We start from the raw sequence: 57,166 nt of genomic DNA on the forward strand, positions 1-57,166 counted from the left end.
CGATCAACGGCACGTCCTCGTGCATGCGGAAATACGAGGCATTGTCGATCACCAGGCAGCCCTGCGCGGCGGCCTTCGGCGCGAACACCTTCGAGACCTCGCTTCCGGCCGAGAACAGCGCGAAATCGAAACCGGTGAAATCGAAGGTCTCCAGCGCCTTCGCTTTGAGCACGGTATCGCCATACTGGACGTCTTTGCCGACCGAACGGTTCGACGCGAGTGCCACCACCTCGGTAGTGGGGAATTCGCGCTCGGCAAGAATATTCAGCATCTCTCGGCCCACGTTACCCGTGGCGCCGACAACGGCGACGCGATAGCCCATTTTCTTCTTCCCTATGCGCCGGGCGACGCCCAGCGCGACGCCCTTCTGGTGCTTCTTCAGGCGGCCTGTTTGTCCAGTTCACGGACAATGGCGTCGCCCATGGTCGAGGTCGACACCTTGGCCTTGCCGGTCGACATGATATCGGCGGTCCTGAGGCCCCCGGCAAGGACCTGCTGGACCGCGGTCTCGATCATCGTGGCGTCATCGGCAAGGTCGAAGGAATAACGCAGCGCCATCGCGAACGAGAGCAGCGTCGCGATCGGGTTCGCCAGTTCCTTGCCCGCGATATCCGGGGCCGATCCGTGCACCGGCTCGTAGAGCGCATGGCGACGCCCGGTCGCGTCGGCATCACCGAGCGAGGCGGACGGCAGCATGCCGAGAGAGCCGGTCAGCATCGCCGCCTCGTCCGACAGGATATCGCCGAACAGGTTGTCGGTGACGATGACATCGAACTGCTTCGGCGCGCGGACGAGCTGCATGGCGGCATTGTCGGCATACATGTGCTCGAGCCCGACGTCGGCATATTCCGCGTCGTGCAGCTTCTGCACTTCCTCCCGCCACAGCACGCCAGATTCCATGACGTTCGCCTTCTCGCAGGACGTCACCCGGTTGCCCCGCTTGCGCGCCAGCTCGAAGGCAACGCGCGCGACACGGTGGATCTCGGAGGTCGTGTAGACCTGCGTGTTGACGCCCCGGCGCTCGCCGTTGCCGAGATCCTCGATCCCGCGCGGCTCGCCGAAATAGACGCCGCCGGTGAGTTCACGGACGATCATGATGTCGAGTCCCTCGACGATCTCCGGCTTCAGCGACGAAGCCTCGACGAGCGCGCTGAAACAGATCGCCGGGCGCAGGTTGGCGAACAGGCCGAGTTCCTTGCGGAGCCGGAGAAGACCGCGCTCCGGCTTGACCGAGAAATCGAGATTGTCCCACTTCGGGCCGCCGACGGCGCCGAGCAGGACGGCATCGGCTGCCTGGGCCTTCTCCATCGTCGCATCGGCCAGCGGCACGCCGTGGGCGTCGATCGCCGAACCGCCGACGAGGTCCTCTTGCAGCGCGAAGCTCACATGCCGCCGATGGTCCATCCATTCGACGACGCGATAAACCTCGCGCATGACTTCCGGGCCGATCCCGTCACCCGGCAGAACCAAGAGGCTCCTGTTCGATGCCATGTTGTCAACGTCCCCCAATACTCGATTACGAACTCAACGAAACAGCCAGGGCTGCGCCGCCTGCTGCTCCGCCTCGTAGCGGTCGATCTGCCCGGAACGCTGCAGCGACAGGCCGATGTCGTCCAGACCGTTCATCAGGCAATGCTTGCGGAACGGGTCGATCTCGAAATGGATCGTGCCGCCGTCCGGGCCGCTGATCGTCTGGCTTTCCAGGTCGACCGTTACGCGCGCATTGGCGCCGCGCTCCGCATCGTCCATCAGCAAGTCGACCTGCTCCTTCGGCAACCGGATCGGCAGAATGCCGTTCTTGAAGCAGTTGTTGTAGAAGATGTCGGCGAACGACGTCGCGATGACGCAGCGGATGCCGAAATCGAGCAGCGCCCAGGGGGCATGCTCGCGGCTCGAACCGCAGCCGAAATTGTCGCCGGCGACGAGAATCTGGGCGTTCCGGTAGGCCGGCTTGTTGAGCACGAAATCGTCGATCTCCGCGCCTTCGGTCGTATAGCGCAGCTCCTCGAAGAGATGCTTGCCCAGACCGGTCCGCTTGATCGTCTTCAGGAACTGCTTCGGGATGATCATATCGGTGTCGATATTGACCATCGGCAGCGGCGCGGCGATGCCGTCCAGCCTGGTGAATTTTTCCATCGCGCGTTCCCCCGTCAGCCCAGTTCGCGAACGTCGGCAAGGTGGCCGGTGACGGCAGCCGCCACCGCCATTGCCGGGCTCACCAGATGGGTCCGTCCGCCGCGGCCCTGCCGGCCCTCGAAATTGCGATTCGACGTCGAGGCACAGCGCTCGCCGGGCTCGAGCCGGTCGGCGTTCATCGCCAGGCACATCGAGCAGCCGGGCTCGCGCCATTCGAAGCCGGCCTCGAGGAAGATCCGGTCGAGACCCTCTTCCTCCGCCTGATGCTTCACCAAGCCCGACCCCGGAACGATCATCGCCTGCACCCCGTCAACGACCTTCCGGCCCTTGGCGACCGCAGCGGCGGCGCGCAGATCCTCGATCCGGCCGTTCGTGCAGGAGCCGATGAAAACCCTGTCGATCTTGAGCTCGCGCATCGGCGTACCGGCCTTCAGGCCCATATAGTCGAGCGCCCGGCGGATCGACTGCGCCCGATCCGGGTCGCTTTCGTTTGCCGGGTCCGGCACGCTGCCAGTGATCGGCACGACCGCCTCGGGGCTGGTGCCCCAGGTGACATGCGGGACGATCTCGGTAGCGTCGAGCACCACCTCGCGATCGAACCTGGCGTCCGGATCGCTGACCAGGCTGCGCCAGTAGTCGGCGGCCTGTTCCCAGGCGGCGCCCTTGGGCGCCATGGGGCGGCCCTTCACGTACTCGATCGTGGTCTCGTCGACGGCGATCAATCCGGCGCGCGCGCCGGCCTCGATCGACATGTTGCAGACCGTCATGCGGCCTTCCATCGAAAGCGCCTGCACCGCCTCGCCGGCATACTCGATGACATGACCGGTGCCGCCGGCGGTGCCGATGTGGCCGATGATGGCAAGCACCATGTCCTTCGCCGTGACCCCGGCGGGCAGCCGTCCGTTCACCGTCACCCGCATGTTCTTCGCGCGGGCCTGGATCAGGGTCTGGGTGGCGAGCACATGCTCGACCTCGGAGGTCCCGATTCCGAAGGCAAGCGCACCGAACGCGCCGTGCGTCGAGGTGTGCGAATCGCCGCAGACGATCGTCATGCCCGGCAGGGTCAGACCCTGTTCCGGTCCGATGATATGGACGATGCCCTGGCGGGGATCGTCCATGCCGTAATAGGGCACGCCGAAATCCGCGCAATTCTTCTCGAGCGTCTCGATCTGGATCCGGCTCTCGCTGTCCTTGATGCCGGCGGAACGGTCGGTGGTCGGCACGTTGTGATCGGCCACCGCGAGCGTCGCCTCTGGCCGGCGCACCTTGCGGCCGGCGGTCCGGAGTCCTTCGAAGGCCTGCGGACTCGTCACTTCATGAACAAGATGACGGTCGATGTAGAGCAGGCAGGTACCGTCGTCCTGCTGATCGACCAGGTGACTGTCCCAGATCTTGTCGTAGAGCGTCTTGCCGTTGGCCATGCTCGCCTTCCCCTGTTCCAGATACGCCGGCGCGGGTCGTCGGTCGGCGCTCGCGCGCCGCCGATATCAGGCCGAGGCCGCGTCCTTCGTCCGCGCGCGGTCGTCGCGCTTCTCGGTGATGCGGGCCTTCTTGCCGCGCAGTTCACGGAGATAGTAGAGCTTGGCCCGGCGGACGACGCCGCGACGCACGACCTCGATCGAATCGATGCGCGGCGAATAGAGCGGGAAAACGCGCTCCACACCCTCACCGTAGGAAATCTTCCGCACCGTGAAGGAGGCATTGATGCTGCCGCCCGAACGCGCGATGCAGACGCCCTCGAAGGCCTGCACACGCTCGCGGGTGCCCTCGACGACCTTGACGTTCACGCGCAGCGTGTCGCCCGGCCCGAATACCGGCACCGGCCGTGCCGCGACGAGCTTCTCGATCTGCTCGCGCTCGATCTCCTGGATCACATTCATGCTGTCACCTTTGCCCTTGCTTGCGCGCGACATGGCGCGACCAGAGGTCGGCCCGCCGAGCGCGTGTCACTGTCTCAGCCTGTTCCTGCCGCCACGAACGGATCTGCCCGTGATGGCCCGATAAAAGAACCGGCGGCACCTCGCGGTCCCGCCAAACCTGCGGACGGGTGAATTGCGGATACTCCAGCAAACCCGTCTCGAAACTCTCTTCCCGCGTCGAGTCCGCGTTGCCCGCCACGCCGGGCAACAGACGGACCACCGCCTCGATCAACGCCATCGCCGCCACTTCGCCGCCGGCAAGCACGAAGTCCCCGAGGCTGACCTCCTCAAGCGCATAGGCGTCGATCACCCGCTGGTCGATGCCCTCGAAACGGCCGCACAACAGCACAACCCCCTCCGCCGCCGCAAGCTCGTGCATGAAAGCCTGATCCATCAGGCGTCCACGCGGGCTCAGACAAAGGGCGCGGTACCGCGCGTTACCTGCCCCGGCGGCCTCGAGCGCGTCGGCAACGATGTCGGGACGCATGACCATGCCGGGACCGCCGCCAAAAGGCGTATCGTCCACGGAGCGGTGTTTATCGCGCGCAAAATCGCGAATGTCCACTGTTTCAAGCGAGACCATTCCGCGATCGAGCGCCCGCCCGACGATGCTGAGGCCGAGCGGCCCGGGGAAGGCTTCCGGAAAAATCGTCACGACCCGTGCCGACCACCGCAATTCCTCCGCCGCGGCCGCCGCCTCGTCCCGATCCTGAACGAGCGCGCTCACGCTTCCGGCTCCGTCTCGCCGGCCGCTGCCTCGCCGTCTCCGGCTTCCGGCAGCAGGCCGTCGAGCGGCCGGAAGGCGATCCGGCCGGCCCCGATATCGACCGTCGGCACGCAATCCCGCGTGAACGGAACGAGGATCGTCGCACCACCACCGGACGGGGCGATCTCGAGGATGTCGCCGGCGCCGAAATCATGCACCGCGCGAACCTGTCCCCAGGTCTCGCCGTCGTCGTCGCCGTCCCCGAGACGCACGGCCTCGAGGCCGATCAGGTCCTCGCGGTAGAAGGCTTCCGGTTCGTCGATCGCCGGCAGCTTGCTGCGCGCCACCATCAACTGCCGACCCTTCAGCGCCTCGGCGGCGTTGCGGTCGCCGACCCCGTCGATCCGCACCACCACGTTCCCCTTGGCATTGCCGACGACGCGCAGCCGGTACTCCCGGCCCGCCTCGTCACGCAACGGGCCGTAAGCCGCGACATCCTCGGGCACCTCGGTGAAGCTCTTCAGCTTCACCTCGCCGCGGATGCCACGTGCTCCGGTCACGATGGCCAACGGGATCATGGGGTCGTCGTCCGGCATGGGGTGTCAGCGGCGGCTCAGGCCTCCGCCGGCGCCTCTTCGGCCGGGGCTTCTTCCGCCGGGGCGGCCGCCGCTTCGGCAGCCGCCGCAGCCTTGGCCTCGGCCGCTTCCTGTTGCTCCTTCAGACGCTCCTGGGCCTTCGCCTTCGGCTTCGCCTTCTCCGGGTTGTTGAAGGTCGGCGTGGCGATCAGCCCGGCCTTGCCGAGGAACGCGGCGACCCGGTCGGTCGGCTGCGCGCCGTGGCCGAGCCAGTACTTGACGCGCTCCTCGTCGAACTGGACTCGGGTCTCGTCGGACTTGTCCAGCATCGGGTCGTAGCGGCCGATGCTCTCCAGATAGCGGCCGTCGCGCGGGCTGCGCGAATCGGCGACGACGATACGATAATAGGGGCGCTTCTTAGCACCCATGCGGGTGAGGCGGATCTTCAGGGCCATGTCTTTGTGTCCTTCTTCGTTGAACTGGATCGGGGGCCGCGGGCGGCCGTTACATCTTCGGCAAGAGACCCGACAGGCCGGCGCGCATGACGCCCTTCTTGCCGAGCTTCTTCACCTTCTTCATCATCGTTGCCATCTGCTTGTGCTGCTTCAGCAGGCGGTTCACGTCCTGGACCGTGGTCCCGGACCCGGCCGCGATGCGGCGCTTGCGCGACGCGGCGATTATCTCGGGCCGGCGCCGTTCCTTCGCCGTCATCGACTGGATCATCGCCTCCTGGCGAACCAGGATACGCTCGTCGACATTGGCGGCCGCCATCTGCTTCTTCATCTTGCCGACCCCGGGCAGCATGCCCATGAGCCCCTCGATCCCGCCCATCTTGCGCATCTGGCGGAGCTGCTGGGCGAGGTCGTTGAGATCGAAGTGACCCTTCTCGAACTGCTCGGCGAGGCGCTCGGCCTCCTCCTGCTCGATCGATTCGGCGGCCTTCTCGACCAGGCTGACGACATCGCCCATGCCGAGGATACGGTTGGCGATCCGGTCCGGGTGAAAGGCTTCCAGCGCATCGAGCTTCTCGCCGGTACCGAGCAGCTTGATCGGGCAACCGGTAATGGCGCGCATCGACAGCGCGGCGCCGCCGCGTCCGTCGCCGTCCATGCGGGTCAGCACGATGCCGGTGACGCCGGCCCGCGACTTGAACTGTTCGGCGACGTTGACCGCGTCCTGGCCGGTCAGCGCGTCGGCGACCAGCAGCACCTCGGCCGGCTGGGTCGCGGCATGCACGGCGGCGACCTCGGCCATCAGCGCCTCGTCGACATGCAGCCGGCCGGCGGTGTCGAGCATCACCACGTCGAAGCCCTGGAGGCGCGCCGCCTGCAGCGCCCGCTTGGCGATATCGACCGGCATCTGGCCGGCGATGATCGGCAGGGTCGCGATCCCCGCCTGCTCGCCGAGAATCTTCAACTGTTCTTGGGCGGCCGGTCGACGGGTGTCGAGCGAGGCCATCAGGACCTTCTTCTTCTCCCGGTCGGTCAGCCGCTTGGCGATCTTCGCGGTCGAGGTCGTCTTGCCCGAGCCCTGCAGGCCGACCATCATGATCGGCACCGGCGGCACGGCGGCGAGCGACAGCCCGGCGCTTTCCCCGCCCAGCATCTCGACCAGCTGGTCGTTGACGATCTTGATGACCATCTGGCCCGGCGTGACCGAGCGCAGCACCTCGGCGCCAACGGCGCGGGTCCGGACCTTGGCGACGAAGCTCTTGACGACGGGCAGCGCGACATCGGCCTCGAGCAGGGCCACGCGCACTTCGCGCAGCGCCTCGTCGACATCGCCCTCGCCGAGCGCGCCCCGTTTGGTCAGCCGCTCGAAGACCTCGCCGAGCCGTCCGCTCAATCGCTCGAACATCGCCATCCCTCTGTCCCGCCGGTTTCCTGCCGACCCGATCGCCCTGTCCGGGGACAAGGCGATACAAACGCAAAATCGCCAGTGCGCGAAACTCGCGGACTGGCGTACGCCGCTGGCGCGGCGGTCCCGTCATAGCCATTGATGGGCAGCGCTATAAGCCACAGGTTGGCAGGCTCCGTCAAGTCACGGCCGCGCGGCGGCGCTGGACCGGGAGACGGAGAACGCCTATATCGGCGCACATGAACGGACGCGCCTTTCGAAAGATGCACGGCCTCGGCAACGATTTCGTCGTGCTCGATGCGCGGCGGGAGCCCATCACGCTCCCGCCGGCGACGGCGCGCGCCATCGCCGACCGGCATCGCGGGATCGGTTTCGACCAGCTTCTGATCATCGAACCGTCCGACCGGGCCGACGCCTTCATGCGCACCCTCAACGCCGACGGCAGCGAATCGGGCGCCTGCGGCAACGGCACGCGCTGCGTCGGACGGCTGCTGATCGAGGAGACCGGCAGGGACCGGGTGACCATCGAGACTCGCGCCGGCCTGCTGTCGGTCGCCCGCCTGCCCGACGGGCGCTTCGCCGCCCGCATGGGCCGGCCCCGGCTCGACTGGCGCGACATCCCGCTCGCCCGGGAAATGGACACGCTCCATCTCCAGCTCGCCGTCGAGGCGGCGGACGGCACCCGGCTTGCCGATCCGGCGGGCGTCAACATGGGCAATCCGCACGCGATCTTCTTCGTCGAGGACGCCGAGGCGATCCCGCTCGCCGAACTCGGTCCCCGTCTCGAACATGACCCGCTGTTTCCCGAGCGCGCCAATATCGGCATCGTCAGCCCGCTCGGCGCGAACCGGGTCCGCTACCGGGTCTGGGAGCGCGGCGTCGGCATCACGCTCGCCTGCGGCTCCGGCGCCTGCGCGGCCCTGGTCGCCTCGGCCCGGCGCGGCGTGACCGGGCGCCATGCCGAACTCGTCGTTGACGGCGGCCTGCTGGAAGTCCGCTGGCGCGAGGAAGACGACGATGTCGAGCTGATCGGCCCGGCGACACTCGCCTACGAAGGCCGTCTCGGCACCGAGATGCTGCCCGACACGCTTTCGGGAGCGGCCTGATGGCGGCCCCGGAACTCGTCACCTTCGGCTGCCGGCTGAACGCCTATGAATCGGAAGTCATGCGCGAGCTGGCGACCGAGGCCGGTCTCGACAACACGGTAATCGTCAATACCTGCGCCGTTACGGCCGAGGCCGAACGACAGGCCCGGCAGGCGATCCGCAAGCTGCGTCGCGAACGTCCCGACGCCCGGATCATCGTCACCGGCTGCGCCGCCCAGACGGCACCGGCGAAATTCGCCGCGATGCCGGAAATCGACCAGATCCTCGGCAATGCCGAGAAGCTGGAGCGGGCCTCCTACACCGAGCACGCGGACAGCCGCATCCTGGTCAACGACATCATGTCGGTGAGCGACACGGCCGGCCACCTGATCGAGGGCTTCGAAGGCCGCGCCCGCGCCTTCCTGCAGATCCAGAACGGCTGCGACCATCGCTGCACCTTCTGCATCATCCCCTATGGCCGCGGCAACAGCCGCTCGGTGGCACTGCCTGAAATCGTCGCCCAAGCACGCAAGCTCGCAGAGGCCGGCTATCAGGAAATCGTTCTGACCGGCGTCGACATCACCGCCTATGGGGCCGACCTGCCCGGCGCCCCGACGCTCGGCCAGATGACCCGGCGGCTGCTCGCCCAGGTGCCGGCGATCCGGCGTCTCCGGCTTTCCTCGCTCGACCCGGTCGAGATGGACGAGGATCTCTGGCGCCTGATCGGCGACGAGGAACGGCTGATGCCGCATCTCCACATGAGCCTGCAGGCCGGCGACGACATGGTGCTGAAGCGCATGAAGCGGCGGCATTCCCGCGACGACGCCATCGGGTTCTGCGACCGGGCCCGGGCGCTCAGGCCGGATATCGCCTTCGGCGCCGACCTGATCGCCGGCTTTCCGACCGAAACCGACGAGATGGCGGCGAACACCCTCGCGCTCGTCGGGGAACTTGGCCTCGTGCACCTGCATGTCTTTCCCTATTCGGCCCGCGAAGGCACTCCCGCCGCGCGCATGCCGCAGGTCCCGATGCCGGTCCGCAAGGCCCGCGCCGCGGCGCTGCGCGAGGCCGGCGCCCGCAACCTGGCAGCCTGGCTCGGACGCCAGGTCGGGACTGCGACGGAGTTGCTGATGGAAACCGACCGGCAGGGTCGGACCCCGCATTATGCGAGCGTGAACCTCGACGAGCCGGCGCTGCCCGGGACCCTCGTCGCGGCCGAGATCGTCGACCATGACGGCACGGAACTGAAAGCGAGGTGGCGCTGATGGCCGCGGCCGAGGAAAAGGCACGAAAAGGTTGGTTCGGGCGCCTGAAGGACGGACTGAAACGCTCCTCCAGCGCGCTGACCGAGGGCATCGGCGCGATCTTTACCAAGCGCAAGCTCGACAGCGCGATGCTGGAAGAGCTCGAGGATCTGCTGATCAGCGCCGATCTCGGCGTCTCGACCTCGGCCAAGGTGACCGCCGCCTTCGCCAGGGGCCGCTTCGACAAGGAGATCTCGCCCGAAGACGTGCGTGCCGCGCTCGCCGACGAGATTGCCGCGATCCTCGAGCCGGTGGCGGTCCCGTTCACGCCCGACCCCACGAAGAAGCCCTTCGTCGTCCTCGTGGTCGGCGTCAATGGCGGCGGCAAGACGACCACGATCGGGAAGCTGTCCGCGCAGTTCCGCGCCGCCGGCAAGAAGGTGACGCTGGCCGCCGGCGACACCTTCCGCGCCGCGGCGATCGAGCAATTGCAGATCTGGGGCGAGCGGACCGGCGCCCAGGTCATCGCGCGCCAGGTCGGCGCCGATTCCGCCGGGCTCGCCTTCGACGCCGTCAAGGCGGCGGAAGCGAACGGCAGCGACATCGTAATGATCGACACCGCCGGCCGGCTGCAGAACAAGGCAACGCTGATGGCCGAGCTGCAGAAGATCTGCCGGGTGCTGCGCAAGGTCGACGATGCCGCGCCGCATGCTGTGCTGCTGGTCCTCGACGCCACGACCGGCCAGAACGCGATCGGCCAGGTCGAGGTCTTCACCGAGACCTGCGACGTTACCGGCCTGGTTATGACCAAGCTCGACGGCACCGCGCGCGGCGGCGTGCTGGTCGCGATCGCCGACCGTTTCGGCATGCCGGTTCATGCGATCGGCGTCGGCGAGTCGGCGGAAGACCTTCAGTCCTTCGAGGCGCGAGACTTCGCGCGCGCCTTGGTCGGCTTCGATTCCCGCTGAGTTTCCCGCGAATCGGCGGCCATCGTGGTCGTCAGGGTTGGCGTGGGGGGCTGCCTCGCCTATCTTTCGGCGATGAACGAGATACGCAAGCCATTGATCAAGATGGCGATCGAGATCGGCCCGCTGGTCGTCTTCTTCATCGCCAATGCGAAAGTCGGGATCTTCTACGCGACCGGGACCTTCATGGTCGCAATCGTGATCTCCCTGGCTGCCTCCTACGCGATGGAACGCAAGCTGCCGACGGTGCCGCTGGTCACCGCGGTCTTCGTCCTCGTCATGGGCGGCCTCACCCTCTACCTGCATGACGAGCTGTTCATCAAGCTCAAGCCGACCGTGGTGAACGGCCTGTTCGCAGCGATCCTGTTCGGTGGTCTCGCCTTCGGCAAATCGCTGCTGCGGCCGGTCTTCGGCCAGGTACTGTTCCTGACCGACCGCGGCTGGATGTTGCTGACTCTGCGCTGGGCGCTGTTCTTCGTCCTGCTGGCGATCGTGAACGAGATCGTATGGCGCAATTTCTCGACCGACACCTGGGTCAGCTTCAAGGTATTCGGCATCATGCCCCTGACCCTCGTCTTCAGCATGGCGCAACTGCCGCTCCTGAACCGCTACCGGCCGGCAGAGGAAGCCAGCTAGGGCGATGGCGCCACCCTATTTTCCGGTCGGCTCCGGGGCCTATCGCATGACGATGGGCCTTCATACCCTGCCGCCCGAGGACTGGATCGAGATCGACGACGACCTCGGCCGCGACCTGGCCGAGAAGGCCCGGCTGGACGCCCGCGACCAAGACGCGGTATTCGCCGAAACGGCCGGTTCCGCGGCCGCGCAGCGGGAAGTGCTGGAGATGCTGTTCCGGCATCTGCCGGCGCGCTTCCCCGAAATCTATCTCCTCGAGGGCGAGCAGCTGGTCAACCGGCTGACCGGCGCGGCGACAGGGTTGGGCGCCCACCCCGCGCTGCTCGCAGCCGGCCATCTGGTCCAGGAGGATCTCTGCCTGATGGAGGAACGGGACGGCGCCTTCCTGCTCACCGCCGCGTCGCTGTCCTTTCCGACCCGCTGGACACTTCGCGAGAAGATCGGCCGCAGCTTCGACGCCATCCACGAGCCGGTGCCCGGCTTCAACGGCGTCTTTTCGGGCCCGAGTGCCGCCGTCATGGGACGCCTTGCGCCGGAGCGTTCCGTCTGGCGGCTCAACTGGACGCTGCTCGACGACCCTGCCCTTCATCTTCCGGAAGGGCACGGCGGCGACGCGCTCAATCCGGCGATCACCCCTGACAATGCCGGCGACAAGCTGATCTTCCGGGTCGAACGCCAGACCCTGCGCCGGCTGCCCGAAAGCCGGGCGATCCTGTTCACCATCCGAATTCACCGGACGCCCTTGCGGGCGTTTTCGGACCGCCCCGATCAGGCGGCCGCGCTCGCCAGTGCGCTCCGCACGATGCCGGAAGACCTTGCCCGCTACAAATCGCTGCCGGGTATTCGCGACGCGGCGCTGGCCTGGCTCGACCGGGTCTCGGCCGCGGCCTGAGCGGCGAGACGGTTCAGAGGCCGTCGCGCCGCAGATCGCCCAGTTCGCCGGCCGGATTGCCGAAGGGCTGGAAGCCGGTCTTGCCGGCAACCAGCTGGTGCTGTTCGAGCGCCCATCTGACAGACGGAAAGGCGAGTTCATCCCAGGGGATCTCGGCCCAGCGGAAGAGCGCCACCTCGACCGATTCGGGGCCCGAACTGACATCGGGAGAGCGCAGCCGGGCCTTGTAAATGAGCTGTACCTGGCTGATCCGGGGGATGCTGTAGACGGCAAGCAGGGCCTCGATCTCGATGTCGGCGCGGGCCTCTTCCTGCGCCTCGCGGCGGGCCGCGTCCTCGGTCGTTTCCCGCTCTTCCATGTAGCCGGCAGGAAGCGTCCAGAAGCCGGAGCGCGGTTCTATCGCCCGCCGGCACAGCAGGAAGCGATCCTGCCACACGGCGACGGAACCGACGACGATCTTGGGATTGACGTAATGCACCCAGCCGCAATCGCGGCAGACATGACGTTGCCTGTCATCGCCCTTGGGAACGCGCTTGTCGAAGCCGAAATCGGCCGGGTTGATGGATGCCATGAACGCTACAGTGGCGCGGCCGGGCCGGCTTGTCCATATGCTCCGCGTACCGGATCAGAGCCGGGCGCGAACATCCTCCAGAACCTTCTCGACGGTCGCCCGCTGCGCCGCCCCTTCCGGCATCAGCCCGAGCAGACGCTCGAGGCCGGCGACGGCATCGGCATAACGTCCGGCCGAGGTATCGGAGAGCGCGACATACCAGAGCGCCTCCGGGTTGTTCGGATCGCGCGCCAGGACCTTGCGATAGAGCGCCGCTGCCTCGCCCGGCATCGGCCCATCCGCCGATGCCTTGTCGATGATCGCCCGGGCCCGGGACAGCATGTCCTCGACCGCAGGATCGCTGCCCGAGGGTGCGGGCGCGGCAGCCGGTGCGCCGCCCGACAATGCGGCGAGGCGCTGTTCCGCCTCGGCCGCCTTCGTCTCGTCGCCAAGCACGCGATAGGCGCGGGCAAGGCGGGCAAGACCGTCAGCCGTCGGCGCCTCTGCCATCCTGTCGGCGAGCCGGCCGACCATGCCCTGGATCATCGCCTGGCGATCCTCCGGCGTCATATCGGCGGCGGCGGCCATGTCCTGCTGGGTCGGCCCCGGTATGGGCGTGGCGGCCGGAGAGGGGGCGGAGACCGGCGCCGACGTGCCGCCGCCAAGCGCGGCAAGCCGCTGCTCCGCCTCGACCGCCTTCGCCTCGTCGCCAAGCACGCGATACGCCCGGGCAAGGCGGGCGAGCCCGTCTGCGGTCGGCGCTTCGTCCATCCGCTCGGCGAGCCGGCCGACCATGCCACGGATCATTTCGGCGCGATCCTCCGGCGTCATGTCGGCGGCAGCGGCCATGTCCTGTTGCGTCGGCCCTGGCAGGGCAGGCGCGGGCGCGGCAGCAGTCCGCACGTCGTCAGGCAGGGCTTCGCCGAGCTCGGCGGCAACCGCCGAAAGACGCCTGCGCAGGGTGTCGAGCCAGGGCGCATCGGCCGGGCTGTCGCGGTAGAAGGCGAGCCAGTCCGTGTAGGCGCCGGCAAGATCGCCGCCCTGGGCGCGGGCGAGCGCGAGATAATAGCGCGGGCCCGGATGATCCGGCAGCAGGGCGCGGACCTGCCGGAAGTGACGCTCGGCCTCGGGCGTCACCTGGCCCTCGCCACCGAAAACCAGCGATTCGGCGAGCGCCATGTGGAGTGCGCCATCGTCCTGCCGGATATCCAGCGCATGGCGATAGGCCATGGCGGCATCGCTGAAACGACGCAGTTGGAAATAGGTCTGGCCGAGCAGGATCCAGCCCTCGAAATCGTCCGGTTCCTTTTCCAGTCGCTCGGCGAGGCGGGACGCCATGTCGCGCAGGTTGCCGACTTCCGCCTCGTCCGCACTGCCGCCGGATTCGGCGATCAGGTTGCGCTCGGCAAGCGGCCGGTCGGGCAGGCCCGGATTGCCGAGCCGGGCATAGATCAGCATCGCCGCGGCCGGCACCAGCACCGCGATCAGGGCGGCGCTCACGACCGCGCCGCGGCCGCCGCCGGAGGCCCCCTGCGATCCCTTGTCCTTCTCGTCGGCGGTGCGCAGCATGCGGCGCTCGATCTCGACGCGGGCCGCCGCTTCCTCGGCCTCGGTCAGCGCACCGCGGGCCCGTTCCTCGGCCAGGTTGTCGAGCTGGTTGCGATAGACGTTCAGGCCGAAGGTGCTTCTGCTTGCTGCCCTCTCGCCGGCACGAAGCAGGGGCAACAGCAGGAAGGCCAACGCAAGCAGCGTCAAGCCGGCGAAAATGATCCAGAGCATCGTCAACCTTTCGCCGTCATTCGCCTGCCCGACCGCCATCCTGCTCCGCGAGCAGGCGATCGAGCTTTTCCGTTTCCTCGCCCGACAGCGGCGTCGGAGCCGCTGCCGCAGTATACCGGACCCGCGCGCGGCGGAGGAAGATCCAGACACCGACAGCGCCTAGGATCAGGAGGATGAACGGTCCGATCCAGAGCAGGTAGGTGCCGAGCTTGAAGGGTGGGTTGAGCAGGACCCAATCGCCGTAGCGGGCGACCACATAATCGCGCACCTGCTCGTCGCTGTCGCCTGCCGCGATCCGTTCGCGGACCAGGATGCGAAGGTCGCGGGCCAGTCCGGCGTTGGAATCGGCGATCGACTGGTTCTGGCAGACGAGGCAGCGCAGTTCGCGATGCAGTTCGTGCGCCCGCGCCTCGAGGGCCGGGTCGGCAAGCGGCTCGTCCGCGCCGAAACCCCAGGCGGTCGTGGCGATCCCAAGCACGACGAAAAGCGCGGCGAGAAAGGCGAACGGGCGTCTCATTTCTGGTATTTCCGGACCCAGGGCATGATCTGCTGCTCCAGGGAGCGCGGCGTCAGCGGGCCGATCACCTTGTCCAGGATCTGTCCGTCGGGACTCACGACGAAGGTCTCGGGCACGCCGTAGACACCGAGATCGATGCCGGTTCGCCCGCTCTGGTCCATGCCGATCCGCGTGTAGGGATTGCCCATCCGGTCCAGCCAGTTCCGCGCCGCCTGCGGCGGATCCTTGTAGTCGAGACCGTGCAGGGTCACGGTACCCGACCGGGCGATCTGCATCAGCAGGTCGTGTTCCGCCCGGCAGGCGACGCACCATGAGGCAAATACGTTGACCAGGGTAATCTCGCCCTTGAGGTCGGCGCTCGCCAGTCCCAGCGGATGGCCCGGTACCGGCGGCAGGTCGAACTCCGGCATGGGCTTGTCGATCAGCGCCGAGGGGATCTCCTTCGGATCGAGATAGAACAGTCCGTAGCCCATCACGACCGTCAGCACGACGAAGATCGCAACTGGCAGGAAATATCGGGCGCCACCGCGTCGCGCCGGAGCGGGGGCGGCATCGATCGCTGCCTCGCTTCCGGGCACGGTCGGTTCGTCGGGCGTCGACGTCATCACGATACTCCTATTCAGCCGGGACGGCGCCGGCAACCGCCTGCCGCTGGCGCGGTGCGCCGATCCGCAGACGACGGTCGCTGAGCGAGACGAATCCGCCCAGCATCATCACCAGTGCACCGAACCAGATCCACGAGACGAGCGGCTTGTAATAGATCCGCGTGGCATAGCCACCCCTCCCGTCCGGCTCGCCGATCACGACGTAAAGGTCGGCGAATGCGGTCGGCCGGATCGCCGCTTCGGTCGTCTGCATCGGCGGGTTCGAGAAGGTCCGTGTTTCGGCCTTCATGCGGGCGACCAGCCTGCTGTCCTTGCGGACGATGAAATCGCCCTCGATCGTGTCGTAGTTCGGACCCCGTGCCGAACGCGCACCGTCGAAGGTGAAGCTGTAGCCACCCAGTTCGACGCTTTCGCCCGGCCGCATGACGGTCAGGCTCTCGCTCTGCCAGGTCTCCGAAGCGGTGATCCCGAGAATGATGAAGGCCATTCCCAGATGGGCGATGGTCATGCCGTAGGCGGCGCGCGGTTGTAGCCGGGCACGCCGCCAGCTGTCGCGGAACGGCACCCGGAACAGACGGAGCCGTTCCGCGAGTTCGACCAGCACGCCGACGGCGAGCCAGGCGAACAGCGCCATCCCGAGGAGCGCGAGGACCGGCCCGTCGGCAAGCAGCCACCAGGCGATCCCGGCGATCACAGCCGCGGCGACGAGGGCCGCCTTGAGACGGGCGAGCGCCGCCCCGGCATCGGCCCGCTTCCAGGTCAGCAGCGGACCGACCGCCATCAACAGGATCAGCGGCGTCATCAGCGGAATGAAGGTGGCGTTGAAATAGGGCGGGCCGACCGAGACCTTCTCGCCACTCAGGGCATCGAGAAAGAGCGGATAGAGGGTGCCGAGCAGCACCGTCGCCGCCGCCGTCGTGAGCAACAGGTTGTTCAGCACCAGGCCGCCCTCGCGGCTTATCGGCGCGAACAGCCCGCCGGCCTGCATGGTCGGCGCACGGAAGGCATAGAGGGCCAGCGCCCCGCCGGTCACCAGGAACAGGAAGATCAGCACGAAGATGCCGCGCGAGGGATCGGTGGCGAAGGCATGGACCGAGTTCAGCACCCCCGACCGCACCAGGAAGGTGCCGAGCAGGCTGAACGAGAAGGCGATGATCGCGAGCAGGATGGTCCAGCTCTTCAAGGCATCGCGCTTTTCCACCACGATCGCGGAATGGAGCAGCGCGGTGGCGACCAGCCACGGCATGAAGGAGGCGTTCTCGACCGGATCCCAGAACCACCAGCCGCCCCAGCCGAGTTCGTAATAGGCCCACCAGGAGCCAAGCGCGATTCCGCCGGTGAGAAAGCACCAGGCGACCAGCGTCCAGGGCCGCACCCAGCGCGCCCAGGCCGGGTCGATGCGGCCCTCGATCAGCGCCGCGATGGCGAACGAGAACGAGACCGACAGCCCGACATAGCCGAGGTAAAGGAAAGGCGGATGGAACGCGAGGCCGGGATCCTGAAGCAACGGATTGAGGCCCTGGCCGTCGAGCGGCGGCGGGTCGAGGCGGCCGAACGGGTTCGACGTGAACAGGATGAAAAGCAGGAAGCCGACGCCGATCAGGCCCTGGATCGCCAGGACCCGCGCCCTGAGATCCGGCGGCAGGTTGCGGCCGAACAGCGCCACCATCGCACCGAACAGCGCCAGGATCAGGATCCAGAGCAGCAGCGAGCCCTCGTGATTGCCCCAGACGCCGGAGATCTTGTAGAGCAGCGGCTTGGCGCTGTGCGAATTCTCGGCGACGTTGACGATCGAGAAGTCGCTCGTCAGGTATCCCACGGTGAGACAAGAGAAGGCGATCGCGACGAACACGAACTGCGCGCCGGCGGCCGGCGCGGCCAGCGCGACCCAGGGCTGATGGCCGCGTTGCGCGCCGATCAGCGGCAGGATCCCCTGCACGAGGGCGATGACAAGCGCGAGCACGAGCGCGAAATGTCCTGTTTCGGCGATCATTGCGTCCCTCCCTGCCATTGCCCGGTCTTCTTCAATGCCTCGGCGACCTCCGGCGGCATGTAATTCTCGTCATGCTTCGCCAGCACGTTCGAGGCGACGAAGACACCGGCACCGTCGAGCTTTCCTTCCGCCACCACGCCCTGCCCTTCGCGGAACAGGTCGGGCAGCATGCCGGTGTAGGTGACCGGCACCGATTCGGCGAGATCGGTGACGCGGAAGGTCGTGACCACGCCGTCCCGCACGACGCTGCCTTCCTCGACCAGGCCGCCGAGACGGAAACGCCGGTCCTCATCGACGCCCTTCTCTTGCAGATCCGAGGGGCTGTAGAAGAAGACGAGATTGTCCTCGAACGTGGTCAGCACGATTCCGGCGGCGACGAACAGCGCCGCGACACTGCCGATCACCAGGTAGAGACGCTTACGCTTGCGAGTCACGTGCTTCCTCCGTGCCACCGCCACTCCGGCGACGCCGTCGCGGACCGTGATCCGCCTCGAGTTGTTCGAGCAATCGCTCGTCGCGCCGAAGGCGCGCCCTGCTTTGCAGCAGCAGCGTCACGAGCACCGCCGCCGTGATCGCGAAAGCCGGCCAGACATATGCCGCATAGCCGCCCATATGGAAGAATTCCGCCATTTTCTCCCCGGTTCGGGCCGGATCGCCCGTCACTCGTCCGGCAGCCCGCCACTCTAGAGGCAGCCGCCATGACCGGTCCATAACAACTCGCCCGACCTCACGGCAGGTTGACCACGGTCACTCCCCTCAGTCGCGCGCCACCGCGAGACGCAGACGCCGCACCTTCATGCCGATGATCTCGGATCGGACCCGCATCATCAGCACGGTCAGGAAATAACCCTTGAAGGCGAGCGCCATGACCAGCAACGGAATCAGGATCGAACTGTGGATCTTCGGCCCCGACATCGTCGCGACGCTGGCCGGCTGGTGCAGCGTGTTCCACCAATCGACCGAGAACTTGATGATCGGCAGGTTCACCGATCCGACCAGCGCCAGGATTGCCGCCGCTCGGGCCGCCCGGGTCGGATCGTCATAAGCCTCCCAGATTGCCATGTAGCCGAGATAGAGGAAGAACAGGATCAGCATGCTGGTGAGCCGCGCGTCCCAGACCCACCAAGTGCCCCACATCGGCTCGCCCCACAGCGATCCGGTGGCCAGCGCGATGAAGGTGAAGCAGGCCCCGATCGGGGCGCACGACTTGGCCGTCAGGTCGGCGACCGGGTGGCGCCAGATCAGCGACATCGCCGAACAGACCGCCATCACCGCGTAGACGAACAGCGCCATCCAGGCTGCGGGCACATGGACGAACATGATGCGAACCGTATCACCCTGCTGGTAGTCGGGTGGTGCGACGAAAAGTCCCAGATAGAGCCCGACCACGGTGAGCAGCGCCGTCACGCCCGCGACCCACGGGAACAGCAGTTCCACGATCCGCAAGAATCGCGTCGGATTGGCGAAACGATGCATGACCGACATTCGTCCTGGCTCCCTGTCCGTGAGTCCGATCCGACTATTCCAGCGCCAGCCGGAGCGCCGCCGCAGACGCCCAGGGCGTCAGCACCGTGGCGCCGATCAACAGGCCGCCCAATACCGCCAGATGCGGCGCGACGACGAAGCCGCCGATCGCCGCCTCGACCGCCGCCACCCCGAATATCAGGATAGGTATATAGAGTGGTAGGACCAGCAGCGAAAGAAGAACGCCGCCACGGCGCACGCCGACGGTCAACGCGGCGCCGATCGCGCCGATCAGCGACAGCGCCGGTGTACCGAGCAGCATCGCCGCGATCAGCGCGACAAAACCGTTCACCGGCAGGTTCAGCAGCACTGCCAGCAGCGGCGCGGTCACCAGCAGCGGCAATCCGGTGGTCAGCCAGTGGGCGAGAGCCTTGGCCAGCACCACCAGTTCGAGCGGCGTTGGACCGAGCGCGATCAACTCGAGCGAGCCATCCTCGTAGTCGGCCTGGAAGATCCGGTCGAGCGATATCAGGCTGGCCAGCATGGCCGCCACCCAGATCACGCCGGCCGCGATCCGGGACAGCAGCTCGAGTTCGGGACCGACGCCGAGCGGGAAGAGCGTCACGGTGATGACGAAAAATCCCAGCGTCATGCCCACGGTGCCGCCCTGGCGGATGGCGAGCCTGAGATCCCGGACGAGGAGAGCGAGCAGCGCTCTCATACGGCCAGCCGGTAGGGTTCGAGGGCAAGCCGCCGCGCCCCGGCAAGACCGAGATCCAGATGGGTGGCGATCATTGCCATGCCGCCATGCGCGGCATGATCGCGAACGACCTCGGCGAGCATGGCAGAGGCCACGGTGTCCAGCGACGTCGTCGGCTCGTCGAGCAGCCAGAGCCGCGCCGGCGTCGCCAGCAGCCGGGCCAGGTTGACCCGGCGACGCTGCCCGGCCGACAGGAAGCGCGCCGGAACGGTCGCCAGATCGCGCAGATCCATTCGTTCGAGCGCCTTGTCGACGCCGCCGGCGCTGACCCGGACTCCATTGACCCGGGCCCAGAAGCGCAGATTCTCGGCCACCGTGAGAACCGGCTTCAGGGCGTCCTGGTGGCCGACATACTGGAGCCGGCCGTGATGCTCGTCCCAGTCTTCGTCGGCCGGCCGGCCGTCCCACAGGAGACGCCCGCCGGCGGCCTTGAGCAGGCCGCTGCAGATCCTGAGCAGGCTCGACTTGCCGGCGCCGTTCCGGCCCTCCAGCAGCAGGATCTCGCCGTCGCCGACGCGAAAATCGAGGCCAGCGAAGACCGGCCGCTCACCGCGGACACAGACGAGTTCCTCGCCCTCGAAAATCATTCTGACGCGCCCTGTACCGTCTCGACTGGATGAAGGCAGTGGCCGCCCGGACGGGCGCGGCCCGACGTCGACCGGTCGGTCGGCCGCCCTGCTTCATCGGTTGTGGCATTAGGGCCTACTCGTAGGTGCGGACGTCGTCAATCACCTTGCCATCGTTGGGCAGGGTGCCGGGGGCAACGAACTCGACACCGCCGCGCAGCTTGCACGACGCCTGCAGGGTCTCCGTGACGGCCGCGCGGAGCGCGTCACCGCCGTCGCCCGCAACCTCGCAACGCAGTGTCATCCGGTCGACATTGTCGACGCTGTCGACGACCAGACGGACGCGAACGAGCGCCTCGTGACGCTTCCGCACCTGCTCGACCTGGCCCGGGTGGACGAACATCCCCTTGACCTTCGTGGTCTGGTCGGCGCGACCCATCCAGCCCTTGATCCGCCGGTTCGTGCGTCCGCAGGGGCTGGTTCCGCCAAGTACCGCCGACATGTCGCCGGTGGCGAAGCGGATCAGCGGGTAGACCGGGTTGAAGGTCGTGACCACGATTTCCCCGACCTCGCCGTCCTCGACCGGATCGCCGGTACCCGGGCGGACGATCTCGAGAACGATTCCCTCATCGACGACCATCCCTTCGAGGGCCGGTGTCTCGTAGGCGATCAGGCCGAGATCGGCGGTCCCGTAGCTTTGGATCGGGCCGACGCCGAGCGCCTTCAACTCGGCGCGCAGGCTGGGCGGCAGCGCCTCGCCACCGACCGAGGCCGCGCGAAGGCACGAAAGATCGATGCCGGTGTCGCGGCCCTTTTCCAGCAGGATCTTGAGGAACGAGGGCGTCCCGACATAAGCGGCGGGCCGAAGTTCGGCCATCGCCTGGAGCTGCATCTCGGTATTGCCGGTACCGGCCGGGAAGACCGTGCAGCCGATCGCCGCGGCGCCTGCCTCCATCATCATGCCGGCAGGCGTCATGTGATAGGAGAAGGTGTTGTGAACGAGGTCGCCGGCGCGGCAGCCCGCTGCGTAAAGCGCCCGGCCCATGCGCCAGAAATCGCCGGTCCGCGCACCCGGCTCGTAAATCGGGCCGGGCGACATGAAGATCTGCTCGATCTGCGAGAGCGGCGCGCCGTTCAGCCCGCCGAGAGGACGGGCCGCGGCCTGGTGCGCCTTGAGATCGGACTTCCGCGTCACCGGCAGGCGGGCGAGCGCCGCGCGGCTGATCACCTCGGCCGGCGCGACATCCTTCAACAGGTCGGCGAAGTAGGCCGAGTTCGCCTTCGCATGGCCGATCGCCGCGGCAAGCGCCGCCATCTGCTCGGCCTCGCGCTGTTCCGGATCGCGGATCTCTAGCTCGTCGAAATAGGCGCCTGCGCCAGTCACGATCGTCCCCCGGGGTTGCGAAATGTCGATCTGCGGCCGGCCGGATCAGCCAAGCCAGCGCTTGCGCCGGCGATAGGAACGCACGTCGCGGAAATTCTTGCGGCCCTTGTCCGACATGCCGAGGTAGAATTCCTTGACGTCCTCGTTCTGCCGCAGGCTCTCGGCGCTACCGTCCATCACGACGCGGCCATTCTCGAGAATATAGCCATAGTCGGCATAGCGCAGGGCCACGTTGGTGTTCTGCTCGGCCAGGAGGATCGAGACACCCTCGTCGACGTTGATCTTCTTGACGATCTCGAAGATCTGCTCGACGAGCTGCGGCGCCAGCCCCATCGAAGGCTCGTCCAGCAGGATCAGCCGGGGCCGGCTCATCAGCGCCCGCCCGATCGCCGTCATCTGCTGTTCGCCGCCCGAGGTATAGCCGGCCTGGCTGGTGCGCCGTTCCTTGAGGCGCGGAAAATAGGAATAGACCATCTCGAGATCGCGGGCGATCGCCTTGGCCCCGTCGCGCCGCGTGTAGGCACCCGTCAGCAGGTTCTCCTCGACCGTGAGATGCTCGAAGCAATGGCGCCCCTCCATCACCTGGATGACGCCGCGCTGAACCAGGTCGTTCGGCGTTTCCTCTGCCAGGATTTCGCCATGGAAGGCGATCGTCCCCTTGGTCACCTCGCCCCGTTCGGCCCGGAGCAGGTGCGAGATCGCCTTGAGGGTGGTTGTCTTGCCGGCCCCGTTGGCGCCGAGAAGGGCGACCACGCCCCCCTCGGGCACCTCCAGGGAGACCCCCTTGAGCACCAGTATGACGTGGTTGTAGACCACCTCGATATTGCTGACCGCGACGATTGCGGCCGGTTGTTCGCTGCCCAAGGTCATACTCCTTGCGGGCGACGCCACGACGGGCGCCGCCCGTACGACGGTCCTACTTGCATTCACGCGGGGTGATGTTGTTCTCCTTGGCGTAAGCCATGGAATCCTCGACGATCAGCTCGTCGACGACCTCGCGGTCGGCGCCGATGAAATCGCTGACGATCTTCCAGGACTTGGCCTTGGCGTCCCACTGCTGGATCAGGCCGAGGCCCGGTCCGCCATGGTTGGCACATGTGACTTTGACCGGAACGGTGAAGCCCGGCAGGCCCAGTTCATTGAGGCGCGCCTCGTCGACATTCAGCGCCTCGTAGCCGTCCCGCATCATCGGCGGCGTCAGATCCTTGGTGCCGTGGATCTTCATCGCCGTGCGCGCCGCCTCCGCCGCCCACATGGCGGCGGCCATGCCGCGGTTGTAGAGCACCGTGCCGGCGTTGGAGCCGTCGCCCGCAGCCTTGCCGGCGTCATAGACATACTTCTGCAGGTCGGAATAGATCGGGAAGTCGTTGCCGACGCTGTGGAAGTTGATCGACTTGTAACCGTCGGCGACATCGCCTGCGGGAAGTACGTCGGTCTCCGCGCCCGACCACCAGCCGCCGATGAAGTGATCCATCGGGTAGCGGATGGACGCGGCCTCCTTGATGGCGACCTGGTTCATGACGCCCCAGCCCCACATGATGACATAGTCGGGCTTCTCGCGACGGACCTGCAACCAGGTTGCCTTCTGTTCCTGACCGGGATGGTCGACCGGCAGCAGCATCAGCGAGTAGCCGTGCTTTTCGGCCAGCTTCTCCAGTGTCCGGATCGGCTCCTTGCCGTAGGCGGAATTGTGATAGACGAGGGCGACCTTCTTGCCCTTCAGGCTCCCGCCTTCCTGCTCCATTGCGTACTTGATGATGATCGAGGCCGCATCCCAGTAGGTGCCCGGGAAGTTGAAGACATTCGGGAACACCGTGCCGTTGGCGGCGGAGGTCCGGCCGTAGCCCATGGAGTGGATCGGGATGCCGTCAGCCGTCGCCTTGGGGATCAGCTGGTAGGTGATGCCGGTCGAGAGCGGCTGGTAGGCCAGCGAGCCTTCGCCCTTCGTGCTCTCGTAGCATTCCACGCCCTGCTGCGTGTTGTAAGCGGTCTCGCACTCGATGTTTTTGACTTTCACGCCTTCGATGCCGCCATCCCGCTCGTTGAGCAGGGTCCAGTAATCGGCATAGCCGTCGGCGAAGGGGATACCGTTCGGCGCGTATGGGCCGGTCCGGTAGCTCAGTGATGGCATCGTCAGGTCCGCCAGGGCGGGAACCGCCCCGAGCGCGACCGTAGCTGCCAGCGCCGCTACGAATACCTTCATCTTCATGCGTCTTCTCCCTTTTTGCTTCAATTTGCGCCGTTGGAACGGCGTTCTGCTACAGGGCCCGGCCCTTCAATGCGGGAACGGCCAGAGCCGCATCTTTTCCTTGGCAATCGACCAGAGCCGGGCGAGGCCATGCGGCTCGACGATCAGGAAAAAGATGATCAGGCTGCCGACGAGGGTGATCTCCACATGCTTCGCCAACACCGGCAGGACATCGAACCCGCCAACCATGATGTTCTTCAGGACGATCGGCAGCAACACCATGAAGGCGGCGCCGAGGAACGAACCCAGCATCGAGCCGAGCCCGCCGATGATCACCATGAAGAGGACCAGGAACGACTGGTTGATGCCGAAGGCCTCGGTCGGCTCCGCGGCGCCGAACCAGACCGTGAAATAGAGCGCGCCGGCGATCCCGATATAGAAGGAGGAAACCGCGAATGCCGACAGCTTGGTCCGCATCGGCGGCACGCCGATGATCTCGGCGGCGATATCCATGTCGCGGATCGACATCCAGCTTCGCCCGATACGGCCGCGGATCAGATTCTTCGCGACGAGAGCGAGCACGGTGACGAAGGCCAGGCAGAACAGGTAGGTCGCGGCGGGCGTCGCCTCAGGCCCGGTCACGGCAAAGCCGAAGATCGACCGTTCCGGCGCGGTGATCTGCCCGGTTGCCGAATAATTGTAGAACCACGGCACCTTGTTGAAGAGCCAGACCAGGAAGAACTGTGCGGCGAGCGTCGCAACCGCAAGGTAGAAGCCCTTGATGCGCAGGCTCGGCAAGCCGAAGAACATGCCCACCGCGGCGGTGACGCCGCCGGACAGCAGGATGACGATGACGATGTTGAGCTCTGGGAAGGCCGTCATCAGCTTGTAGGAGGCATAGGCGCCAACCGCCATGAAACCGCCCGTGCCGAGGCTGAGCAGGCCGCAATAGCCGGTCAGGATGTTGAGCCCGATCGCCGCCAGCGAGAAGACCAGGAAGGGCAGCACGATCGACTTTTCCCAGTAGTCGTCGATGATGAACGGGATGACCAGGAAGGCGACGGCGAGCATGCCCCAGAACAGCCAGCGGTCCTGGATGATCGGGAAGGTCTGCTGATCGTCACGGTAGGAAACTTTGAAATCGCCGGTTTCACGATACAACATTGTCGTCGCCCCCTACACGCGCTCGATGATGCGCTCGCCGAACAGGCCTTGCGGGCGGACCAGCAGGAAGGCCAGGGCAAGCACGTAGGCGAACCAGTTCTCGATCGCGCCGCCGATGTACGGACCGGCGTAGAGTTCTGCCAGCTTCTCGCCGACGCCGATGATCAGGCCGCCGAGGATGGCGCCCGGTATCGAGGTGAAGCCGCCGAGAATGAGCACTGGGAGCGCCTTCAGCGCGATCAGCGAAAGCGAGAACTGGACCCCCGACTTGGCGCCCCACATGGTGCCGGCGACCAGCGCGACGAAGCCGGCGATCGACCAGACGATGATCCAGATGGTGCGCAGCGAGATGCCGACCGAGAGCGCGGCCTGGTGGTCGTCGGCGACGGCGCGGAGCGCGCGGCCGATCCGGGTATACTGGGAGAACAGCGAGAGGGCGATGACCAGCACGGTGGCGACAACGGCCGCGGCGATCTCCAGCTTGTCGACATAGATGTCGAAGCGGTCGAACATCCAGTCGAGCGCCCCTTCCGGCAGTCCGACCGAGAGCGGCTTCACGTCGGAGCCCCACATCAGGTCGCCCATGCCCTCGAGGACATAGGCAAGGCCGATCGTCGCCATGAACAGGATGATCGGTTCCTGGTTGACGAGATAGCGCAGCACGAAGCGTTCGATCACGAAGGCGAGCCCGATCATCACCAGGATCGTGATGGGCACGGCGATCCAGATCGGGACGACGGGCATCCAGTCGTTGGGCAGCCCGAGGGTGTGCAGGAGTTCGGAGAAAGGCGTGTTGCCGAGCATCAGGCTGGCAAGCGTCAGTGCCGCGAACAGGCAGAGCACGCCCTGCGCGAAGTTGAAGATCTGCGATGCCTTGAAGATCAGCACGAAGCCGAGCGCCACGAGCGAATACATCACGCCCGCGAGCAGGCCGGAGAGGATCGTTTCGATGAGGTACGACACAGCCCTGCCCCCTACTCGTGCGCCACGCCGAGATAGGCGTCGATGACGGTCTGGTCGTTGCGCACGACATCCGGCGTACCGTCGCCGATCTTGCGCCCGTAATCGAGAACCACCACCCGGTCCGAAATGTCCATGACGACGCCCATGTCATGTTCGATCAGGGCGATCGTCGCGCCGAACTCGTCGTTCACGTCGAGGATGAAGCGGCACATGTCCTCCTTCTCCTCGATATTCATCCCGGCCATCGGCTCGTCGAGCAGCAGCAGCTTTGGCTCGGCGGCGAGCGCCCGGCCAAGCTCGACCCGCTTCTGCAGGCCATACGGCAGCCGCCCGACCGGGGTCTTGCGGATGTGCTGGATCTCCAGGAAGTCGATGATCCGCTCCACCACCTCGCGATGCTCGACCTCCTCGCGTTCCGCCGGGCCGCGCCAGATCGCCTGCCAGAACATGTTGCGATGCATCTTCGTGAGCCGCCCGGTCATGATGTTGTCGAGCGTGGTCATGCCGCGGAAGAGCGCGATGTTCTGGAAGGTCCTGGCGATGCCGTGCCGGGCGATCTCGTGCGGCTTCATGGCCTTGCGCTTCTCGCCGCGGAACCAGATCTCGCCTTCCTGCGGATGATAGAAGCCGTTGATCACGTTCAGCATCGACGACTTGCCCGCACCGTTCGGCCCGATGATGGCGCGGACTTCGCCTTCGAGGATATCGAAGGAAATGTCCTCGATCGCGGTCACCCCGCCGAAGCGAAGGGTGATGTTGCGGACCTCCATGAGAACGTCACGCTGCGGCACGGTCTCCGGTTCCATCGTCACTTTCGCGGGTTGCGCGCTCATGCCGTCACGACGCCATGCGGAGCGGCTCGGCCGCCGATTGCGGCGGGAAGGTCTCGGCCTCCTCGATACGCAGATCCGCGTTCATCATCGTCTCCCGACCATCCTCGTAGGTGATGCGGACCTCGATCGCCGCATGATCCGCGTCCGAATAGAGCCCCTCGATGAGGCTGCCGTAACGTTCCGCGATGACCCGGCGGCGAACCTTGCGGGTCCGCGTGAGCTCGCCGTCATCGGCATCGAGTTCCTTGTGAAGCAGCAGGAAACGATGGATCTGCGAGCCGGCCAGTTCGCTGTCGATGGCGAGGCCCCTGTTCACTTCCTCGATGTTCGACCGGATCAGCGCGTAGATTTCCGGCTTCGCCGCGAGCTCGGCATAGCTGGCGTAGTTGAGATCGTTCCGCTCCGCCCAGTTACCGACCGCTTCCATGTCGATGTTGATGAACGCGGTGACCATGTCGCGGCCCGAGCCGTGACAGACTGCCTCGCGGATGAACGGGTAGAACTTGAGCTTGTTCTCGAGATATTGCGGCGCGAACAACGTGCCGTCGTTGAGCTTGCCGACGTCCTTGGCGCGGTCGATGACCTTGAGATGGCCCTCGTCGGTCATGATCCCCGCGTCGCCGGTATGCAGCCAGCCGTCCGCGCCGAGCGTCTCCGCCGTCGCTTCGTCGTTCTTGAAGTAACCGGCGAACAGGCCGGGGCTCTTGACCAGAACCTCGCCGCTCGCCTCGTCGATGCGGACCTCGCACCCCGGCGCCGCCGGGCCGACCGTGTCCGGGCGAACGTCGCCGTCCTTCTGGATGCAGACATAGGCGGCGGATTCGGTCTGGCCGTAGAGCTGCTTCAGGTTGATGCCGAGCGAGCGATAGAAGCGGAAGGTCTCCGGCCCCATCGGCGCGCCGGCGGTATAGGCGACGCGGATCCGCGAAAAGCCGAGCGTGTTCTTCAGCGGGCCGTAGATCAGCAGCTTGCCCAGACCGTAGTTCAGGCGATCGAACAGGCCGACCGGCAGGCCCTCGAGAAGCGGCGTGCCGACTTTCTTCGCGACGTCCATATAGTAGTGGAACAGCCGCCGCTTGATGGCGCTCGCATCCTCGATGCGGATCATCATGTGGGTCAGGATATTCTCGAAGATCGACGGCGGCGCGAAGAAGTAGGTCGGCCCGATCTCCTTCAGGTCGGTCATCACCGTGTCGGCGCTTTCCGGGCAATTCACCGTGTAGCCGGCGGTGTAGGCCTGGACGAAGGAGAACAGGTGATCGCCGACCCAGGCCATGGGCAGATAGGAGAGGATGTCCTCACGCTCGGTCAGGCCCTCGAAACCGACCGAGGCGCGGCCGACCTCGATCAGGCTGCCGCATTTCAGCACCACGCCCTTCGGACGACCGGTCGTGCCGGAGGTATAGGCGATCACCGCGATGTCGTCGCCGCTGCCCTTCGCGACCTCGCCCGGGTAAAAGTCCGGATGCGCCTTGTCATGGGCCCGGCCGCGTTCCTGCAGGTCGCGGAACTTGTGAAGGAATTCCTGTTCGTAATGACGCATGCCGCGGTCGTCCTCGTAGACGATCTGGCGGAGCGACGGCACGGACTCGCGGACATCGAGCAGCTTGTCGGTCTGCTCCTGGTCCTCGACGATGGCGCAAACGACCTCGGCATGATCGAGAACGAAGCGGACTTCCTCGGCGATGCCGTCCTGATAGATCGGCACCGGCACAGCGCCGATCGCCTGGATTGCCGTGAATGACCAGTAGAGATGCGGCCGGTTGCTGCCGACGATCGCCACCTTGTCACCACGCCTGATGCCGATGTCTGCAAGTCCGCACGCCAGATTGCGGACATTGTCCGCCACTTCGGCCCAGGTCCAGCATTGCCAGATGCCGAATTCCTTCTCACGGTACGCGGGCCGGGATCCGAACGTCCCGGCGTTATGCAACAACAGCTTGGCGAAGGTGTCTTGGCGACGCAGGGAGTCCTGAACGTTGCTCATAGACGCGAGATTCCTTCCCTCGAACGTCCGCAGCATTCCACGCGCGCCACCAGGACACGCAAGACCTGCTGCGACCAAACGCACTGAATGTTCTGTGGTTGCGGAACCCTGATGCAACCTCCCTAAGTACCGTCATCGTTACTTTTTTATGGGTGACGGCTCGTTTTGCGATAGTCGAACCATACTATGACCGTCAAGGAAATAATACCGGATGCATCAGCAGCCAATGGCCGTTCATCGATCCGCCCGCGGCCGCCCCGGTTGCCGTCGCGACACCCCGGTCCCCGTTGCCTTCGGCGCCCCCCGCACGGGGTCCCTGAAGATGGCGATTCCAGGGCCAAACCGCGGCACAACCTGCGCCGATCGGTCGCGGCCATAATACGCGCCGGGCCTGCGCCGCCACACCTGCACGGACGGCCGATCGGCAGTGTCTTTGACCTCGAATGCTCCAGGGCGACTGTCGCGACGGGCACGGTTTTTTGCCGGGAAACGGACTTTTCGAGTTCCTTGGCCGGTTGTTTCGCAGATACGATAAGATCGTTGTTCGAAATCGTCGCAGGCTGGTGGGGGCCGGCGCATTCTGGAATTCCCGGTGCGCATCTGTTATGCCAGCGATCGCATCGCCGTAACCCCGCAATACGCTCGCCCGGGCGGCCTCAATCCTGCGGCGCCGGGGAACGCCACATGTCACAATCGGAGGAAGAATTGAGCACCGTTGGCCAGGACAGCCTGAAAACGCGCCGCACGATCGAGGTCGACGGCACCGCCTATGACTATTTCAGCATTCCGGCGGCAGGCGAGGCCGGCTACGGCGACTTCGCCCGACTGCCCTTCTCGATGAAGGTGCTGCTCGAGAATCTGCTCCGCTTCGAGGACGGCCGCAGCGTCACGATGGACGACATCAAGGCGGTCGGCGGCTGGTTGAAGGAACGACGCTCGCCGCGCGAGATCGCCTATCGGCCCTGCCGCGTGCTCATGCAGGATTTCACCGGCGTGCCGGCCGTCGTCGACCTCGCCGCGATGCGCGCCGCGATGGCCGCCCTCGGTGGCGACCCGAAGAAGATCAACCCGCTCAACCAGTGTGACCTCGTCATCGACCATTCGGTCATGGTCGACAATTTCGGCACCGCCCGTTCGTTCCGCCAGAATGTCGACCTCGAGATGACGCGCAACATCGAGCGCTACGCCTTCCTGCGCTGGGGCCAGACCGCGTTCGACAATTTCCGCGTCGTGCCGCCGGGAACCGGCATCTGCCACCAGGTGAACCTGGAATATCTCGCGCAGACGGTCTGGACCGGCAAGGACGGCGATCGCCAGCTCGCCTTCCCCGACACGGTCGTCGGTACCGACAGCCACACCACCATGATCAACGGCCTCGCCGTGCTCGGCTGGGGCGTCGGCGGCATCGAGGCCGAGGCGGTGATGCTCGGCCAGCCGGTCTCCATGGTGTTGCCCGAGGTCGTCGGCTTCAAGCTCAATGGCCGGCTCAAGGAAGGCACGACCGCGACCGACCTGGTGCTGACCATCACCAAGATGCTGCGCGCCAAGGGCGTGGTCGGCAAGTTCGTCGAGTTCTTCGGCCCCGGCCTCGCCGAGTTGCCGCTCGCCGACCGGGCGACGATCGCCAACATGGCGCCGGAATACGGCGCCACCTGCGGCATCTTCCCGATCGACAAGGAAACCATCGCCTTCCTGACCGCGACGGCACGCGATCCGCACCGGGTCAAGCTGGTCGAGGCCTATGCGAAGGCGCAGGGCATGTGGCAGGACGAGAATTCTGTCGAGGCGGTCTACACCGATATCCTCGAACTCGACATGGCGACGGTCGAGCCGTCGCTCGCCGGACCGAAGCGGCCGCAGGACCTGGTCGCGCTGTCGACCGCCCAGGCCAATTTCCGCAAGGAAGCGCCGGCCCTGCTCGGCGGCAAGGCGATGACCGACAAGGGCCGGGTGAAGGTCGCCGGTGCCGACTATGGCCTCGCCCACGGCGACGTGGTGATCGCCGCGATCACGTCGTGCACGAACACCTCGAACCCCTCGGTCATGCTCGCCGCGGGCCTGGTCGCCCGCAACGCGCGCAAGCTCGGGCTGACGGTGAAGCCGTGGGTCAAGACCTCGCTGGCGCCGGGCTCCAAGGTGGTCTCCGACTATCTCGCCGAGGCCGGGCTGCAGGACGATCTCGACGCGCTCGGCTTCAACCTCGTCGGCTACGGCTGCACCACCTGTATCGGCAATTCCGGGCCGCTCGCCGAGCCGATTTCCAAGGCCATCGTCGAGAACGACTTGGTTGCCTGCGCGGTGCTCTCCGGCAACCGCAACTTCGAAGGCCGGGTCAACCCGCACACCCGGGCGAACTACCTTGCCTCGCCGCCCCTGGTCGTCGCCTACGCGATCGCGGGCACCATGGACCTCGATCTCGTCAACGACCCGATCGGCACCGGCAAGGATGGCAAGCCGGTCTATCTGCGCGACATCTGGCCGTCGACCGCCGAGGTCGCCGAGACCGTGCGGACCTCGATCACGCCGGCCATGTTCACGCACGAGTACGGCAACGCCTTCGCCGGCGACGAGGCCTGGCAATCGATCGCGATCGATCCGAGCGAGGTCTACGAATGGGATGCGGATTCCACCTATATCCAGCATCCGCCCTATTTCGCCGGCATGGCGAAGGAAGCCGGCGGCTTCTCCGACATCACCGGGGCCCGGATGCTGGCCCTGCTCGGCGATTCGATCACCACCGACCACATCTCGCCGGCCGGCGCGATCAAGGCCGAAAGCCCGGCGGGGCTCTACCTGCAGCAGCATGGCGTGAAGCCGGCCGACTTCAACTCCTACGGGGCGCGGCGCGGCAACCACGAAGTGATGATGCGCGGCACCTTCGCCAACATCCGCCTGCGCAACGAACTCGCGCCGGGCACGGAGGGCGGTGTCACCCGGCTGATGCCACAGGGCGATCAGATGTCGATTTACGACGCGGCGATGAACTACGCCGACGCCGGCGTCCCGCTGGTCGTTGTCGCCGGCAAGGAATACGGGACCGGTTCGAGCCGCGACTGGGCCGCCAAGGGCACCCTGCTGCTCGGCATCAAGGCGGTCATCGCGGAAAGCTTCGAGCGCATCCATCGCTCGAACCTGGTCGGCATGGGCGTGCTGCCGCTGCAGTTCCCGGCCGGCAGCGATCGCAAGTCGCTTGGCCTCGACGGCAGCGAAGTGTTCGACCTGACCGGTATCGCCGGCGGCATCAAGCCGGGCATGACGGTGCCCTGCACGATCACCCGGGCGAATGGCGAAAAGGTCGAGATCGGCCTGCTCTGCCGGATCGATACCGAAGACGAGGTCGCCTATTACAAGAATGGCGGCATCCTGCATTATGTGCTGCGCAACCTTGCCAAGTCGGCCTGAGCGGCCGCGTTCGCAAAGACGCGGCGGCTTCGGGTCGCCCATGTCACGCCGGTCCGGGTCGCCCGGGCCGGCGGGGCGGCGCGGCCCGTTGGCCGCGCGTCTCTTTCACTCACACGTGATTCGCCCGTGATGGCGCACGGCGCGTAGGCTGTCGCTCATGATCCGGCATCTCTCCCTTCTCTGCATGACCGTCGCGCTTGTCGCGGGCGCCGCGCTTGCCCGGCCGGCCCTGGCGGCCGATGTCGTGCTGAAGCCGGTCACCGTTCTCGAACTCTTCACCAGCCAGGGCTGCTCGTCCTGCCCGCCTGCCGACGCGCTGCTGAATGACCTGGCCACCCGCGACGGCGTGCTCGGCCTGTCGTTCCACGTCGATTACTGGGATTATATCGGCTGGAAGGACACCTTCGCGCTGGCCGAGACAACCGCCCGGCAGCGCGCCTACGGCGCCGCGCTCGGCGCCTCCTATGTCTATACGCCGCAGGTCGTCGTTGGCGGCCGCGCCCACGAGGTCGGCTCGAACCGGGCCGGAATCGAGCGGCTGATCGCCAGCGACAGCGACCGTACCCAGAGCCTCGGCATCACCGCTCGGATCGAGGACGGGGTGCTGGTCCTATCGCTGCCGCCGCACGAGGGCGGAGCCTGGCTGTGGCAGGTCGATATCGACCGCAACCACGAGGTCGCCATCCAGCGCGGCGAGAATAGCGGGCGCACGGTCCGCTATCACAACGTGGTCCGCAACCTGAACCGCATCGCGGCCTGGGACGGCAGCGCGCGGGAATATCGCCTCGACCTCGACGCGATCCGCCGCAAGGGTCGGGACGGCTGTGCCATCCTGGTGCAGCAGGACGGCTACGGCCCGATCATCGGCGCGCTGGAAATTGCCTTCGACGCCAGCGGCTCCTGATCCGGCCCTCGACCCCTTCCCCGCACGACCTTCTTGCTCCCCCGCGTCTCGGGCCGCTATAGCTCTGGAAACCAACCGCGAAATGCCGGAGCCATCGATGTCCGAGAAGAAAGCCCCGCCTGTGCCGATTCCGTCCGCGACGGTTCTCCTGCTTCGTGACGGGCCGGCGGGGCTCGAGGTCTTCATGGTGGTTCGCCACCGGGAGATCGATTTCGCCTCGGGCGCACTGGTCTTCCCGGGCGGCAAGGTCGATCCGGAGGACTGCGACGGGCGGCTCACCGACCGCTGCCCGGGCTGCGAGGGACTGGACGCAACGGCGCGGGCGGTCCGGGTCGCGGCGATCCGCGAGGCGTTCGAGGAATGCGGCGTTCTGCTGGCGCGGAAGCGCGGCGCAGCGGCGCTGGTCGGCGGCGACATGCTGACGGCGCTGGAGGCAAGGTATCGCGCGGCGCTGGTCGCCAACACGACCGACATGGCGACGGTCGCGGCGGCCGAGGACCTGGAGCTCGCGACCGACCTGCTCGCCCCCTTCGCCCACTGGATCACGCCGAAGCCGCTGCCGAAGCGGTTCGACACGATGTTCTTCCTGGCCCGGGCGCCGGAGGATCAACTCGCCGTCCACGATGGCAGCGAGTCGGTCGATTCCGTCTGGGCGCGGCCGCTCGACGTGCTCGCCGACTGGGAGGCGAAGCGGCGCACCTTGGTCTTCGCGACACGGATGAATGTCGCCAAGCTCGGCCGCGCGGCGAGCGTCGACGCGGCCTTCGAACAGGCCGCCTCGGCACCGCTCGTCACCGTCGAGCCGACCATGGAAATGCGCGAGGACGGCGAGCGCTGGCTCACCATCCCGGCGGCTGCGGACTACGGCCTGACCGAGGAACGGGCATCGCGCGCGATCGGCTGATCGCCCGGCGGCCCGCGCTCAGGCGGCGCCGAAGCTCCGCGTCATGACATCGGCGAGGCGGCGGGCGAAGGCCGCCGGATCGGCAACCGGTTCGCCCTCGACGATCAGCGCCTGGTCAAGCAGCAGCGCGGCCGCCTCCTCCATCTCGGTCGAGGCGCCGGCCTTCGCCGCGCGTTCGGCCAGGCCGCGGATCAACGCATGCTTCGCGTTGAGTTCGAGGATCCGGGGGGCGCGCTGCTCGATCTGGTTGTGCGCCTTCAGCACGCGGGCCAGGTGCATGTCGAGATCGTGCTCGTCGGCGACCAGGCATACCGGGCTCTCGGTGAGCCGCTTGGATACGCGGACATCCTTCACCGCCTCGCCGAGGGTCTGCTTGATCAGCGCGATGAGGGTGCCGATATCCTTCTCGGCCGGGGCCTCGGCCTTGTCGTCCGACTTGTCGGCGTCGCCGCCCTTTACGGCGCCGAGATCGATATCGCCGCGGGTGATCGAGCGGAACGGCTTGCTGTCGAACTCCGAAATGCGCCCCATCCAGAAATCGTCGACCGGATCGTGCAGCAGCAGCACTTCGACGCCCTTGGCGCGGAAGCCTTCAAGTTGCGGACTCTTGCGAAGCGTGGCCAGCGAATCGCCGCTGATGGTGTAGATCGCCTCCTGCCCCTCGGGCATCCGCGCGACATAATCCTTCAGCGAGACCAGTCCGTCGCCGGCCGTCGAATGGAAGCGGGCGAGCTCGAGCAGCTTGTCCTGGTTCGCCGCGTCCTCGTAGAGACCTTCTTTCAGCACCGGGCCGAAATTGCCCCAGAAGGTGGCATATTCCTCGGTCGCCTTGTCCGCCTTCTTCTGCAGCTCGCCGAGCACGCGCTTCACCAGCGCCTGGCGGATCCGGACCAGCACCGGATTGTTCTGCAGCATCTCGCGGCTGACATTGAGCGGCAGGTCCTCCGAATCGACGATGCCGCGGACGAATCGCAGATAGCCGGGCAGCAATTCCTCGCAATCATCGGTGATGAAAACCCGGTTCACATAGAGCTTGAGATGCGACTTCCGTTCCGGGTTGAACAGGTCGAACGGGCGCTGTGAAGGCACGTAGAGAAGCGTCGTGTAGGCGATCCGGCCTTCGACCCGGTTATGCAGGACGAGCCACGGATCGTCGAAGGCGTGGCTCACATGATGGTAGAACTCGGTATATTGCTCGGCGGTGATTTCCGATTTCGGCCGGGTCCAGAGCGCGCTCGCCTTGTTCAGCGTCTCCGCCTTGCCGTCCTCGCCCGCGATACGGATCGGCAGCCCGACATGGTCGGAATAGGTGCGCACGATGCCGGAGAGTCGGGGCTTCTCCAGGAACTCCTTCGCGTCCTTGTTCAGGTGCAGGACGATCCGCGTGCCACGGGCCGGCGCGGTATCGACCTCCTCGATCGTGAACTCGCCCTGGCCGGCGCTCTTCCAGCGCCAACCCTCGGACTCGCCGGCCTTGCGGCTTTCGACGGTCACCTCGTCGGCGACCATGAAGGCGGAATAGAAGCCGACGCCGAACTGTCCGATCAGGTTGACGTCCTTCTTCTCGTCGCCGGAGGCTTCCGACATGAAGGCGGAGGTGCCGGAACGGGCGATCGTGCCGAGGTTGCCGATCAGCTCGTCACGGCTCATGCCGATGCCGTTATCCTCGATTGTCAGCGTCTTCTGCTTCGCGTCGACGCTCAACCGGACCTGGAGTTCCGGATCGTCGGCCAGCAGTTTCGGCTCGGTCAGGGCCGCGTAGCGCAAGCGGTCGCAGGCATCGGAGGCATTGGAGATCAATTCCCGAAGAAACACTTCCTTCTCGCTGTAGAGCGAGTTGGCGACGATTTTCAGGAGTTTGCTGACTTCAGCCTGAAAGCTGTGCGTCTGGATTGTCATCGCGTGCTCTCGATATTCAGGAATGAGGATTGGCGCACATATAGGCAGTGACGGGGGCAGGCTTCAAGTCCGTGCCGGCGCTCAGTTGCCGGTTGCCCCGGCGGTTCCAGACGCCTCCACCGGCTCGGTCAGATCCGCCATGCGGCGCTGCAGCCGGTCGGCGCGATAACCGGGAAGCCGATAGGCCCAGCCGTCCAGGCGATCGGCCATGGCTGCGGCCTCCTGTCTTACCTCGTCGCTGGCGTCATCCCCGGCGCTGACATCGACAGTGATCCAGGCTGACGATTCCTTTCCGTCGGCTTCCGGCTTTATCCGTACGCTCGCGGCCAGCCCGTCGAAGGTCCTGAGATGCGCCTCGCCAGCATCGCTGAAATCCAGGTCCTCGGCGGGCGCGACATCGACATAGGTGATGAATTCCAGCACCTCCAGCATCGTCTTCAGGTCGGATTCGGCCTTCGCCTTGCGGCCCTCGGGGATGTCCTCGAGGGTCACCGGCGCGCCTTCCGCGCCACGGCTCAGATGCACCTCGGTACTATCAGGCCACGAATACCGCGCCTCGGCGATCCGCTCGCCCTTGATCTGAACAGTATTCTTGTCGAGCCAGTCGATCGCCTTCCGCTTCACGTCGAAGCGGCCGCTGACCAGCCAGGCGCGGGCCTCGCCGGGAACCCTGACGTAGATCTCCGCCGGTCGGGTGCCGGCCTCGGGCCGCTTGGTCTTGCCGAGCAACAGCGACGCCATGACCTTGCCGTCGCCGTCTTTCGCCGCGATCTCGACCGCGTCCGAGCCGTCCGCGCCGACGTCGCTGACGCCGATCTTGCCGTAGCGTTCGGGCAGCTCGGTCTTGGCCTCGATGAACTCCAGCGAGGCAAGCGCCACCAGAGCCTTCTTCACCTGGTCGGCCGGCACGGGATAGCCGCCCTTCTCGACGAGTCCCCAGGTGCCGCCCGCGCCTCGGGCGATGGTGAAGCTGCCATCGGCGCTCTTGACCGAAAGGCTCGCGACCAGGTCCAGGTCGTCGCGCAATTCCGGGAACATGGTGCCGGCCCGACGATCCAGGTCGCCGGCGATTTCCGGCCGCATCGCCACCCAAATCGCCGCGCCGGTCGCGACGATGGTAATGAGCAGGAGGACGATCCAGCTATTGCGACGCATGGCGGATCCCCTTGCCGGCATGACGCCGACTGATGCGGAAGAGGCCGATGAAGATGGCGATGAGCGCCACCAGCAGAGGCATGAGCCCGATATTGAGAACCTGGATACGGGTTTCCAGCGCGTCGATGTCGCCGCGCAGGTCGCGCTGTACCTGGCGGAGCGCGCGCCGCGTCTCCAGCAGCTCCTGGCGGAAGCTCTCGATCGCCTCGGCCTGGCCCTTCGGCAGGATGTCGCCGGTGCCGCCGACCTTGCTTTCAAGCTCGGCAATCCGGTTCTCGGTCTCCTGCAGACGCAGCTGCAGGCGGTTTTCCTCCTCGCGATAGCGACCCTCGGCCTCGCGGCGGATATCCTCCACGACCTCGAAGGGCCGGCTCGAGAAACCGCGGCTGCGCAGGCCGATCAGTTCGTCGGAGCCGCTCAGATGCTCCAGCGCATTGATCACGAAGCTCGCATTCGCTGCCGTCGGGATCGCCAGCTGCTCACCCATGAAATTCTGTCGCCGGACCCAGAAACGGTCGGCCAGCATGTCGCTGTCGGCGACCACGAGGACATTGACCGGTCCGTTGCTCCGGGCCAGCGGGGCCGGCATGGGCGTCGCCTCGGCCGGTGCCTCGTCGGCCTTCGGGCCTGCGTCCTCGGCCGCCGGCTCGGGCGCCGGGGGGCCGTCGGGAAAGGCACTCGGCACCTCGCCGCGCAGCAGCGCCGCCAGGACCCTGGCGCCGCCTTCCGGCTTGTAGCCGATCAGCAGCTTGTCCGGCTCCGGACGGCCGGCGATCCGCTCGGTCTCCATCAGGGTCGCTTGCGGCGAGGAGGTGATCAGCGGCGTCCATTCCATCGGCGCGTCGTCGCGCCGTTCCAGCGCGCCGGGGCTGGCCATGTTGATGGTGCCGAGGCCGGCGGTAAGCGGGATGTCCTGGTTCAGGCGCTGTTCGCCGAGGCCGAGCCAGGCGACGTAGTCGACCACCGAGTTGTTGTAACCGACACGGGTCGCGCTGCCGATATCGGCGACGAACCTGTCCGTCACCATCGAGATGCCCCATGGCTCCGTGAAGGGGCCGAGGTCGGAGCCCCGATCCGGGCTCGGCATCATGCCACCGCCGCCGCCGAGTTCGGTTTCCGAGAAGGGGTCGACGAAGATCATCGCGCGGCCGCCGCCAAGGACGAACTGGTCGATCGCGTAGAGCGTCGTCGGAGAGAACTTCTTCGGATGCGCCACGAGCAGCAGGGTCACGTCATCCGGAACCCGGGCGAGCGCCGTCGGGTCGAGGAAACGGACGTCATAGAAGTCCCGCATCTCGTCGAGCAGGGCATAGGGCTGCGAGCGCCCCTGCATTGCCCCCTGGATTCCGCCCGGGCCGTATTCCATCGGCAGTGCGGTCAGGATTCCGACGATCTGCCGTGCCGGGTGACCGAGGCGATAGATCGCGCGCGTCAGTTCGTATTCGAGGAACGGTTCGCGGTCGCTCCGGAAGAACGGGATGACGACCTCGTCGTCCGTGCTGTTCCGTCCGACGAGCCCGAAATAGAGCTGATCGCCGGATTCGCTCACCGGCACGCCACGCACGCCGGACGCGACGGCCAGATCCTCGGCGGTCGAGAAGGGTTCCGGATCGATCACCTCGAGCTGCACCTTGCCGTCGCTGACGCTCGCGATCTCCTCGAGCAGGTCGCGGACGCGCTGGCCGTAGACGCGGATGTCGGGAACCGTGGTCGCCAGTTTCTCCGAATAGAACAGGCGCAGACGGATCGGCTCATCCAGCCCGGCGACCACCTTGCGGGTCCCGTCCGACAGCGTGTAGAGGCCGCGTTCGGTGAGATCGATGCGGGCGCCGCGGAACAGGCCGTCGGCCAGGATATTGATCGCGAACAGCAGGACGACGAGAAGTGCCAGGCCGCTCAGCGCATAGGCTTTCCGGTTCATCGCTCACCCCTTCCTGAGCTCGACCACGATGCCATTGGCGATCAGCCAGAGGACGATCATGGAGGCGAAATAGACGAGGTCGCGGAGGTCGATGACACCCTTCACGATGCCCTGGAAATGGCTGACGAAACTCAGCGAGGCGACGGTCGAGACCAGCGCCTCCGGCGCCCAGCCGGTGAACAGGTCGAGGACGATCGGCACACCGGCGACGATGAACAGGAAGCAGGTGACGACGCTGAGCACGAAGGCGATCACCTGGTTCGAGGTCATCCCGGAGAAGCAGGCGCCGATGGCGAGGAATCCGCCTGCCATCAGGAAGGATCCGAGGTATCCGGCGACGATGACGCCGTTGTCCGGGCTGCCGAGCCAGTTCACCGTGAGCCAGATCGGCAGGGTGAGCAGAAGCGCGATGCCGATGAAGATCCAGCCGGCGAGAAACTTGCCGATCACCGCGGCGTAGGCCGGCAATGGCAAGGTCAGCAGCAGTTCGGTCGTGCCCGCCTTGTGCTCCTCCGACCAGAGCCGCATGGCGATGGCCGGGACGAGGAACAGGTAGAGCCAGGGATGGAAATTGAAGAAGGCGAGAAGGTCGGCCTGTCCGCGCTGGAAGAAATTGCCGAGATAGAAGGTGAAGATGCCGGTCAGCAGCAGGAAGACGACGATGAAGACATAGGCGACCGGAGTCGCGAAATAGCCGGCGAGCTCGCGCCGGACGATACTCCAGATAGCGCTCATTACGCCGCCTCTCCGCTTTGCCGGTGTCCGGTGAGCTTGCGGAACACGTCGTCGAGACGGCCCGGCAACACGTAGAGTTCGCGGACCGACCAGCCGCGTTCGCGGACGAGACCCGACACTGCACCGGCGATCGAAACCGATTCGGTCGGGATCACCGTGTACCGGTCGTAGCCGTCGGCGAGCTCGTCGCGGGTTACCCGCTCGACCCCGGGAAGATCCTTCAGATCCTCGGTCGCGGCCCCCGCCTGGGCACGCGGCACTGTCAGCACCACGGCGTTGTGATAGCCCGAACGGGCCTTCAGTTCGTCCGGCGTGCCGTCGGCGATGATGCGGCCGCGGTCGATGATCACCGCGCGGCTGCAGACCGCCTCGACCTCTTCGAGAATATGGGTGGAAATGACGATCGCCCGGTCGCGGGCCATCGCCCGGATCAGTTTCCGCACCTCGTGCTTCTGATTGGGGTCGAGGCCGTCGGTCGGCTCGTCGAGGATCAGCACACGCGGCTCGTGGACGATCGCCTGGGCGAGGCCGACGCGACGCTTGTAGCCCTTCGACAGGGTGCCGATCGGCTGACGCAGCACGTCACCGAGACCGACCTGGTCGATCACCGCGTCGAGCCGCTCGCGGCGCCGCTGACCGTCGATCCGGCGCACCTCGGCGATGAAGCCCAGGAAACCCGCGACGGTCATGTCGGGATAGAGCGGCGCTCCTTCGGGCAGGTAGCCGAGCACCTGGCGGGCCTGCAATGGCGCCGCGGCGACATCAAACCCGGCGATCGTGATCGAACCGGCGCTCGGCGCGAGAAAGCCGGTGATCATCCGCATGGTGGTGGTCTTGCCGGCGCCATTCGGGCCGAGAAAGCCCAGCACTTCGCCGCCAGGAACGGTCAGGTCGATGCCGTCAACCGCGGCAAACGGCCCGAAATGTTTGGAAAGACCGTGAATCTCGATCAGTGCGGGTGATGAACGCAACGTGCCCCCTTCTCCGTCGTTGGCCAACGGAATTGGCGTCGGCTTGCCAACCAACTTACGCGGTCAGCTAAGCGCTGGGGCAGGTGATTTCAAGACTTGCGGAACAGGCAAATTGCCCGATCCCGGGGAACCGTCGGGCTTCAGGCCTTGAGGTCGAGCCGGCGCCGGATCGCGGCGCCGATCCCGAAGACCTTCCGCCGCACGTGCGGGATCGTTTTCGGAGCCCCGGAACTCGGGCAGAACACCACGGATCCGTCGGGTCGGCCAACGAAGGTACCCTGCAGATCGGGATATTCTTTCCGCAGGCGGGCGATTTCCGCGCGCGGCACGAGTCGCGCCATCTCGTCCGACGAGAGAACTTCGACTTCCTGGTCGACGGAGAGCTCGAGGGGAACGGGTTGCCTGTTCATGCCTCGAGATTGCGGCAATCTTGGTTAAAATTCTCCTAAACCGCGCTGCATTCCGGAACCGTCGCGGATCAGAAACTGGACGCCGCGGCCGACTGGAAACCCCCGAGGCCGTTGGCCATTCTCGGAGCGCCGCTGGCCGGCCTCCCGGACTTGTAGACCGCGCGATGATTGGCGCGGTCGGCGACCCGGGAAATATCGATCGAGGGATCGCCGTCGACCAGCAGGAGGTCCGCATGGGCGCCCTCGGCAAGCCGGCCCTGCTGCTCCAGCCCGACGAGATCGGCCGCGACCGCCGTCGCGGCGCGGAGCGCATCGATCGGCGACATGCCCTCCTCGACCATGTAGCGGAGTTCCTGGGCGTTCTCGCCGTGGAGGTTGTAGGGCGTTCCTGCGTCGGTGCCCATGGCGATCCGACCGCCGGCCTCGTAAAAGCGGCGGAACGAGGCCTTGTGGGCCTGGTAGACCCGTTCGCATTTCCGCACCGCCCATTCGGGGATGCCACGGTCCTTGTTGCGCAGGATATTGGCGACCGCCGACAGGGTCGGCACGAGGTAGGTGCCGCGCTCGATCATTTCCTTCAGGCAGTCGTCGTCCATGAAGATACCGTGCTCGATCGAGGTGACGCCGCCGCGCACCGCGTTCAGGATGCCTTCGGCGCCCTGGGCGTGGCTGACCGTACGGCGCCGGAATCGATTTGCCTCGGCGATGCCGGCGGCCATCTCCTCGGCAGAGTAATGGGCGTCCTCCGGATCGACACCAGGCGTCATGACACCGCCGGTGGCCATGATCTTGATCTGGTCGACGCCGGCGTGAATCTGCTCGCGCACCGCGCGGATCACGTCGTCCTTGCCGTCGGCGACCCGCCCGGTGCGGTTGCCGTGACCGCCGGTCATGCAGATGACACGGCCCGAGGCGCTGACCACCGGGCCTTCGAAGGTCCCGGCCTTGATCGCGTCCCGAACCCGAAGCTCGACGTAGTTCCGGCCGCCGCAATCGCGAACCGCGACGACGCCGCCGCGCAGCGTCTTCTGCGCCCGTTCTAGTGCCTTCAGCGCCATTCCGGCATCGTCCAGCTTGTCCTGTGCGCCGCCGGGGTCGCCCTCGGCCCCGAGGCAGAGGTGAACATGGCAATCGACCAGCCCGGGCATCAGCGTCGCGCCGGCGCAATCCACGGTTTCCCCGGCAAAGCCGCTGAAAGTTCCGGCCGCGGCGATCTTCGCGATCCGTCCGTTCTCCACGAGCACGGCCTGACCGTCCTGCATGGTCTTGCCGTCGAAAAGGCGACCACCGGTGAAAAGCAGGGTCATGTCGCTGTTTCTCCCTTCAGTGCGATGCCGCCCATCGCCCGACCGGGCGGCGGAACACGATCACGCCGCGTAGCGCAGGGCGCTGGCAACAGCGTCGGCGCGGCGGCTGAGGACACGGTCCCGCCACGCGGCAATCGGATCATCGGCTTCGACGATCGTCTGCTCGGACACGGCGGCCGCCCAGCAGAAGCCGGAGACCGCCGCATAGTCGGCGTAGCCCGGCGCGGCACCATGCAGGAAGTCCTGGCCGCCAAGCAGGCTGCGGAACGGCTGCAACGACTTGCCGAGGCGCTTGCGATGGTCGTCCGGGTCGGCGCCGAACTGTTCGAGCGTCATGCCAAAGCGCTTTTCCCGGGTTTCGCGGAAATAGGCCTGATCCCCGGGCGCGAGATGATGCCAGAGATCGAGGACGATCAGCCGCATCACGCCAGGCAGGATCGTCTGGTCCGCCCACATCGTTGCGAAACGAGCGAGGCCCAGGCCGGACTCGCCGCCGAACAATGACGGCCGGTCGGGATAGGCGGTTTCGAGATATTCGGCGATCGCCCAGCTGTCGCTTACGGTCTCAGCGCCGTCGACGAGGACCGGGACGAGCTTCTGGCCGGAGAAAGCGATCTTGTCCTTCTCCGTGAAACGCACCGGCTCGCAGTCGAAGGGCAACCCCTTGTGACTGAGCGACAGTCTTACCCGCCAGCAATAGGGGCTGAAGAGCCGGGCGTCGTCGACCGCGGCCAGTTCGTACAGTTTGATGGCCATTTGCCTCCCCGATCATCGTTCGACACGGCCGAACTGCGCGGCATGCGCTGCGGCCGGTCTGAGCGGCCGATAATCGGGCCGGCGTCCGGATCGGGCAAGGCTGAATTCTCGAAGACAGCTTGCTACCCGGTGCAGGGCGGCGCAGGGCGCACCGCGCGCAGGGCTTTGCAAAGTCAGGGGAGAATATCGAGACCTTCCGCGAGCGGCCCGCGCGCGCCGTGGCGCACGGTCATCCGGACACGCTGACCGGCACTCAGCTGCTCGCCGCCCGCGCCCTCGATGACCCGGGCGTGAATGAAGATGTCGCGGCCGCCGCCATCCGGAATGACAAAGCCGAAGCCCTTCTGGTTGTTGAAGAACTTGACGGTGCCTTCGATCTGGCTGACCTCCCCGACAACGGGCGCTGCTTCCGCGTCCACGTCGTGGATGGCGGTAATCTGCAAGCCGCGCGGCCCTTCGACAACATCACAAACGACACGACAGCCTTCCGGCAACTCCGTCCGTCCCACGGCTTCGAGTACGGACGCATGCAGAAAGGCATCACGGTTCTGACCATCCGGAACTGCGAATCCGAAGCCCTTTGCGACGTTGAACCACTTAATAGTGGCCACTACGCTCGAATTACCGCCCGGCGAGACTTCGCCGTGCTCCTGCATCCTGACCCCCCACAACCCTTAATATTAAAGCTACCAACCTAACGCAGCGCGCTAGCCGCTGCAGGTCACGTTTCCACTTGATGACCATTTTTCTCTTAATAACCTTAACTTTTTAAATGTCCAGTCGTCTTGCGACATGTAAGTTTACACTGAGCACAAGTTGGGGCTTCTTCGATGGATCGAATATTTCAATAAAATCATGATAAATCATGTACTTGCATTGCGTGGCCCGGGCTGCTCCCGCAGCGCGGATCATTGACCGCGGAATCGCTGCCGGCAAGTGTTATCGGCCCTTGCGCCCGGCAATGATTCGCAGCGTTCTACTTATACGCGAGAAACCACACGAATAGGCCGCAAAACCTTTCAGGCCAGCCGTGGATAGCCGCCCGCCGCCGCCTGCCGGGCCAATCCGTCGATCCGCCGGTAGGTTCTCTTGTCACAGGGAACGAAGCCTTCGAGCAACAGCGCCGCGCGGACCGGCGCGAGGGCCGGATCGACCCCGATCGACCCGAGTATGCGGCGAATCGTGCGACGTTCCGCCGGGCTCCTTTGCCTGGCCGTAATGATCGGCAGGGTCGGGCCCGAGGCGGTGCGGCCGAGCACCCGGATACCGACAACGGCGCGGGGACGATAGCGGGCAAGCAACGCGAAGCTGACGCAATCGACCGCAGCGATATCCGCACGGCCGGTGGCGACCGCCGCGAGGCTTTCGACATGCGCCCCGGTCATCACCAGCCCGCCGAAGAACCGCCCGTCACGCGCGTGCGGTGCGACGGCATGACGGAACAGGTTCATCCCGGTGTTCGAATCGTGGCCGTTCAAGGCCGCGACCCGGCCCCGGAAGTCAGCAAGAACGTGACCGTTCGCATCGGCCCGGACCACGAGGAAGGAACAATGACGTCCCGCGTCTTCGCATCCGGGCGCCTGGTATACCGGGCGGGCGAGCGGTATGGCGTCTCCCGCGATGCCGTTCATCAGTGGATACCCGCAGGTCTGCGCGAGCAGCAGGTCAGGCGAACGCCAGACCGCCGGCGGCGCAACGTCACGGACGAGGCTTGTCGGGACATTCCCGAGGCCGGCCTCGCGGAGTCGGCCGGCAATCGCCGACCAGAGCGCATCGGTCGCCGATCTGACCTCCTCGAAATCATACATCGGCAGCGCGGCGATCAGTTCGCTCATGACTGGAGCTCCGGCAGGATACGGCGCAGTACGGTCGCGTAGGCCGCGTGAGCGGCCGGTTCATCCGGATGGACACCGTCGCGGACCCGCCACCGGCCGCCGACCAGGACATCGCGGACCGGTGGTGCGCTGGCGGCAAAGATCGCCGCGTCGAGCAGGCCGTCACCGGTCCGGCCAAGCAATGCCGGCTGTTCGGCGTCAAGCACGAGGAGGTCCGCCCGCGCGCCCGGTCCGATGCGACCTACCGGGCGCCCTGTGGCCAGGGCACCGTTCGCCGCCGCCTCGCCGAACATCCAGCGGCCGACGGATCCGGTACCGTCCGCGGCACCCATGAGCAGGTTGCGCCGGCCATGCACGAGACGCTGGCCGTATTCGAGAAGACGCAGTTCCTCGAACGGCGACAGGCCGACATGACTGTCGCTGCCGATCGCCATGCGCCCGCCGGCCGCCATGAAATCGACGGCGCGGAACAGGCCGTCGCCGAGATTGGCCTCGGTCGTCGGACACAGTCCGGCGATCGCGCCGGACCGCGCCAGCCCGTCCGTCTCGTCGCCGTCCATATGCGTGGCGTGGACCAGGCACCAGCGGGCGTCGATGTCGTGATTGTCGAGCAGCCAGGCAACTGGCCGGCGACCCAGATGACGCTGGATCTCCTCGACTTCAGCCGGTTGCTCGGCAACGTGAATATGGCGGGGAGCCGCAGCGTCGAATGCATCGAGCATCGCGAGGGCATCGCGCAACGCCGCCGGCGGCAGCGCCCTGAGCGAATGCGGCGCCATGCCCGCGCGCCCCGCGTTCGCCTTCAGGCTGTCGCCGGTCGCGGCGATGATCTCCATCGCCAGTTCGCCGTCGCAGCGAAAGCGGACCTGGCGGGCCTCCAGCGGACCGCCATCGGCGCCGGCTCGGAGATAGAGCACCGGCAGCAAGGTCAGCCCGATGCCCGCGCGCGCGGCGGCGGCGGCGATGCGTTGCGCCATTTCCGCCGGATCGGCATAGCGGCTGCCATCCGGCGCGCGATGCAGGTAATGAAACTCGGCGACGGCGGTATAGCCGGCCTTCAGCATGCGGATGTAAAGCAGGGTCGCGATGGCCTCGAGATCTTCCGGCCCGAGGGCGGCGACGAAGCCGTACATCATCTGCCGCCAGCTCCAGAAGCTGTCGTCCGGCCGCGCGCGATACTCGGCAAGGCCGGCCATCGCCCATTGGAAGGCGTGACTGTGGCAGTTGGGAATCCCGGGCACGACAGGCCCGCGCAGGTGCTCCGCCCCATCGGGGGCGGCGCCGGAACGGACATCCGAAAAATGCCCGTCGGCGCTGACTTCCAGGCGCACGTCCCGGGCCCAGCCGCCGTCAAGCAGCGCCTCGTCCGCGAACAATACGCGCGCCGTACCGGTCATGTCGCCCGCTCGCCCTGCCGCCGCCGAATCCACGGTCGCAAGCTTGCCCGAAGTTGTATATACAAGTCCAGATCGATCACCGGTGGAAACTGGGGGGAGACAGGGCATGGCGGCACTCGATCCGCGGCGCGACAACATGCGCCGCATTCGCGCCCCGCGCGGGACGACACTGAACGCGAAGCACTGGGTGACCGAGGCGCCGCTTCGCATGCTGATGAACAATCTCGACGCCGAAGTCGCCGAGAATCCCCAGGAACTGGTCGTCTATGGCGGGATCGGTCGGGCGGCGCGCGACTGGAACTGCTTCGACAGGATCGTCGAGGTGCTGAAGCGGCTGGAACTCGACCAGACCCTGCTCGTCCAGTCCGGCAAGCCGGTCGGCGTCTTCCGCACGCACGAGGACGCGCCCCGGGTGCTGATCGCCAATTCCAACCTGGTACCGCACTGGGCCGACTGGGAACATTTCAACGCCCTCGACGCCAAGGGCTTGATGATGTACGGCCAGATGACGGCGGGCTCGTGGATCTACATCGGCAGCCAGGGGATCGTCCAGGGCACCTACGAAACCTTCGTCGAGGCGGCCCGCCAGCATTTCGGCGGCAGCTTCGCCGGCCGCTGGATCCTGACCGCGGGGCTCGGCGGGATGGGCGGCGCCCAGCCGCTTGCCGCCACCATGGCCGGTGCCTCCATGCTGGCCGTGGAATGCCAGGCGAGCCGTATCGAGATGCGGCTGAAGACCGGCTACCTGGACGAAAGCACGGACAGCCTGGACGACGCGCTTCTCCGCATTGAAAAGGCGACCGCCGCCGGCGAGGCCCGCTCGGTCGGGCTGCTCGGCAACGCCGCCGAGGTCTTTCCCGAACTGGTCCGTCGTGGCGCCCGGCCCGATCTGGTGACCGACCAGACCAGCGCCCACGACCCGCTGAACGGCTATCTGCCGGCCGGCTGGTCCTGGGCCGAGGCCGAGGAGCGGCGTCAGCGAGATCCCAAAGGCACGGTCGCGGCGGCGATGGCGAGCATCGCGGTCGAGGTCCGCGCCATGCTCGACTTCAAGCGAGCGGGCATTCCCGTCGTCGACTACGGCAACAACATCCGCCAGATGGCGCTGCAGGAAGGGGTCCGCGACGCGTTCGATTTCCCGGGCTTCGTCCCGGCCTATATCCGGCCGCTGTTCTGCCGCGGCGTCGGCCCCTTCCGCTGGGCGGCGCTTTCCGGCAATCCGGAGGATATCGCGCGCACCGACGCGGTCGTGAAGGCGCTGATCGACGATCCGCACCTGCACAACTGGATCGACATGGCGGCATCGCGCATCCACTTCCAGGGCCTGCCGGCCCGGATCTGCTGGGTCGGGCTCGGCGACCGCGCCCGGCTCGGCCTCGCCTTCAATGAACTGGTCCGCCGGGGCGAGGTCGAGGCCCCGATCGTGATCGGCCGCGATCATCTGGATTCCGGTTCGGTCGCCAGCCCCAACCGGGAAACCGAGAGCATGCGGGACGGCTCGGACGCAGTCTCGGACTGGCCGTTGCTGAACGCGCTGCTCAACTGCGCGTCCGGCGCCACATGGGTCTCGCTGCATCACGGCGGCGGAGTTGGCATGGGCTATTCCCAGCACGCCGGCATGGTCATCGTCGCCGACGGCAGCGACGGCGCCGCACGACGCCTTCAGCGCGTGCTCACCAACGATCCGGCAAGCGGCGTCATGCGCCACGCCGACGCCGGCTACGAGGAGGCTCTCGACTGCGCCCGGGAAATGAAGCTCGATCTGCCGATGCTGAAGGGCTAGCGCCGGGCCGCCCAGTCGAGCAGCCAGCCCAGCATGTCACGCAGCACCGCCTGCAGGGCGGTCGCCTTTTCCTCGTCGAAGCTGAAGGGCGGCGCCTCGTCCATGTAGGTCGCCTGCGCGAGTTCGAGCTGGATCGCGTGGATACCGTCGCCCGGCGCACCGTAATGCCGTGTGATGTACCCGCCCTTGAAGCGACCGTCGACGACATGGCTGTAACCGCTCGTCCCGGCAATCCCCGCCAGCCCCTCGACGATCTCGCCGAAAGCCGTCGTTCCGCCCCCGAAACCAAGATTGAGATCGGGCAACCGGCCATCGAAGAAGCGCGGCACGACCGAGCGGATCGAATGGGCGTCGAACAGCAGCGCAACACCGTGGGTCTCGCGGATCCGTCGAAGCTCGGCCCCGAGCGCGTCGTGATAGGGCCGCCAGTAGGCGCTGATCCGCCGGGCGGTCTCGGCCGCGTCCGGCGGCGCATCACGGTAGATCGGCGCCTCGTCGAACGTCGTCGTCGGGCAAAGCTCGGTGACACTCCGCCCCGGATAGAGCGAGGCTCCCGACGGGTCGCGGTTGAGATCGACGACATAACGGGCGTAGCGGGGCGTCAGCATCCCGGCCCCCAGTTCCCGGGCGAAGGCGTAGAGCCGGTCGATATGCCAGTCCGCGTCGATCGCGGCGCGGCCCTCGGCGGTCATCGTCCGGGCGAGATCGTCCGGTACGGCCGACGCCGTATGGGGCATGGAAACGAGAAGCGGCACCCTGGCCGCTTCCAGCGTGTAGACATCCTGATTCAAGTCGCGCACCACCCTGGATCAATTCCCCGGCAGGGTCAGAGAAAGCGCTCCTCGAACGGATAGCCCGACAGCACTTCCACACCGGTCTCGGTGATCAGGAGCTGTTCCTCGAGCTTGACCCCGTCGGGTCCACCGACCTCGCCGACATAGCTTTCGACGCAGACCGTCATACCCGGTTCAAGGACGCCTTCATACCCCGCCATCGCCACATCCTCGGGATAGACGACGGATGGAAACTCGTCGCAGAGCCCGACCCCGTGCGCGATCACCGAATAGCGCTGCGCCCGGTAGGGATCGGGAAGCTGAAAGCCGAGTTCGGTGAACTCGGTATGGGTCATGCCGGGCTTCAGGACCTCGATATTGCGGGTGACCTGTTCGTGCGCGATCGCATAGATCCTCCGCTGGCGATCGTTCGGCATCCCGTCACCGGCCCGCCAGCTCCGCGAGATATCGGCGCAATAGCCCTCCGGACCGATCAGATCGGTATCGAAACAAACCAGGTCGCCCGTTTCGATGACCCGGTGACCGCACTCCTGAAACCACGGGTTGGTCCGCTGGCCGGAGGCAAGCAGCCTGGTCTCGATCCACTCCCCGCCACGGGAGATATTGACCTGGTGCAGGATCGACCAGACCTCGTTCTCGGTCATGCCGGGCTGAAGCGCCGCCTGCATCGCCGCCATGCCGGCCTCGGCACTGGCAATCGCGAGCCGCATCGCCTTCACCTCTTCCGGACCCTTGATCCGGCGCGCCGCCTCGGACACCGCCTGGCCGTCGGCGAGCCGGATCCCGTGCCGGGTCAGCGCCTCCACCCCGATCGGCTCCAGCCGGTCGACGGCGAGCCGGCCGCCGGGCGCCCATTGCCGCCAGAGATCGACGATCTCGCCGGCCCAGAGGGTCGCCCGTTCATCGACCACCGGTCCGGCGGCGAAATAGGTCCAGGCCCGCGCCGGGCGGACCTCGGCGATCACCTCGATGCCGTCGGAGAGATGGGCGCAGCCGTGGAAGTCGAACAACGTGATCGGGCCTTCGAGCGGCACGAAAACGTAACGCACCGGGTTGTGCAGGACCCAGACCTGCATGTTCGAGCTGCCGGTCGCGTAACGGATATTGATCGGGTCGTAGAACAGTGCGGCGGCGACGTCCCGGGCCTTCATCTCCGCCCGCAGGCGGTCCAGTCGCCATGCGCGCAACGCAACCTGATCGATCGCTACCGCCTCGAACATCGCGCACCTCCCGAAAAGGCCCTGTCGGCAGGTTCAGTCTATGAGCGTGCCCCGATGTGCTCGCTCCGTTCGCGACATCGCCTGAACCGCCCGCGACCCCGGCAGCGCCGACAATGGCGAGACGGCTTCAGAAGGACGATCCCGGCTCGGTCAGGAATTCCGCCTCGGCCGGCGTCGACGTCCGCCCGAGGACGGCGTTCCGGTGCGGAAAACGGCCGAACCGCGCGATTATGTCGCGGTGACGGATGGCCGATTCGAGGGATTTCTGGTCCTCGCCGCGCGCCATGAAGAGGGCAACGCAACGCGCCTGATCGTCCAGACGTTCGCTGTGCATGAAGGGCATGTAGAGGAACCGGCGCTCGGTCGCCGTTTCCAGCCGCTCGTCATCGCCGCCTCCGAGCGCGGCATCGGCGATCGCCCGCGCCTTCTCGTCCTGCGCGAAAGTTGCCGGATCGCCGCGCAGCAGGTTGCGGGAGAACTGGTCGAGGACGATCACGAGGGCCAGGGCCCCGCGCGGTGTCGCCTGCCAGTGATCGAGGTCGCCCCGTGCCGCCGCCTCGAAAACCGACCGGAAGCGTTCTTCGATGGCGGCATCGAACGTGTCGTCGCGCACGAACCAGAGTGGCTCGTGCGCCGGATCGAACCAGAAATCCAGCACTGTGTCCGGTGTTGCCTGCAACTGTCCTCTCCCTCGCCGGCTTGGCCGATCGTTCGTGCCGCTATAGGGTAACGTTATCAAGCCGGAAGGGATGGCGCCAAGATGGCGGATACCGCAAAGCAGCCGGAGACCAGCCGGAAGGATCGCCCGCTGCCGCCAAAGCTCGGGGCGCTCCTCGATTTCACCGCCGAGGCGGGACGGATAACGCTGCGCAATTTCTCCGGGGACCGCTGCCTGGTGATGGCGGCGTCGCTGAGCTACACGAGCCTTCTCGCGATGGTGCCGCTGATCGCCATCAGCTTCGCGATCATTACCGCCTTTCCGGTCTTTTCCGAGATCAAGGGCGATCTCGAAAACATGATCTTCGCCAACCTCGTGCCCCATGCAGGCGATGCGATCCAGGGCCAGATCACGGAATTCGCGGCAAATACCCGGAAACTCACCGCGGTCGGCGTCGTCGGCCTGGCAGTGACCGCCCTGCTTCTGCTGAACGCGATCGAGACCGCGTTCAATACGATCTGGAAGGTCGGCACCCGGCGCTCGCTGCTGCAGCGGCTGCTGGTCTTCTGGGCGATCATCACCCTCGGGCCCTTGCTGGTCGGGGCGAGCTTCTCGATGTCGAGCTACATCTTCACGCTGACCCAGCGCTTCGGCTCGGACTATTTCTCCGGCATTGGCGGCCTGCTCACGCGGCTCATGCCCTTTGCCCTGGAAACGCTGGCGCTGTCGCTGCTCTTCATCGCCGCGCCGAACCGCCGGGTCCGGGTCATCGACGGCCTCATCGGAGGCGCCATCGCCGCGCTCTTCTTCGAACTCGGCAAGAAGGGGTTCGCGGTCTTCCTCGTCTATGCACCGACCTACCAGGTCATCTACGGTGCGCTCGCAACGATCCCGATCTTCCTGGTCTGGATGTACCTGTCCTGGGCATTCGTGCTGTTCGGCGCCGAAGTCGCCCACGGGCTGGACAGCGCGCGGCGGAAACAACCGCCAGCCGAGCGCTTGCGCGAAACCGACCAGGCCGCCGCCGACTAGCCGTCGGCATCGACCGGGACCGTTCAGCCGGAATAGGGCAGCGCCGCCCTGTCCTCGCCGCCGGCGGGCAGCAGTTCGGCGGTAACCGGCTCACGGTCCTGCCAGTGGAAGCTGTCGAAGGCACCGCAGGACGGGCAGACCGGGCGCCATTCGCCACTGTGACGGTCGCAGTTGCCGCAGACCCAGCTCGGCTCGACGGCAACTTCAGCCCCCTTCGCAAGCCATTCGCGTGCCGCTTCCGCGTCGCCATTCTGGCGTTCGTCGAGGCTCGCCATCAGTCGGTGGAACCTGCTGTCGGACTGCTCTTCGTCGAGCGCCTCCAGCGCCGCCCGGGCAGCGGTCCAGTCGCCCGCCGCGATCGCCGCCTCGGCGATCGCGAGCCGGCTCTCCGCATGGTCCGGGTTGCCGGCGGTCAGCCCGCTCTGCAGCTGCTTCAGCCGCTCCTCGGCGGAAGCCGCCGGATAGAGCGCCATGAAGGCCTCCGCATAGGCCGGATGCGGCGCCGCGGTCCATGCCTCGGCGAGCAGCGAGGCGGCCTTGCGTTCCTTGCCCGACGCCTTGTGAAGGCGGGCGAGCAGGACTGTCGCCGGGACCAGAGACGGCGCCAGCTTGTGGGCGCTGCCGGCTAGCTTGACGGCATGCTTGCGGTCGCCGTCGGTTTCCGCCTTCTCCGCCTGGCACAGCAGCAGCACGGCATTCCGGCGGCTTGCCTCCTCCGAGGTCACGAGCTTCGCCCGCTCGGCCCGGGCCAGGGTTTCCTCAGCCGCCGCCCAGTCGCCCGATACCGTCTGGACCCGGAACAGGGATTTCAGGACCCAAGGGGTATTGGGCTGCAGGCGATAGGCGCGGCGCACCAGCTTGACCGCCTCGTCCTGGTCGCCCTTGCGACGGGCAAGGCCGAACAGTCCACGGACCCCGAGGAACTCGGTCTCAGGATTGTCCAGCATCTTCTCGTAATAGACCTTCGCGGCGCGGTCGTCGTTGTTGAGCTCCGCCGCCTGGGCCGCAAGCAACAGCGCCAGGGGCTCGTCGGCCAGCATCTTCTCGGTGGCAACGGCGCTCCGCCGGGCGCCTTCCGCATCGCCCGCGGCGATCGCGACCAGACCCGTCGTGAAGGCCGAGAAACCCTTGCGGCGGCGTTTCTCGCTCCGCCGGGCGAGGAAGCTGCCCGGCCGGGTGCGAAACCAGCGCCAGACGAGATAAAGCATCGCAACGACAACGACGATCGCGATCGCGAGCAGCCCGGCCACGGCGACATAGGTGTCGATCCGGTAGCCCTGCCAGTCGATCACCACATGGCCGGGATTCTCGGCGAACCAGGCGGCGCCCAGGCTGAGCAGGACGACGGCGACGAAGATCAACAGCAGTCGGAGCATGGCCGCGATCCTATTCGCCGTCTTTCGGGCCGGACAGCCCGGCGATAACCCGCTGATGCAACTGTTCGATCGCGGTGTCGAGGGCGAGGCGCGCCCGCGCCTGCCCGAGCCAGTCGGCGGCGGCCGTCGCGGCCGCGCCGGTCAGCCCGTCGAGTTCGGCAACCGCACCGGCAAGATCGCCGCGGGCGAGCAGGACCTCGGCACGCGCGACGACCGCATCGGCCTCGACCCCCTCGACCTCGCCGACCCGGCGGATCGTGATGACCGAGGCGATCCGGGCCATGGCATGACCGAGCCAGTCGCCGTCTTCCAGTTCACGGGCAGCCTGGACGATCTGCCGGGCCTCTTCATCGAAGCTGGCACGAAGCTCCGCCAGCGTCGGCAAGCCAGCCGCCGCATGGGGCACGAGCTCGGCCAGTGTCGGCTGCAGTGCCTCGCCGGCAAGGCCGCTGGCCACCGCGAGTTCCTGATCGAACGGGCTCGAACCCTGTGTCGCCGCGCTCAACTGGTTGATCGCGAGGGCAAGCGCCATCCGTTCGTCGAGCCCGGCGCGGGCCTCGCGAGCCGCCTCCAGCCGCTCGATCCGGGACTGCGCGTCCGCCGTCGCCTTCTCGCCTGCCGCTTCCCGCTCTGCCGTCTGCTGTTCGAGCGCCGACAGCTTCTCGCGCAGGGCGCCGATATCACTGGCCTGCGACGACAGGTCGCCGGAGAGCGTCGCGTTACGATCGACACGGGCACCGAGCGCGGCGATCTCGTTCTCGATCCCGTTGGCGCCCTGGCGAAGTTCGGCGATCTCCGCGGCCAGGGCATCGGTGTCGGCATCGGCACCCGTGCCGGCATCGATTCGGCCAGCGAGTTCGTCGATCCGCTGACGCAGTTCGCCAATCACCGCCGCGTCGGCGCCGCCGCCGCTGGTCGCGGCCCGGTCGAGCGTCTCGCGCAGTCCGGCCATGTTCGCTTCAAGGTCGTCGATGCGGGCCGCGTCACCCGCGAGCGTCCGCAGCCGGCCGTCGATGTCGTCCAGCCGCCCCTGAAGAGCGCCGAACGTCGCCGCGAGGTCATCGACCCGGCTCGCCAGGGCGGCAACCTGCTCGCCACCGGCCCCCGATGCCGCCCCTTCGTTCTGTTCCAGCGTATCGAGACGGCCGGCAAGCTGATCGAGCCGAGGCCCGATCTGCCCGGCGCGACTGTCGCCGCGCGCGACCTGGTTCTCGAGCGAGACGATCCGATCCATCAGCGCCGGATCGGCCGCGACCGCGCCGCCGGTGGATTCGACGCCAAGCAGGCGCAGCTTTTCCGGTGAAAGCTCGGCTTTCAGCTTCGGCAGCAGAAGCGGCCAGACGGCCATGCCCGAGGCGAAAACCAGCAGGATCGCGATCACCGCGACGACCAGGCTCCAGCGGACGCCGCCGCGTTTCCGCCTCGGCGACGCCGTGCCGGCCGCATTGCCGCTGCCGCCGTTGCCGCCACCCGTTCCACCGCCCGATGGCGAGCCGGAACCCGGGCGCGACGTCGATGCCGGAGTCGGCGTTCGTGCCGGTGTCGGGGGTGTCGAAGGGGTCGATCCGCCGGTCGAAGCGGCGGTGGACCGTGGCGGCAACGGGGCGCCGTTCCCGGTCGTCGATTTCGCGGCCGCGGCCGGCGTTGTCGTTGACGCGGCTTTCGTTGTCCCCGCCCCGTTACCGCTCGGCTTGGGGCTCGCGGGCTTGCCGGACCCTGCGACCGGATCGTCCTTGGCCTTCTGGCCGCCAGTGGACTGCGCCGCCGCCGCCGGTGCGACTGCGGCTTCCTTGTCCGGGTCCGTCTCGCTCTGGTTCGTCATCATCTCGGCAGCCCCGTCTACGGGTCTCGTGTCGATCGCTGTCAACGCCACGATGAACTCTTCTTCCGGCGCCTGCTTGGCCGGCCGCCGGCCGGTATCGGAACCCGATGCCTCACCATTCCTGGCCGCGTCGATTCGCGCCACCAGCGCGAGCAAAGCCTCCTCGTTCGGTTGCTCGGCGACATGGACCTCTCGCCACAGTAGCGGCATTGCGGCCTTTCCGACAGCCTCGCTGAGGCAGAAAAGTTCGAGGTCGGCGAGCGTGTCGTCAAGCGCCGCGCCCTCGACGAGCGCCAGGAACGCCGCCGCGGTCCGCGGCGAGAACAGGATCACGCCATCGATCTCGCGGTCGACAAGCGCCTTCTCCAGGCGCGGCGAAACCGAGGTCACCGGCTCGGCGCTGTAGAGCACCTCGCGCCGGCAACTGAAACCCGCCGCTTCGAGGCGGCCCTTCAGGTCACCCGTGGTGACGCTGCCCGCGACATGGACGAGCGGCCCGCCCGAAGGATCGCATTCGGCAACCACCTTCTCGACCAGTGCGTCGAGATCGCCCGAGGCGCTCGCCACGGTCTCGAAACCGGCGCTGCGTGCCGCCTGGGCGGTCCCGTCGCCGACCGCGTAGACTTTCAGGTCGCGACGGTCGCAGGTCACGGCCAGCGCCCGCGCGGCGTTGCGGCTGGTCACCAGCACCGCCTGCACGCCGGGGCCGATCTCCAGTCGCCTGGAATCGTCGAGATGGATGGTCAGCATCGGCTCGACGAGGGACTGGACGTTGAGTTTGCGCAGGGCCGAAGCCAGATGGCTGGCGTCCGGTTCCGGCCTGGTGATCAGAAGTCTCACGTGACGTCACCCGCTCCGATTAGTCGCCGTTCGCCGAGAAGAAATGGGGACCGGCGCGTCCCTTGAGCTCAAGGCCGATTTCGCGGCCGAGAGCGGCAGCATCCGAAAGCGTCGCTTCCCCTTCAGCATCCAGCCGCTCGCTTCCGTCGGGAGTCATGACGGCAGCGCGCAACCGGATCGTTGGCCCGGCGATCTCCGCCAAGCCCGCTATCGGTGTATGACACGATCCGTCCAATTCCGCCAGCATGGCGCGCTCGCAGGCGACCCGCTGCCCGGTCGGAACGTGGTGCAGCGGGGCCAGCAGCGCCGCCACCCGCTCGTCGTCCCGGCGCCGTTCGATCCCGATCGCACCCTGGGCCACCGCCGGCAGCATTTCCTCCGGTTCCAGCACCGCGGACGCGACCGACGACATGCCGAGCCGGTTCAGGCCGGCAATGGCGAGAAAGGTCGCCTCCGCCACCCCCTCGGACATCTTGCGCAGCCGTGACTGGACGTTGCCGCGAAGCAGCACGGGGCGAAGTTCCGGATAGCGATGCAGAAGCTGCGCCGTGCGCCGAAGGCTCGCGGTGCCGATTCGGCTGCCCGCCGGCAGTGCGGCAAGCGTCGTCGCATGCGGCGAAACCAGCGCGTCGCGCGGATCCTCGCGCGGCAGCAGGCAATCGATCACCAGACGGTCCGGCAGCGCCGTTTCCATATCCTTCATCGAATGAACCGCGATGTCGATCGCACCGGAAAACAGCGCGTCCTCCAGTTCCTTGATGAACAGGCCCTTGCCGCCGGCGTCGCGCAGGGCGCGATCCTGGATCCGGTCGCCCGACGTCTTGATCACGACGATCTCGACCGTTTCCGGATCGAGCGCCGGGCCGTGCGCGTCGAGCAGGCGGCGGCGCGTCTCGTTCGCCTGGGCAAGCGCCAGCGGGCTGCCGCGGGTGCCGATCTTCAGGAGCATCGTTCGAGAACCTTCCGGTGTCGGTGAAGGCGGGGACGCCAGTGCGTTCGGTTGCGGGAACCCGGCCTTGATGCTACAGCCTCGGCGAAAGTTCAATTCCCTTGTGAACACGACGCGGCGCCATGCTGATCCTCGGCATCGAAACCAGCTGTGACGAAACCGCCGCCGCGATTGTCGATTCGGCGCGGCCGGCCGGCGCGCGCGTGCTCGCCGACGTCGTGCTGTCGCAGCTCGACGAGCATCGCCCCTACGGTGGCGTGGTGCCGGAGATCGCCGCCCGCGCCCATATCGATCATCTCGACAGGCTGATCGCGCAGGCAATGGACGA

54 protein-coding genes (2 of these 54 running past the window's edge) are annotated in these 57,166 nt (G+C 66.7%); 11 read left to right on the plus strand and 43 right to left on the minus strand.

Annotated elements, in window-relative coordinates; translation table 11 throughout:
* From OCH7691_RS01280 to ffh, 9 genes are all read right to left on the minus strand, one after another.
* Positions 1-322, minus strand: partial view of an aspartate-semialdehyde dehydrogenase gene (locus tag OCH7691_RS01280; protein WP_085881619.1) — the 5' portion only. It extends 701 nt beyond the left edge of the window; 322 of the gene's 1,023 nt are visible here — the first part of the coding sequence; it begins with the start codon at positions 320-322; its stop codon lies off the left edge, out of view.
* Positions 323-378: 56 nt separating this feature from the next.
* On the minus strand, positions 379-1,491 hold the full coding sequence (gene leuB, locus OCH7691_RS01285; protein ID WP_085881620.1) for a 3-isopropylmalate dehydrogenase: 1,113 nt from the start codon (positions 1,489-1,491) through the stop codon (positions 379-381).
* A gap of 33 nt (positions 1,492-1,524) precedes the next feature.
* Complete coding sequence (gene leuD, locus OCH7691_RS01290; protein WP_085881621.1) at positions 1,525-2,136, minus strand: 3-isopropylmalate dehydratase small subunit; 612 nt, start codon at positions 2,134-2,136, stop codon at positions 1,525-1,527.
* 14 nt (positions 2,137-2,150) lie between these two features.
* Positions 2,151-3,557 carry a 3-isopropylmalate dehydratase large subunit gene (gene leuC / locus OCH7691_RS01295; protein ID WP_085881622.1) on the minus strand — a complete coding sequence of 469 codons (1,407 nt, stop codon included), beginning with the start codon at positions 3,555-3,557 and terminating at the stop codon, positions 2,151-2,153.
* Between the two features lie 66 nt (positions 3,558-3,623).
* Positions 3,624-4,016: a 50S ribosomal protein L19 gene (gene rplS, locus OCH7691_RS01300; protein WP_085881623.1), complete on the minus strand. Its 393-nt coding sequence runs from the start codon at positions 4,014-4,016 to the stop codon at positions 3,624-3,626.
* 4 nt (positions 4,017-4,020) lie between these two features.
* Positions 4,021-4,782 (minus strand): tRNA (guanosine(37)-N1)-methyltransferase TrmD, encoded by a 762-nt coding sequence (trmD, locus tag OCH7691_RS01305; RefSeq protein ID WP_085881624.1) that lies wholly within the window; start codon positions 4,780-4,782, stop codon positions 4,021-4,023.
* Complete coding sequence (gene rimM / locus OCH7691_RS01310) at positions 4,779-5,339, minus strand: ribosome maturation factor RimM (RefSeq protein ID WP_217807733.1); 561 nt, start codon at positions 5,337-5,339, stop codon at positions 4,779-4,781. The genes trmD and rimM overlap by 4 nt, the downstream gene beginning before the upstream one ends.
* A gap of 35 nt (positions 5,340-5,374) precedes the next feature.
* Entirely contained in the window at positions 5,375-5,791 is a 417-nt protein-coding gene (gene rpsP / locus OCH7691_RS23795) for a 30S ribosomal protein S16 (protein ID WP_085881626.1), read from the minus strand.
* A 49-nt stretch (positions 5,792-5,840) separates the two neighbouring features.
* Entirely contained in the window at positions 5,841-7,193 is a 1,353-nt protein-coding gene (gene ffh / locus OCH7691_RS01320; protein WP_085883427.1) for a signal recognition particle protein, read from the minus strand.
* Positions 7,194-7,432: 239 nt separating this feature from the next.
* On the opposite strand from ffh, the gene dapF reads away from it, so the two are divergent.
* The 5 genes from dapF to OCH7691_RS01345 are packed head-to-tail and all read left to right on the plus strand — an operon-like array spanning position 7,433 to position 12,015.
* Positions 7,433-8,299 carry a diaminopimelate epimerase gene (dapF, locus tag OCH7691_RS01325; protein WP_085881627.1) on the plus strand — a complete coding sequence of 289 codons (867 nt, stop codon included), beginning with the start codon at positions 7,433-7,435 and terminating at the stop codon, positions 8,297-8,299.
* Positions 8,299-9,543, plus strand: coding sequence for a tRNA (N(6)-L-threonylcarbamoyladenosine(37)-C(2))-methylthiotransferase MtaB (gene mtaB, locus OCH7691_RS01330; protein ID WP_085881628.1), 1,245 nt, complete (start codon positions 8,299-8,301; stop codon positions 9,541-9,543). Before dapF ends, mtaB begins: the two co-directional genes overlap by 1 nt.
* Positions 9,543-10,490, plus strand: a complete 948-nt coding sequence (ftsY, locus tag OCH7691_RS01335; protein WP_085883428.1) for a signal recognition particle-docking protein FtsY — start codon at positions 9,543-9,545, stop codon at positions 10,488-10,490. The genes mtaB and ftsY overlap by 1 nt, the downstream gene beginning before the upstream one ends.
* Before the next feature lie 24 nt (positions 10,491-10,514).
* Positions 10,515-11,123 carry a septation protein A gene (locus OCH7691_RS01340; protein ID WP_217807735.1) on the plus strand — a complete coding sequence of 203 codons (609 nt, stop codon included), beginning with the start codon at positions 10,515-10,517 and terminating at the stop codon, positions 11,121-11,123.
* Between the two features lie 4 nt (positions 11,124-11,127).
* The gene (locus OCH7691_RS01345) at positions 11,128-12,015 is read left to right on the plus strand and encodes a heme-dependent oxidative N-demethylase family protein (protein ID WP_085881629.1); all 888 of its coding nucleotides are present in this window, start codon (positions 11,128-11,130) and stop codon (positions 12,013-12,015) included.
* A gap of 13 nt (positions 12,016-12,028) precedes the next feature.
* Here the strand turns inward: OCH7691_RS01345 and OCH7691_RS01350 are convergent, their stop codons facing one another.
* The 17 genes from OCH7691_RS01350 to OCH7691_RS01430 all read right to left on the minus strand — a co-directional run bounded on the left by OCH7691_RS01350 (position 12,029) and on the right by OCH7691_RS01430 (position 28,768).
* Entirely contained in the window at positions 12,029-12,586 is a 558-nt protein-coding gene (locus tag OCH7691_RS01350) for an NUDIX hydrolase (RefSeq protein ID WP_085881630.1), read from the minus strand.
* Between the two features lie 54 nt (positions 12,587-12,640).
* Positions 12,641-14,344 carry a c-type cytochrome biogenesis protein CcmI gene (ccmI, locus tag OCH7691_RS01355; protein WP_176244887.1) on the minus strand — a complete coding sequence of 568 codons (1,704 nt, stop codon included), beginning with the start codon at positions 14,342-14,344 and terminating at the stop codon, positions 12,641-12,643.
* Positions 14,345-14,360: 16 nt separating this feature from the next.
* Entirely contained in the window at positions 14,361-14,861 is a 501-nt protein-coding gene (locus OCH7691_RS01360) for a cytochrome c-type biogenesis protein (protein WP_085881632.1), read from the minus strand.
* Complete coding sequence (locus OCH7691_RS01365) at positions 14,858-15,466, minus strand: DsbE family thiol:disulfide interchange protein (protein WP_085881633.1); 609 nt, start codon at positions 15,464-15,466, stop codon at positions 14,858-14,860. Before OCH7691_RS01365 ends, OCH7691_RS01360 begins: the two co-directional genes overlap by 4 nt.
* Positions 15,467-15,476: 10 nt before the next feature.
* Entirely contained in the window at positions 15,477-17,459 is a 1,983-nt protein-coding gene (locus OCH7691_RS01370; RefSeq protein WP_085881634.1) for a heme lyase CcmF/NrfE family subunit, read from the minus strand.
* On the minus strand, positions 17,456-17,893 hold the full coding sequence (gene ccmE / locus OCH7691_RS01375; protein WP_085881635.1) for a cytochrome c maturation protein CcmE: 438 nt from the start codon (positions 17,891-17,893) through the stop codon (positions 17,456-17,458). Before ccmE ends, OCH7691_RS01370 begins: the two co-directional genes overlap by 4 nt.
* Positions 17,877-18,089, minus strand: coding sequence for a heme exporter protein CcmD (gene ccmD, locus OCH7691_RS01380; protein ID WP_085881636.1), 213 nt, complete (start codon positions 18,087-18,089; stop codon positions 17,877-17,879). The genes ccmE and ccmD overlap by 17 nt, the downstream gene beginning before the upstream one ends.
* Positions 18,090-18,215: 126 nt before the next feature.
* On the minus strand, positions 18,216-18,935 hold the full coding sequence (locus OCH7691_RS01385; RefSeq protein WP_085883430.1) for a heme ABC transporter permease: 720 nt from the start codon (positions 18,933-18,935) through the stop codon (positions 18,216-18,218).
* Between the two features lie 43 nt (positions 18,936-18,978).
* A complete protein-coding gene (gene ccmB, locus OCH7691_RS01390; RefSeq protein WP_085881637.1) occupies positions 18,979-19,644 on the minus strand; it encodes a heme exporter protein CcmB in 666 nt (221 codons plus the stop codon).
* Entirely contained in the window at positions 19,641-20,270 is a 630-nt protein-coding gene (ccmA, locus tag OCH7691_RS01395) for a heme ABC exporter ATP-binding protein CcmA (RefSeq protein WP_085881638.1), read from the minus strand. The genes ccmB and ccmA overlap by 4 nt, the downstream gene beginning before the upstream one ends.
* A gap of 115 nt (positions 20,271-20,385) precedes the next feature.
* Positions 20,386-21,564 (minus strand): phenylacetate--CoA ligase family protein, encoded by a 1,179-nt coding sequence (locus tag OCH7691_RS01400; RefSeq protein ID WP_085883431.1) that lies wholly within the window; start codon positions 21,562-21,564, stop codon positions 20,386-20,388.
* A 114-nt stretch (positions 21,565-21,678) separates the two neighbouring features.
* A complete protein-coding gene (locus OCH7691_RS01405) occupies positions 21,679-22,497 on the minus strand; it encodes an ABC transporter ATP-binding protein (RefSeq protein WP_245826442.1) in 819 nt (272 codons plus the stop codon).
* Positions 22,498-22,549: 52 nt separating this feature from the next.
* Complete coding sequence (locus tag OCH7691_RS01410) at positions 22,550-23,842, minus strand: ABC transporter substrate-binding protein (RefSeq protein ID WP_085881640.1); 1,293 nt, start codon at positions 23,840-23,842, stop codon at positions 22,550-22,552.
* Between the two features lie 66 nt (positions 23,843-23,908).
* The gene (locus OCH7691_RS01415; RefSeq protein WP_085881641.1) at positions 23,909-24,985 is read right to left on the minus strand and encodes a branched-chain amino acid ABC transporter permease; all 1,077 of its coding nucleotides are present in this window, start codon (positions 24,983-24,985) and stop codon (positions 23,909-23,911) included.
* A 12-nt stretch (positions 24,986-24,997) separates the two neighbouring features.
* Positions 24,998-25,900, minus strand: coding sequence for a branched-chain amino acid ABC transporter permease (locus OCH7691_RS01420; RefSeq protein WP_085883432.1), 903 nt, complete (start codon positions 25,898-25,900; stop codon positions 24,998-25,000).
* 59 nt (positions 25,901-25,959) lie between these two features.
* Positions 25,960-26,781: an ABC transporter ATP-binding protein gene (locus tag OCH7691_RS01425; protein WP_085881642.1), complete on the minus strand. Its 822-nt coding sequence runs from the start codon at positions 26,779-26,781 to the stop codon at positions 25,960-25,962.
* A 4-nt stretch (positions 26,782-26,785) separates the two neighbouring features.
* Positions 26,786-28,768, minus strand: coding sequence for an AMP-binding protein (locus OCH7691_RS01430; protein ID WP_085881643.1), 1,983 nt, complete (start codon positions 28,766-28,768; stop codon positions 26,786-26,788).
* A gap of 684 nt (positions 28,769-29,452) precedes the next feature.
* Here OCH7691_RS01430 and acnA point away from each other — a divergent pair.
* The 3 genes from acnA to OCH7691_RS01445 all read left to right on the plus strand — a co-directional run bounded on the left by acnA (position 29,453) and on the right by OCH7691_RS01445 (position 33,978).
* Entirely contained in the window at positions 29,453-32,170 is a 2,718-nt protein-coding gene (gene acnA, locus OCH7691_RS01435; protein WP_085881644.1) for an aconitate hydratase AcnA, read from the plus strand.
* A 157-nt stretch (positions 32,171-32,327) separates the two neighbouring features.
* Complete coding sequence (locus OCH7691_RS01440) at positions 32,328-33,074, plus strand: DUF1223 domain-containing protein (RefSeq protein ID WP_085881645.1); 747 nt, start codon at positions 32,328-32,330, stop codon at positions 33,072-33,074.
* Between the two features lie 97 nt (positions 33,075-33,171).
* A complete protein-coding gene (locus OCH7691_RS01445; protein WP_085883433.1) occupies positions 33,172-33,978 on the plus strand; it encodes an NUDIX hydrolase in 807 nt (268 codons plus the stop codon).
* A gap of 18 nt (positions 33,979-33,996) precedes the next feature.
* Here OCH7691_RS01445 and htpG read toward each other — a convergent pair whose 3' ends face one another.
* The 11 genes from htpG to OCH7691_RS01500 all read right to left on the minus strand — a co-directional run bounded on the left by htpG (position 33,997) and on the right by OCH7691_RS01500 (position 46,364).
* On the minus strand, positions 33,997-35,877 hold the full coding sequence (gene htpG, locus OCH7691_RS01450; protein ID WP_085881646.1) for a molecular chaperone HtpG: 1,881 nt from the start codon (positions 35,875-35,877) through the stop codon (positions 33,997-33,999).
* Between the two features lie 81 nt (positions 35,878-35,958).
* A complete protein-coding gene (locus OCH7691_RS01455; RefSeq protein WP_176244888.1) occupies positions 35,959-37,032 on the minus strand; it encodes a DUF4340 domain-containing protein in 1,074 nt (357 codons plus the stop codon).
* Positions 37,019-38,953 carry a Gldg family protein gene (locus OCH7691_RS01460; protein WP_085881648.1) on the minus strand — a complete coding sequence of 645 codons (1,935 nt, stop codon included), beginning with the start codon at positions 38,951-38,953 and terminating at the stop codon, positions 37,019-37,021. The genes OCH7691_RS01455 and OCH7691_RS01460 overlap by 14 nt, the downstream gene beginning before the upstream one ends.
* A 3-nt stretch (positions 38,954-38,956) precedes the next feature.
* Positions 38,957-39,688 carry an ABC-2 transporter permease gene (locus OCH7691_RS01465; RefSeq protein WP_085881649.1) on the minus strand — a complete coding sequence of 244 codons (732 nt, stop codon included), beginning with the start codon at positions 39,686-39,688 and terminating at the stop codon, positions 38,957-38,959.
* Positions 39,688-40,641: an ABC transporter ATP-binding protein gene (locus OCH7691_RS01470; protein WP_085883434.1), complete on the minus strand. Its 954-nt coding sequence runs from the start codon at positions 40,639-40,641 to the stop codon at positions 39,688-39,690. The genes OCH7691_RS01465 and OCH7691_RS01470 overlap by 1 nt, the downstream gene beginning before the upstream one ends.
* 158 nt (positions 40,642-40,799) lie before the next feature.
* On the minus strand, positions 40,800-41,069 hold the full coding sequence (locus tag OCH7691_RS01475) for a hypothetical protein (RefSeq protein ID WP_085881650.1): 270 nt from the start codon (positions 41,067-41,069) through the stop codon (positions 40,800-40,802).
* A gap of 68 nt (positions 41,070-41,137) precedes the next feature.
* Positions 41,138-42,376, minus strand: a complete 1,239-nt coding sequence (locus OCH7691_RS01480) for a metal-dependent hydrolase family protein (protein ID WP_085881651.1) — start codon at positions 42,374-42,376, stop codon at positions 41,138-41,140.
* Between the two features lie 60 nt (positions 42,377-42,436).
* The gene (locus tag OCH7691_RS01485) at positions 42,437-43,132 is read right to left on the minus strand and encodes a glutathione S-transferase family protein (protein ID WP_085881652.1); all 696 of its coding nucleotides are present in this window, start codon (positions 43,130-43,132) and stop codon (positions 42,437-42,439) included.
* Between the two features lie 173 nt (positions 43,133-43,305).
* Positions 43,306-43,788 (minus strand): cold-shock protein, encoded by a 483-nt coding sequence (locus OCH7691_RS23715; protein WP_085881653.1) that lies wholly within the window; start codon positions 43,786-43,788, stop codon positions 43,306-43,308.
* A 363-nt stretch (positions 43,789-44,151) separates the two neighbouring features.
* Complete coding sequence (locus OCH7691_RS01495; protein WP_085881654.1) at positions 44,152-44,967, minus strand: phosphate/phosphite/phosphonate ABC transporter substrate-binding protein; 816 nt, start codon at positions 44,965-44,967, stop codon at positions 44,152-44,154.
* On the minus strand, positions 44,964-46,364 hold the full coding sequence (locus OCH7691_RS01500) for a formimidoylglutamate deiminase (RefSeq protein WP_085881655.1): 1,401 nt from the start codon (positions 46,362-46,364) through the stop codon (positions 44,964-44,966). The genes OCH7691_RS01495 and OCH7691_RS01500 overlap by 4 nt, the downstream gene beginning before the upstream one ends.
* 106 nt (positions 46,365-46,470) lie before the next feature.
* On the opposite strand from OCH7691_RS01500, the gene hutU reads away from it, so the two are divergent.
* Positions 46,471-48,147, plus strand: coding sequence for a urocanate hydratase (gene hutU / locus OCH7691_RS01505; RefSeq protein WP_085881656.1), 1,677 nt, complete (start codon positions 46,471-46,473; stop codon positions 48,145-48,147).
* On the opposite strand, the gene hutG is transcribed toward hutU, so the two are convergent.
* The 3 genes from hutG to OCH7691_RS01520 form a co-directional block, all read right to left on the minus strand.
* Complete coding sequence (gene hutG / locus OCH7691_RS01510; protein ID WP_245826451.1) at positions 48,144-48,947, minus strand: N-formylglutamate deformylase; 804 nt, start codon at positions 48,945-48,947, stop codon at positions 48,144-48,146. The two genes, hutU and hutG, sit on opposite strands and share 4 nt — an antisense overlap.
* A gap of 26 nt (positions 48,948-48,973) precedes the next feature.
* Positions 48,974-50,161, minus strand: a complete 1,188-nt coding sequence (locus OCH7691_RS01515) for a M24 family metallopeptidase (RefSeq protein WP_217807738.1) — start codon at positions 50,159-50,161, stop codon at positions 48,974-48,976.
* A gap of 127 nt (positions 50,162-50,288) precedes the next feature.
* Positions 50,289-50,840 (minus strand): DUF924 family protein, encoded by a 552-nt coding sequence (locus OCH7691_RS01520; protein WP_085881657.1) that lies wholly within the window; start codon positions 50,838-50,840, stop codon positions 50,289-50,291.
* A gap of 81 nt (positions 50,841-50,921) precedes the next feature.
* Between OCH7691_RS01520 and OCH7691_RS01525 the strand changes: the two genes are divergently transcribed.
* Positions 50,922-51,851 (plus strand): YihY family inner membrane protein, encoded by a 930-nt coding sequence (locus OCH7691_RS01525; RefSeq protein ID WP_085881658.1) that lies wholly within the window; start codon positions 50,922-50,924, stop codon positions 51,849-51,851.
* Positions 51,852-51,874: 23 nt separating this feature from the next.
* Here the strand turns inward: OCH7691_RS01525 and OCH7691_RS01530 are convergent, their stop codons facing one another.
* Genes OCH7691_RS01530 through hemC form a run of 3 tightly spaced genes read right to left on the minus strand, consistent with a single transcriptional unit; the run spans position 51,875 to position 56,838 of the window.
* A complete protein-coding gene (locus OCH7691_RS01530; protein WP_085881659.1) occupies positions 51,875-53,227 on the minus strand; it encodes a heme biosynthesis protein HemY in 1,353 nt (450 codons plus the stop codon).
* Positions 53,228-53,237: 10 nt separating this feature from the next.
* Positions 53,238-55,889: a uroporphyrinogen-III synthase gene (locus tag OCH7691_RS01535; RefSeq protein ID WP_085881660.1), complete on the minus strand. Its 2,652-nt coding sequence runs from the start codon at positions 55,887-55,889 to the stop codon at positions 53,238-53,240.
* Between the two features lie 19 nt (positions 55,890-55,908).
* Positions 55,909-56,838: a hydroxymethylbilane synthase gene (gene hemC, locus OCH7691_RS01540; RefSeq protein WP_085881661.1), complete on the minus strand. Its 930-nt coding sequence runs from the start codon at positions 56,836-56,838 to the stop codon at positions 55,909-55,911.
* A 122-nt stretch (positions 56,839-56,960) separates the two neighbouring features.
* Here hemC and tsaD point away from each other — a divergent pair, with 122 nt between their 5' ends.
* Positions 56,961-57,166, plus strand: partial view of a tRNA (adenosine(37)-N6)-threonylcarbamoyltransferase complex transferase subunit TsaD gene (tsaD, locus tag OCH7691_RS01545; protein ID WP_085881662.1) — the 5' portion only. Its footprint extends 865 nt past the window's final position; the window shows 206 of its 1,071 coding nt (coding positions 1-206); its start codon is at positions 56,961-56,963; the stop codon falls past the right edge of the window.

This window comes from Oceanibacterium hippocampi (genome assembly GCF_900172325.1).
Taxonomy (GTDB): domain Bacteria; phylum Pseudomonadota; class Alphaproteobacteria; order Sneathiellales; family Sneathiellaceae; genus Oceanibacterium; species Oceanibacterium hippocampi.

Coding starts and splice junctions, on each gene's coding strand:
- OCH7691_RS01495 (WP_085881654.1), bottom strand. CDS start 44,967: ATGAGCGAACTGATCGCCGCGCTGCCGATGTATGATTTCGAGGAGGTC.
- OCH7691_RS01515 (WP_217807738.1), bottom strand. CDS start 50,161: ATGTTCGAGGCGGTAGCGATCGATCAGGTTGCGTTGCGCGCATGGCGA.
- OCH7691_RS01475 (WP_085881650.1), bottom strand. CDS start 41,069: ATGAACAGGCAACCCGTTCCCCTCGAGCTCTCCGTCGACCAGGAAGTC.
- OCH7691_RS01430 (WP_085881643.1), bottom strand. CDS start 28,768: ATGAGCAACGTTCAGGACTCCCTGCGTCGCCAAGACACCTTCGCCAAG.
- ffh (WP_085883427.1), bottom strand. CDS start 7,193: ATGTTCGAGCGATTGAGCGGACGGCTCGGCGAGGTCTTCGAGCGGCTG.
- OCH7691_RS01480 (WP_085881651.1), bottom strand. CDS start 42,376: ATGACCCTGCTTTTCACCGGTGGTCGCCTTTTCGACGGCAAGACCATG.
- rimM (WP_217807733.1), bottom strand. CDS start 5,339: ATGATCCCGTTGGCCATCGTGACCGGAGCACGTGGCATCCGCGGCGAG.
- hemC (WP_085881661.1), bottom strand. CDS start 56,838: ATGCTCCTGAAGATCGGCACCCGCGGCAGCCCGCTGGCGCTTGCCCAG.
- hutU (WP_085881656.1), top strand. CDS start 46,471: ATGGCGGCACTCGATCCGCGGCGCGACAACATGCGCCGCATTCGCGCC.
- ccmD (WP_085881636.1), bottom strand. CDS start 18,089: ATGGCGGAATTCTTCCATATGGGCGGCTATGCGGCATATGTCTGGCCG.
- htpG (WP_085881646.1), bottom strand. CDS start 35,877: ATGACAATCCAGACGCACAGCTTTCAGGCTGAAGTCAGCAAACTCCTG.
- acnA (WP_085881644.1), top strand. CDS start 29,453: ATGTCACAATCGGAGGAAGAATTGAGCACCGTTGGCCAGGACAGCCTG.
- leuC (WP_085881622.1), bottom strand. CDS start 3,557: ATGGCCAACGGCAAGACGCTCTACGACAAGATCTGGGACAGTCACCTG.
- OCH7691_RS01370 (WP_085881634.1), bottom strand. CDS start 17,459: ATGATCGCCGAAACAGGACATTTCGCGCTCGTGCTCGCGCTTGTCATC.
- OCH7691_RS01350 (WP_085881630.1), bottom strand. CDS start 12,586: ATGGCATCCATCAACCCGGCCGATTTCGGCTTCGACAAGCGCGTTCCC.
- dapF (WP_085881627.1), top strand. CDS start 7,433: ATGAACGGACGCGCCTTTCGAAAGATGCACGGCCTCGGCAACGATTTC.
- OCH7691_RS01440 (WP_085881645.1), top strand. CDS start 32,328: ATGATCCGGCATCTCTCCCTTCTCTGCATGACCGTCGCGCTTGTCGCG.
- OCH7691_RS01345 (WP_085881629.1), top strand. CDS start 11,128: ATGGCGCCACCCTATTTTCCGGTCGGCTCCGGGGCCTATCGCATGACG.
- OCH7691_RS01525 (WP_085881658.1), top strand. CDS start 50,922: ATGGCGGATACCGCAAAGCAGCCGGAGACCAGCCGGAAGGATCGCCCG.
- OCH7691_RS01530 (WP_085881659.1), bottom strand. CDS start 53,227: ATGCTCCGACTGCTGTTGATCTTCGTCGCCGTCGTCCTGCTCAGCCTG.
- ccmB (WP_085881637.1), bottom strand. CDS start 19,644: ATGAGAGCGCTGCTCGCTCTCCTCGTCCGGGATCTCAGGCTCGCCATC.
- rplS (WP_085881623.1), bottom strand. CDS start 4,016: ATGAATGTGATCCAGGAGATCGAGCGCGAGCAGATCGAGAAGCTCGTC.
- OCH7691_RS01465 (WP_085881649.1), bottom strand. CDS start 39,688: ATGAGCGCTATCTGGAGTATCGTCCGGCGCGAGCTCGCCGGCTATTTC.
- OCH7691_RS01400 (WP_085883431.1), bottom strand. CDS start 21,564: ATGGCGGCGCTTGCCGCGGCGATCGGCCATGCGAAGGCGAACTCGGCC.
- ccmI (WP_176244887.1), bottom strand. CDS start 14,344: ATGCTCTGGATCATTTTCGCCGGCTTGACGCTGCTTGCGTTGGCCTTC.
- OCH7691_RS01485 (WP_085881652.1), bottom strand. CDS start 43,132: ATGGCCATCAAACTGTACGAACTGGCCGCGGTCGACGACGCCCGGCTC.
- OCH7691_RS01385 (WP_085883430.1), bottom strand. CDS start 18,935: ATGCATCGTTTCGCCAATCCGACGCGATTCTTGCGGATCGTGGAACTG.
- OCH7691_RS01365 (WP_085881633.1), bottom strand. CDS start 15,466: ATGACGTCGACGCCCGACGAACCGACCGTGCCCGGAAGCGAGGCAGCG.
- ftsY (WP_085883428.1), top strand. CDS start 9,543: ATGGCCGCGGCCGAGGAAAAGGCACGAAAAGGTTGGTTCGGGCGCCTG.
- leuD (WP_085881621.1), bottom strand. CDS start 2,136: ATGGAAAAATTCACCAGGCTGGACGGCATCGCCGCGCCGCTGCCGATG.
- OCH7691_RS01460 (WP_085881648.1), bottom strand. CDS start 38,953: ATGAACCGGAAAGCCTATGCGCTGAGCGGCCTGGCACTTCTCGTCGTC.
- mtaB (WP_085881628.1), top strand. CDS start 8,299: ATGGCGGCCCCGGAACTCGTCACCTTCGGCTGCCGGCTGAACGCCTAT.
- OCH7691_RS01415 (WP_085881641.1), bottom strand. CDS start 24,985: ATGTTGTATCGTGAAACCGGCGATTTCAAAGTTTCCTACCGTGACGAT.
- leuB (WP_085881620.1), bottom strand. CDS start 1,491: ATGGCATCGAACAGGAGCCTCTTGGTTCTGCCGGGTGACGGGATCGGC.
- OCH7691_RS01420 (WP_085883432.1), bottom strand. CDS start 25,900: ATGTATTCGCTCGTGGCGCTCGGCTTCGTGCTGATCTTCAAGGCATCG.
- rpsP (WP_085881626.1), bottom strand. CDS start 5,791: ATGGCCCTGAAGATCCGCCTCACCCGCATGGGTGCTAAGAAGCGCCCC.
- OCH7691_RS01445 (WP_085883433.1), top strand. CDS start 33,172: ATGTCCGAGAAGAAAGCCCCGCCTGTGCCGATTCCGTCCGCGACGGTT.
- OCH7691_RS01425 (WP_085881642.1), bottom strand. CDS start 26,781: ATGAGCGCGCAACCCGCGAAAGTGACGATGGAACCGGAGACCGTGCCG.
- ccmA (WP_085881638.1), bottom strand. CDS start 20,270: ATGATTTTCGAGGGCGAGGAACTCGTCTGTGTCCGCGGTGAGCGGCCG.
- OCH7691_RS01500 (WP_085881655.1), bottom strand. CDS start 46,364: ATGACCGGTACGGCGCGCGTATTGTTCGCGGACGAGGCGCTGCTTGAC.
- OCH7691_RS01410 (WP_085881640.1), bottom strand. CDS start 23,842: ATGAAGATGAAGGTATTCGTAGCGGCGCTGGCAGCTACGGTCGCGCTC.
- OCH7691_RS01360 (WP_085881632.1), bottom strand. CDS start 14,861: ATGAGACGCCCGTTCGCCTTTCTCGCCGCGCTTTTCGTCGTGCTTGGG.
- OCH7691_RS23715 (WP_085881653.1), bottom strand. CDS start 43,788: ATGCAGGAGCACGGCGAAGTCTCGCCGGGCGGTAATTCGAGCGTAGTG.
- OCH7691_RS01455 (WP_176244888.1), bottom strand. CDS start 37,032: ATGCGTCGCAATAGCTGGATCGTCCTCCTGCTCATTACCATCGTCGCG.